The sequence below is a fragment of the Prosthecobacter fluviatilis genome, from assembly GCF_055388355.1.
Genome location: NZ_AP043782.1, coordinates 1,209,260 through 1,265,860, shown reverse-complemented (window position 1 = coordinate 1,265,860; position 56,601 = coordinate 1,209,260). Strand labels below are relative to the sequence as shown.

45 protein-coding genes, 1 tRNA gene and 2 pseudogenes (2 of these 48 only partly in view) are annotated in these 56,601 nt (G+C 60.5%); 18 read left to right on the top strand and 30 right to left on the bottom strand.

Annotation, left to right across the window (positions count from 1 at the left end; all coding sequences use genetic code 11):
* Window positions 1–58 carry the 3' portion of an iron-sulfur cluster assembly scaffold protein gene (locus tag ACZ5WW_RS04710; protein ID WP_377167240.1) on the top strand. Its footprint begins 437 nt before the window's first position, so only the last 58 of its 495 coding nucleotides appear in the window; the start codon falls outside the window, past its left edge; the stop codon is at window positions 56–58.
* 162 nt (window positions 59–220) lie between these two features.
* Entirely contained in the window at window positions 221–778 is a 558-nt protein-coding gene (gene sufT, locus ACZ5WW_RS04705) for a putative Fe-S cluster assembly protein SufT (RefSeq protein WP_377167241.1), read from the top strand.
* Window positions 779–818: 40 nt separating this feature from the next.
* Here the strand turns inward: sufT and ACZ5WW_RS04700 are convergent, their stop codons facing one another.
* From ACZ5WW_RS04700 to ACZ5WW_RS04685, 4 genes are all read right to left on the bottom strand, one after another.
* Window positions 819–2,834, bottom strand: a complete 2,016-nt coding sequence (locus ACZ5WW_RS04700; protein ID WP_377167243.1) for a serine hydrolase — start codon at window positions 2,832–2,834, stop codon at window positions 819–821.
* Complete coding sequence (locus ACZ5WW_RS04695) at window positions 2,831–3,226, bottom strand: DUF488 domain-containing protein (RefSeq protein WP_377167245.1); 396 nt, start codon at window positions 3,224–3,226, stop codon at window positions 2,831–2,833. The genes ACZ5WW_RS04700 and ACZ5WW_RS04695 overlap by 4 nt, the downstream gene beginning before the upstream one ends.
* 153 nt (window positions 3,227–3,379) lie before the next feature.
* A tRNA-Ser gene (locus ACZ5WW_RS04690) sits at window positions 3,380–3,470 on the bottom strand.
* 83 nt (window positions 3,471–3,553) lie between these two features.
* On the bottom strand, window positions 3,554–3,877 hold the full coding sequence (locus ACZ5WW_RS04685; RefSeq protein ID WP_377167247.1) for a heavy-metal-associated domain-containing protein: 324 nt from the start codon (window positions 3,875–3,877) through the stop codon (window positions 3,554–3,556).
* 147 nt (window positions 3,878–4,024) lie between these two features.
* Between ACZ5WW_RS04685 and ACZ5WW_RS04680 the strand changes: the two genes are divergently transcribed.
* The 3 genes from ACZ5WW_RS04680 (at window position 4,025) to sucD (ending at window position 6,504) form a co-directional block, all read left to right on the top strand.
* Entirely contained in the window at window positions 4,025–5,122 is a 1,098-nt protein-coding gene (locus ACZ5WW_RS04680; protein WP_377167249.1) for a hypothetical protein, read from the top strand.
* Window positions 5,123–5,136: 14 nt separating this feature from the next.
* On the top strand, window positions 5,137–5,505 hold the full coding sequence (locus tag ACZ5WW_RS04675) for a diacylglycerol kinase family protein (RefSeq protein ID WP_377167251.1): 369 nt from the start codon (window positions 5,137–5,139) through the stop codon (window positions 5,503–5,505).
* Window positions 5,506–5,595: 90 nt separating this feature from the next.
* Entirely contained in the window at window positions 5,596–6,504 is a 909-nt protein-coding gene (sucD, locus tag ACZ5WW_RS04670; RefSeq protein WP_377167253.1) for a succinate--CoA ligase subunit alpha, read from the top strand.
* A 139-nt stretch (window positions 6,505–6,643) separates the two neighbouring features.
* Here sucD and ACZ5WW_RS04665 read toward each other — a convergent pair whose 3' ends face one another.
* Genes ACZ5WW_RS04665 through ACZ5WW_RS04650 form a run of 4 tightly spaced genes read right to left on the bottom strand, consistent with a single transcriptional unit; the run spans window position 6,644 to window position 10,870 of the window.
* Window positions 6,644–7,024, bottom strand: a complete 381-nt coding sequence (locus tag ACZ5WW_RS04665; protein ID WP_377167255.1) for a hypothetical protein — start codon at window positions 7,022–7,024, stop codon at window positions 6,644–6,646.
* Window positions 7,025–7,050: 26 nt separating this feature from the next.
* Window positions 7,051–7,737, bottom strand: a complete 687-nt coding sequence (locus ACZ5WW_RS04660; RefSeq protein ID WP_377167257.1) for a hypothetical protein — start codon at window positions 7,735–7,737, stop codon at window positions 7,051–7,053.
* Between the two features lie 34 nt (window positions 7,738–7,771).
* Window positions 7,772–9,493, bottom strand: coding sequence for a putative ABC transporter permease subunit (locus ACZ5WW_RS04655; protein WP_377167259.1), 1,722 nt, complete (start codon window positions 9,491–9,493; stop codon window positions 7,772–7,774).
* Between the two features lie 15 nt (window positions 9,494–9,508).
* The gene (locus tag ACZ5WW_RS04650; protein WP_377167261.1) at window positions 9,509–10,870 is read right to left on the bottom strand and encodes a right-handed parallel beta-helix repeat-containing protein; all 1,362 of its coding nucleotides are present in this window, start codon (window positions 10,868–10,870) and stop codon (window positions 9,509–9,511) included.
* 141 nt (window positions 10,871–11,011) lie between these two features.
* On the opposite strand from ACZ5WW_RS04650, the gene ACZ5WW_RS04645 reads away from it, so the two are divergent.
* Window positions 11,012–12,034 carry a cytochrome-c peroxidase gene (locus tag ACZ5WW_RS04645; RefSeq protein ID WP_377167263.1) on the top strand — a complete coding sequence of 341 codons (1,023 nt, stop codon included), beginning with the start codon at window positions 11,012–11,014 and terminating at the stop codon, window positions 12,032–12,034.
* Window positions 12,035–12,089: 55 nt separating this feature from the next.
* Here the strand turns inward: ACZ5WW_RS04645 and ACZ5WW_RS04640 are convergent, their stop codons facing one another.
* The 6 genes and pseudogenes from ACZ5WW_RS04640 to ACZ5WW_RS04615 all read right to left on the bottom strand — a co-directional run bounded on the left by ACZ5WW_RS04640 (window position 12,090) and on the right by ACZ5WW_RS04615 (window position 29,190).
* A complete protein-coding gene (locus ACZ5WW_RS04640; RefSeq protein ID WP_377167265.1) occupies window positions 12,090–16,793 on the bottom strand; it encodes an autotransporter-associated beta strand repeat-containing protein in 4,704 nt (1,567 codons plus the stop codon).
* Between the two features lie 128 nt (window positions 16,794–16,921).
* The gene (locus tag ACZ5WW_RS04635; protein ID WP_377167781.1) at window positions 16,922–23,020 is read right to left on the bottom strand and encodes an autotransporter-associated beta strand repeat-containing protein; all 6,099 of its coding nucleotides are present in this window, start codon (window positions 23,018–23,020) and stop codon (window positions 16,922–16,924) included.
* Window positions 23,021–23,212: 192 nt separating this feature from the next.
* Window positions 23,213–23,896, bottom strand: a pseudogene (locus ACZ5WW_RS04630) (autotransporter-associated beta strand repeat-containing protein); the annotation flags it as partial.
* Window positions 23,897–25,720: 1,824 nt separating this feature from the next.
* A complete protein-coding gene (locus ACZ5WW_RS04625) occupies window positions 25,721–26,632 on the bottom strand; it encodes an HAD-IIA family hydrolase (protein WP_377167267.1) in 912 nt (303 codons plus the stop codon).
* Window positions 26,633–26,778: 146 nt separating this feature from the next.
* Window positions 26,779–27,648 (bottom strand): helix-turn-helix domain-containing protein, encoded by an 870-nt coding sequence (locus tag ACZ5WW_RS04620; RefSeq protein WP_377167269.1) that lies wholly within the window; start codon window positions 27,646–27,648, stop codon window positions 26,779–26,781.
* 318 nt (window positions 27,649–27,966) lie between these two features.
* Window positions 27,967–29,190, bottom strand: a complete 1,224-nt coding sequence (locus tag ACZ5WW_RS04615) for a DUF5722 domain-containing protein (RefSeq protein ID WP_377167271.1) — start codon at window positions 29,188–29,190, stop codon at window positions 27,967–27,969.
* Between ACZ5WW_RS04615 and ACZ5WW_RS04610 the strand changes: the two genes are divergently transcribed.
* From ACZ5WW_RS04610 to ACZ5WW_RS04595, 4 genes are all read left to right on the top strand, one after another.
* Window positions 29,189–29,341, top strand: coding sequence for a hypothetical protein (locus tag ACZ5WW_RS04610; RefSeq protein ID WP_377167273.1), 153 nt, complete (start codon window positions 29,189–29,191; stop codon window positions 29,339–29,341). The two genes, ACZ5WW_RS04615 and ACZ5WW_RS04610, sit on opposite strands and share 2 nt — an antisense overlap.
* A 98-nt stretch (window positions 29,342–29,439) precedes the next feature.
* Window positions 29,440–31,545: an acetate--CoA ligase family protein gene (locus ACZ5WW_RS04605; RefSeq protein ID WP_377167275.1), complete on the top strand. Its 2,106-nt coding sequence runs from the start codon at window positions 29,440–29,442 to the stop codon at window positions 31,543–31,545.
* Window positions 31,546–31,746: 201 nt separating this feature from the next.
* Window positions 31,747–32,916 (top strand): efflux RND transporter periplasmic adaptor subunit, encoded by a 1,170-nt coding sequence (locus ACZ5WW_RS04600; protein ID WP_377167277.1) that lies wholly within the window; start codon window positions 31,747–31,749, stop codon window positions 32,914–32,916.
* A gap of 6 nt (window positions 32,917–32,922) precedes the next feature.
* The gene (locus tag ACZ5WW_RS04595) at window positions 32,923–36,045 is read left to right on the top strand and encodes an efflux RND transporter permease subunit (RefSeq protein ID WP_377167279.1); all 3,123 of its coding nucleotides are present in this window, start codon (window positions 32,923–32,925) and stop codon (window positions 36,043–36,045) included.
* A gap of 258 nt (window positions 36,046–36,303) precedes the next feature.
* Here the strand turns inward: ACZ5WW_RS04595 and ACZ5WW_RS04590 are convergent, their stop codons facing one another.
* The 4 genes from ACZ5WW_RS04590 to ACZ5WW_RS04575 all read right to left on the bottom strand — a co-directional run bounded on the left by ACZ5WW_RS04590 (window position 36,304) and on the right by ACZ5WW_RS04575 (window position 39,758).
* Window positions 36,304–36,870 (bottom strand): dihydrofolate reductase family protein, encoded by a 567-nt coding sequence (locus tag ACZ5WW_RS04590; RefSeq protein WP_377167281.1) that lies wholly within the window; start codon window positions 36,868–36,870, stop codon window positions 36,304–36,306.
* A gap of 72 nt (window positions 36,871–36,942) precedes the next feature.
* Window positions 36,943–37,788 (bottom strand): ferredoxin family protein, encoded by an 846-nt coding sequence (locus tag ACZ5WW_RS04585; RefSeq protein ID WP_377167283.1) that lies wholly within the window; start codon window positions 37,786–37,788, stop codon window positions 36,943–36,945.
* A 126-nt stretch (window positions 37,789–37,914) separates the two neighbouring features.
* Window positions 37,915–38,247 carry a hypothetical protein gene (locus ACZ5WW_RS04580; protein ID WP_377167285.1) on the bottom strand — a complete coding sequence of 111 codons (333 nt, stop codon included), beginning with the start codon at window positions 38,245–38,247 and terminating at the stop codon, window positions 37,915–37,917.
* Window positions 38,248–38,402: 155 nt separating this feature from the next.
* Window positions 38,403–39,758, bottom strand: coding sequence for a sigma-54-dependent transcriptional regulator (locus ACZ5WW_RS04575; protein WP_377167287.1), 1,356 nt, complete (start codon window positions 39,756–39,758; stop codon window positions 38,403–38,405).
* A gap of 791 nt (window positions 39,759–40,549) precedes the next feature.
* Between ACZ5WW_RS04575 and ACZ5WW_RS04570 the strand changes: the two genes are divergently transcribed.
* Entirely contained in the window at window positions 40,550–41,089 is a 540-nt protein-coding gene (locus ACZ5WW_RS04570; protein WP_377167289.1) for a hypothetical protein, read from the top strand.
* Between the two features lie 215 nt (window positions 41,090–41,304).
* On the top strand, window positions 41,305–44,967 hold the full coding sequence (locus ACZ5WW_RS04565) for an ATP-binding cassette domain-containing protein (RefSeq protein ID WP_377167291.1): 3,663 nt from the start codon (window positions 41,305–41,307) through the stop codon (window positions 44,965–44,967).
* Window positions 44,968–44,972: 5 nt separating this feature from the next.
* Here the strand turns inward: ACZ5WW_RS04565 and ACZ5WW_RS04560 are convergent.
* From ACZ5WW_RS04560 to ACZ5WW_RS04525, 8 genes and pseudogenes are all read right to left on the bottom strand, one after another.
* Window positions 44,973–45,286 (bottom strand): annotated as a pseudogene (locus ACZ5WW_RS04560) (type II toxin-antitoxin system RelE/ParE family toxin).
* Window positions 45,274–45,531, bottom strand: coding sequence for a type II toxin-antitoxin system Phd/YefM family antitoxin (locus ACZ5WW_RS04555; protein WP_377167293.1), 258 nt, complete (start codon window positions 45,529–45,531; stop codon window positions 45,274–45,276). The pseudogene ACZ5WW_RS04560 and the gene ACZ5WW_RS04555 overlap by 13 nt, the downstream one beginning before the upstream one ends.
* Before the next feature lie 73 nt (window positions 45,532–45,604).
* The gene (locus ACZ5WW_RS04550; RefSeq protein ID WP_377167295.1) at window positions 45,605–45,958 is read right to left on the bottom strand and encodes a VOC family protein; all 354 of its coding nucleotides are present in this window, start codon (window positions 45,956–45,958) and stop codon (window positions 45,605–45,607) included.
* 67 nt (window positions 45,959–46,025) lie between these two features.
* The gene (locus ACZ5WW_RS04545; RefSeq protein WP_377167297.1) at window positions 46,026–46,493 is read right to left on the bottom strand and encodes an SUKH-4 family immunity protein; all 468 of its coding nucleotides are present in this window, start codon (window positions 46,491–46,493) and stop codon (window positions 46,026–46,028) included.
* Window positions 46,494–46,509: 16 nt separating this feature from the next.
* Entirely contained in the window at window positions 46,510–48,423 is a 1,914-nt protein-coding gene (locus ACZ5WW_RS04540) for a protein-disulfide reductase DsbD family protein (protein ID WP_377167299.1), read from the bottom strand.
* A gap of 94 nt (window positions 48,424–48,517) precedes the next feature.
* Complete coding sequence (locus tag ACZ5WW_RS04535; RefSeq protein WP_377167301.1) at window positions 48,518–48,757, bottom strand: CDGSH iron-sulfur domain-containing protein; 240 nt, start codon at window positions 48,755–48,757, stop codon at window positions 48,518–48,520.
* Window positions 48,758–48,820: 63 nt separating this feature from the next.
* Window positions 48,821–49,846 (bottom strand): quinone-dependent dihydroorotate dehydrogenase, encoded by a 1,026-nt coding sequence (locus tag ACZ5WW_RS04530; protein WP_377167303.1) that lies wholly within the window; start codon window positions 49,844–49,846, stop codon window positions 48,821–48,823.
* Window positions 49,843–50,499, bottom strand: coding sequence for an SGNH/GDSL hydrolase family protein (locus ACZ5WW_RS04525; protein WP_377167305.1), 657 nt, complete (start codon window positions 50,497–50,499; stop codon window positions 49,843–49,845). The genes ACZ5WW_RS04530 and ACZ5WW_RS04525 overlap by 4 nt, the downstream gene beginning before the upstream one ends.
* A gap of 172 nt (window positions 50,500–50,671) precedes the next feature.
* Between ACZ5WW_RS04525 and rpmJ the strand changes: the two genes are divergently transcribed.
* The 6 genes from rpmJ to ACZ5WW_RS04495 all read left to right on the top strand — a co-directional run bounded on the left by rpmJ (window position 50,672) and on the right by ACZ5WW_RS04495 (window position 53,145).
* Window positions 50,672–50,785: a 50S ribosomal protein L36 gene (gene rpmJ, locus ACZ5WW_RS04520; RefSeq protein ID WP_133796336.1), complete on the top strand. Its 114-nt coding sequence runs from the start codon at window positions 50,672–50,674 to the stop codon at window positions 50,783–50,785.
* Window positions 50,786–50,815: 30 nt separating this feature from the next.
* Window positions 50,816–51,190 carry a 30S ribosomal protein S13 gene (gene rpsM, locus ACZ5WW_RS04515; RefSeq protein WP_377167307.1) on the top strand — a complete coding sequence of 125 codons (375 nt, stop codon included), beginning with the start codon at window positions 50,816–50,818 and terminating at the stop codon, window positions 51,188–51,190.
* A 35-nt stretch (window positions 51,191–51,225) separates the two neighbouring features.
* The gene (gene rpsK, locus ACZ5WW_RS04510; protein WP_377167309.1) at window positions 51,226–51,774 is read left to right on the top strand and encodes a 30S ribosomal protein S11; all 549 of its coding nucleotides are present in this window, start codon (window positions 51,226–51,228) and stop codon (window positions 51,772–51,774) included.
* Window positions 51,775–51,801: 27 nt separating this feature from the next.
* Window positions 51,802–52,416, top strand: coding sequence for a 30S ribosomal protein S4 (gene rpsD, locus ACZ5WW_RS04505; RefSeq protein ID WP_377167311.1), 615 nt, complete (start codon window positions 51,802–51,804; stop codon window positions 52,414–52,416).
* Between the two features lie 86 nt (window positions 52,417–52,502).
* Entirely contained in the window at window positions 52,503–52,799 is a 297-nt protein-coding gene (locus tag ACZ5WW_RS04500) for a gamma-butyrobetaine hydroxylase-like domain-containing protein (protein ID WP_377167313.1), read from the top strand.
* Window positions 52,800–52,809: 10 nt separating this feature from the next.
* Window positions 52,810–53,145, top strand: a complete 336-nt coding sequence (locus tag ACZ5WW_RS04495) for a hypothetical protein (protein ID WP_377167315.1) — start codon at window positions 52,810–52,812, stop codon at window positions 53,143–53,145.
* Window positions 53,146–53,152: 7 nt separating this feature from the next.
* On the opposite strand, the gene ACZ5WW_RS04490 is transcribed toward ACZ5WW_RS04495, so the two are convergent.
* The 4 genes from ACZ5WW_RS04490 to ACZ5WW_RS04475 form a co-directional block, all read right to left on the bottom strand.
* On the bottom strand, window positions 53,153–53,572 hold the full coding sequence (locus ACZ5WW_RS04490) for a secondary thiamine-phosphate synthase enzyme YjbQ (RefSeq protein ID WP_377167317.1): 420 nt from the start codon (window positions 53,570–53,572) through the stop codon (window positions 53,153–53,155).
* 99 nt (window positions 53,573–53,671) lie between these two features.
* Window positions 53,672–54,142 (bottom strand): redoxin domain-containing protein, encoded by a 471-nt coding sequence (locus ACZ5WW_RS04485; protein WP_377167319.1) that lies wholly within the window; start codon window positions 54,140–54,142, stop codon window positions 53,672–53,674.
* A gap of 120 nt (window positions 54,143–54,262) precedes the next feature.
* The gene (locus tag ACZ5WW_RS04480; RefSeq protein WP_377167321.1) at window positions 54,263–55,693 is read right to left on the bottom strand and encodes a DUF1501 domain-containing protein; all 1,431 of its coding nucleotides are present in this window, start codon (window positions 55,691–55,693) and stop codon (window positions 54,263–54,265) included.
* A gap of 62 nt (window positions 55,694–55,755) precedes the next feature.
* Window positions 55,756–56,601 carry the 3' portion of an alpha/beta hydrolase gene (locus tag ACZ5WW_RS04475; protein WP_377167323.1) on the bottom strand. It continues 45 nt past the right edge of the window, so 846 of the gene's 891 nt are visible here — the last part of the coding sequence; its start codon lies off the right edge, out of view; its stop codon occupies window positions 55,756–55,758.

The window sequence follows — 56,601 nt, the reverse complement described above, 5'->3', positions numbered from 1 at the left end:
AGCTGGCAAGACGCAGGGCAAGATCAAAATTGTCATGACCAGCGATAAAAAAGATTAGAGGGAAAAGCTCAAAGATAAAAAGAGCCGAGAACTCCAGATGCCATCCTCACTGAAACCCCGCCCATCGAACTTGAACTCATAGCCCATGCGGTAAAACACTGGAAGCCTCCGCTCATCCTCTGCTTTTATCTTTCATCTTTGATCTTTTACCAATTCCCCCATGCACTCCTCACTTGAACTCAAACGCGAAGTCGATGCCGTTCAGATTCCCAGCGGGGATCTGATCAAACTGCCGCTCGGCATGAAGGTCATCATCACCCAGTCGCTCGGCGGCACCTACACCGTGGCCACTGACTTCGGCCTGGCCCGCATACAGGCGGCGGATGTGGACGCCCTGGGGATAGACCCTGAAGCCAGCAAGAAGGAGCAGGACAGCACCTCTTCCAACATTCCTGCGGATGTCACCGATCTGGAAGGCCAGGTGTGGAACCAGCTCAAAAACGTCTATGATCCTGAAATCCCGGTCAACATCGTCGATCTGGGACTGGTCTATGACTGCAAGGTGGAGACGGACGCCGAAGGCAAAAACAAAGCCACAGTGAAAATGACCCTTACCGCCCCAGGGTGCGGGATGGGCCCCACGATCGCGGCCGATGCCCAGAGCCGAATCATGACGATTGAGGAGATGGATGATGCTGCTGTGGAGCTCGTGTGGGACCCGGCCTGGAACCAGGGCATGATCAGCGTCGAGGGCAAAATGAAGCTGGGAATGATCTGAGGAATCGGAGCTTCCGTTTTTTCAAGCCAGGGCTCTGCCTCTACTGCTGCGGGATTTCCACCACGCAGCGGAAGCCGTCGCAGCGCCAGCGGCGGGTGGAGGGCTGATTGCCACGGAAGGATGAGAGCAGCGCGGCGGGCGCGCTGCTGCCCCAGGACGCGCCGCGCAGAACGTGGTCTTTGTGGGACTGATTGTAAAAATCCTCGCACCATTCCCACAAGCTGCCGCCGAGGTCGAAGATGCCGGCAGCATTGGGAGGGAAGCTCATGACGGGCGAAGTGATGGCGAAGCCGTCGGTGTAGCCTTCGATGATCTTTTCGGCAGGTATCTGAGTTTTGCAGTCTGTGTCTGCGTAGTTGCCGGAGCCTTTGGGAGGCGGCCAGACGTCGCCCCAGGGGTAGAGGTCGCGCAGTTTGCCGCTGAGTTTCTCTGGCGGGGTGTCTGCGGGCTCCTGATCTCCGATGCCGACTGCGATGCTCCATTCCCGATCTGTGGGCAGGCGATAGACGCGGCCTTCCTTCTGGCTGAGCCAGGCGCAAAACGCCTTGGCGTCATCCCAGCTCACATTTGCGACAGGATGATTGTCCTCAGCCCTGGCGGAGAGGCTGTCGAGTTTAGTGTCTTTCCAGGATGCGTCTGCCTCAGGATGGGCTGAAACATATGCTGCGTAGTCTGAGCGGCGTGTTTCATGGATGCACATGGAGATGCGGGTGCCTGCCAGAGGGACGAACTTCATGCCCAGGCTATTGACGAAGGTGGCCGAGGTGTTTGCCGGGGTCTGTGAGGAAGCCTTTTTGAAGTCGAAGCCTTTGACTGCTTCGGCGGCGAGTGTGGAAATACGGTGATGCATTTTGTACACTGCGGGGCGGGTGTCTCCCATAGCGCCGCCGTAGCGGTTGCAGAGAAAGATGACGAATGTGCGTGAAGCGGGGTCCAGCCAAAGCATCTGGCCCGTCCAGCCGGTGTGACCGTAGCCGCCGATGGGAAACCATGCGCCGCGGGCCAGTGTGTAATCGTGCGGTGGTGAGCGGTAGGGGGTGTTGATATCCCAGCCGAGGGCGCGTTGTACGGACAGATTTTTGGCATCAGGACTGCGAAGGTCCGGCGGGCTTTGCACGCAGGTCATGAGCCGGATGGTTTCCGGTTTGAAAACGCGCACGCCATCGAGTTCGCCCAGATTTAGCATCATGCGGGCAAACCGTGCCATGTCGGCCGTGGTGGTGAAAAGGGAGGCGTGCCCCTCAATGCCGCCCGCGAGCCGCCCGACGGTGTCGTCCGTGAGGCCACGCCCGGGTGCGCTGGAAGGGGAGACCCGGCGCAGCCGCCCGCCGTCGGGGCGAAACAAGGTGTCATTCATGCGCAGAGGTTTGAACAATTCACTGGTGCAAAATTCATCCAGGCGCCTGCCAGTCACGCGCTCGACCACGACTCCCAGCACCATGCTGCCCACACTGCTGTAGGAAAAGGCGCTGCCTGGCTCAAAAACCGGCCTGGTCTGGCACAGCCGGGCGGTGGCCTCCGCGTGGTTGCTGAACGGCTGAGTGCGGGGATCGAGATTTACCGGCATTCCTGAGGTGTGCAGCAGCAGATGGCGCACTGTGATTTTTTCGCGGCCTTCGCCTGCAAACTCGGGGAAATATTTCGATGCTGGTGCATCAAGCTCCATGAGCCCCCGCTCTATGCACAGCATGGCAGAGCTCGCAGTGGCCAGCACCTTGGTGATCGAAGCGACGTCAAAAATGGTGTCCTCCGTCATGGGTTCGGCTTGCGGCTGGAGCGCGCGATGACCGAAGGCTTTGTGATAGGCCACGCCGTCATGCTCCACCCAGAGGGCTGCGCCGATGATCATGCCATCTGTGATTGCCTGCGTGAGCGTGGTGTCGAGTTCTGTGAGCTTGTCTGCACGGAATGCCTGAGCGAGAGCGGGCGGCCTGGCAGGGGCTTCGCTGGCGAGCGGGCGGCCACGCTGAGTCAGCATGGTTTTCGGCTGCCCGTCTTCGGCGGATGCCGTGAGTGACAGCGTTATGCATGCAATCAGGCCAAGGTGTTTTTTCATGGGGGCGGTTTCAATGCGGCGCGGCGTTCTGTGATGAGCTGCTGGAGCAAGGAGCGGTGACAACGTGTTTCATCTTCGCAAAAGCAGCCGAGGCAGAAGGTGGCTTCGCCGGAGAGCATGGCGAGCAGATCGATTACGTGGCGGCATTCCGGTTTGTTCATTTCCGACCGGTAGCGGCGGGAAAAGACACTCCAGCTGATGTCATGAGCGAGGTAGGCTTTGACCAGCGGTGCGGAGGGCGAGAGCAGCGGCAGCCACAGGTCGAAATAGTCGTGGCTGGCCCAGTCTTCACGCCGGACCCCACGTGGTACATGGCGCGATACGCCAATGCGTGGTCCCTCGCCTTTGCCACGGGGAGAGCCATAGCGATAAATGCCGGGAGGGGGCTTCATCAGGAGGGATCGCTGGTTTTGCGGCGATTAATCCACGGGATTAATATCGCAATACGATACGTCTGTGCCAGATGCAACCTTTCGGAGGGAGCGTGCAGTCTGCAGTGCAGCGACTGCTGTGTGTAACCCACATCTTCTCGCTTCAGCGAGGGGTGGCGGACAGGGAGGGATTCGAACCCTCGGTAGCTGTTTAGGCTACACACGCTTTCCAGGCGTGCTCATTAGACCACTCTGACACCTGTCCAAATTGTTGCTCCGGGAAACGGAGAGCGCGGATAGTGGCGCAGTCAGGAGCGCCCGCAAGCGATTTTGGCTGCTGATTTACATTCAGTTGGCCGGCTGGTCGGACTTCTTCCAGTCATGAACGACGTATGTGGAGGCGGAAGTGCCCAATGCGGCCACAGCCTGCTCCTTGGTGATAGAGGCGGAAGAGGAGGTGACGGTGACTTTTTGAGTGCCGGGTTTGTCTCCGGGGACTATGACCACCTTGGAAACACCTTCGAGCTTGGTGAAGGAGGCTGTGACATGGTCTTTGCAGCCGGCGCAGACCATGCCGGTCATTTCGGCAACATAGTTCACAGGGGCATCGGCTGCCATGACAGGGGCTGCAAAGATGGCGGCAAGGGCGAAAAAGAAAGCTGAGCGAGTCATAAGAGAGATGGGCTGGAATAAATATACGCTGACTTTGTGCAGCCAAGTCCAAGTTTGTGAGGGGATGAAACGTTGAGACGGGGATTTTTCACATATAAAGATTTTTCCTGCACCCACCCGCTTTTTGCCGTGTTTACTTTTCCGACCATGAAACTGACCCAACTTATGCCTCTGCTGGCCGTGGCGCTGGCTTGTCCTGCGATTGCCCAAACTCCTGCTTCCGAACCTGAGAAGCCAGAGGCCAAGGTGCTTCTGACGCCGGCGCAAACAGAGCACATTCTCAAAGAGCTGGAGAAAGTGGAGGCGCAGATTGGCAAGGGCAGGGGGTCCGTCTTTGGCGCGGCGCTGGCAAAGTTTCGGGAGGGGATGGCGAGTCCGGCTGCGGCAATGGCCCTCTACCTGGACTGCTACAAGCTGGAGCATTTTGACCGCAAAAATCTGAAACAGACGGATTTCATGGACTGGCGGAACAGGAATGAGGCCAATTTGAAGGATGATGACTTCAAGACGGCTCTGGCCCTCCAGCTGGAGTATCTTGTGCTCACCATTCAGGCGCAGGAGATCCAGGAGCCTCGGAAAATGGCACCCATCGTGGCTGCGGCACAGGCCTTTTTGGGCAAGGTGATTACTGCGATACAGGGTACTACCACGCATTCGGCCTCAGGGGCAGTGGCGGATAAAGACGCCAAAGGTGGCGGCGGTGGCGGCGGAGGAGGGGGGCGCAGAGGCGGCGGTGGTGGTGGCGGAGGAGGAGGTGTGCCGGCAGGCGACATCATGGGGACGCTGCGGCAGTCTGTGGCAAATTCCGAATTTGCCAGGGCCTATTCGCTGGAGGACTTCCTGAAGCGGAAGGAATGGGAGTATCAGCCTCTGAATGTGAGGGGGATATACGCCAATATCATTTTCCCCTACTACCTGGCGGAAAAGCCGACGGAACTGGCTGCGCAGTGGGATTCCCGCATGAATGCGGAAGTGGCCTTGCAAAAAGCCATCAAGAGCGAAACTGAGTTCAACGAGTACTACAAAGATGCCGGCCCGCGGATGATCTGGGAGAAGAACAGCTATCTGGTGGAAAACAACGTGACGCCCGTCAATGCTCTGGCGGACATGCTTAAGGTGATCCAAACCTACCCCAGCCACCCGGATGCGATATCCTGGCTGAGGGAGTTCAGAGACCTGGTCAAAAGCGTTTCCGAGCCGAGTGCTGAAACGACTCCAGCTGAGAAACCTGCCGGGGTGCAATAGCCCGAACTCGCCGCATGTTCCGCTGGTTTGCCTCGGTGCTACGCAGCTTTGGCCCCGCTGTGGCCGGGCTGGTGTGGGCACTGAGGACGCAGCGGAATCTGCAGGTGCATGCGATTGCCACGGTGACGGCGGGCTGCTTGGGCCTCTGGCTGCAGCTCGCCGGGTGGGAGTGGTGCGTGGTGATGCTGGCTGTGGGCATGGTCTGGGCGGCGGAGCTGCTGAACACGGCGATCGAGGTGCTGGCAGACCGGGTGAGCAAGGAGCGTGAGGAGCCGATCCGCCGGGTGAAGGACGCTGCTGCGGCGGCTGTGCTGGTGGCTGCAGCGGCTGCGCTGGGGGTGGGAGTGGTGGTCTTTTTGCCGAAACTCTGGCAACTGCTTTGAGATTATTCCGCCGCCGCCTTGACGCAGCGAAGCTCACTTCTATGATGCGGAGCGTTTACGCCCCCCAAAACCTCTCACTGACTCATTCCGATGGCCATTCTTGTTGAAACTGACACCCGCATTCTTGTTCAAGGTATCACCGGAGATTTCGGTTCGCGCCATGCCAAGGCATCCATCGACTACGGTACGCAGCTGGTGGCTGGTGTCACCCCAGGCAAAGGCGGGCAGGTTTTTGAGCACAGCGGCAAGAAAGTGCCTGTGTTTGACACTGTTTCCGAAGCTGCGCGTGAGACTGGAGCCACGGTGAGTGTGATCTTTGTGCCGCCACCCTTTGCTGCTGACGCCATTCTGGAAGGCGTGGATGCCGGACTGGACCTCGTGGTGGCCATCACCGAAGGCATTCCCGTCAATGACATGATCAAGGTCAAGGCTGCCATGAAAGGCAGCAAGACGCGTCTGATCGGTCCGAACTGCCCCGGTCTCGTGACTCCCGGACATGGTGAAAAATCTCACGGTGGCTGCCGTATCGGCATCGCTCCTGGTTACATCCACAAGCGTGGCAACGTCGGTGTGGTCAGCCGCTCCGGAACGCTCACTTATGAGGCTGTCTGGCAGCTGACGACCCGAGGTTACGGCCAGAGCACTTGCGTTGGCATTGGTGGCGATCCGGTGAACGGCACCAATCACCTCGATGTGCTGAAGATGTTCAACGACGATCCTGAAACGGAAGCGATCATCATGATTGGTGAGATCGGTGGCAACGCCGAGGTGGAAGCGGGCCGATGGGCCAAGGACAACTGCAAGAAGCCTATCGCCGCTTTCATTGCTGGTGCCACGGCACCTGCCGGGCGCCGCATGGGGCATGCCGGTGCCATCATTGGTGGTGCGGATGACACGGCTGCGGCGAAGAAGAAGATCCTTGCCGAGTGCGGCATTGCTGTCTCTGACTCACCTGCCGACATGGCTGCCACGCTGTTGAAGCGCTGGGGTAAGGCGTGAGTCTGGCCGGGCTGTTTTGACCGTGGTTTTCAGCGGTCCGGCAAAGAAGTTCTTTGCCGCTGGATCTGGAAATAAAGCTGGTGGGTATCATCACCCGGCAATCAAAGCAAAATGCCGCCAGCTTGTGTGGAGGTCGGAATCAGTTCCAAAAATGGAACCACTGATTGAGCCAGCCGACTATGGCAGCGATGGAGCCCAGCACGAGGGTGCCCTCGGTGAACAGGCGCAGGCGCTCGCTGCGGCGGGCGCGCTGTTTTGCGATGGGCACGCGACGATTGCGCGGAGCGGGGGCTGAAAGCTCCATGGGGGGGACCATGTTCACATTTGCGAGCCGATGCTGCCGCTTGATGCGTGGTGCATCTGTAATGAAGCATTCCAGACGGTGAATCTGGCTGTTAAGCTCGTCTGCACGCTTGCTCAGGTGTCGTGACTTGCTCTTGGGGGATGCCTCCTGCGTCAATGCCTGGACAGGCTTTGGACGGCGTGAACGGACTTTGCGATTGCCAGAAAACAGAGCCATAAGAGTGAGCGGTGAGGGGAGGGGAATCAGAACATGAGCCGGATCAGGACGATGGCGACGATCACTGTCCCCATCAGGGGAAGGGTGAAGGCAAAGCCACGGCGCAGCCAGGTTTTCAGGTCATCGGCGTGAGCGCTGAAGGAGGGCATGGTGGCTGCGCTGGAGTCATCAAGGCTGGCCTGGCCTCCGGTGGATACGCCTTCTGGCGGACCCATGGCGTGCAGCCGACGGATGCCTTTGGCATAGTCGCCTTCGGCATCGTCAATGGCAGCCAAGGCGATGTCGAGCTCTTCGCTCACCTGGGCGCGGTGCCATTTCTCCGGCTGGAGTGATTTCAGAATGTCCTGGTGACGGCGGAAGTCATCGTGAATGGCGGCGAGATCCTCCACGCGCTTTTGGGCGTCGTAGAGTTCGCGTTCGATCAGGCTGGCTGAACGGCTGATTTTTTCGACGAGGTCGCGCTTTCCGGCGACGAAACGCTCCTGCTTGATGCGCAGGGCTTCGAGGTGCTGCTTCTGGCGCTCGATTTCCTCCTGCTGGCGGCGAAGCTCCTGCAACTGCTCCTGGGCTGCCTTGACCTTGGAATCGACATTCTCAAGGGAGGAGGCGCCTGAATGTTCATCCATGAACTCGGGAGCATCTTCAAAAACGAGGAGATTGTCCTCATTGTGGCCGTTTGCTGTGGCGAGGGCGGGTGCTTTGCGGGTGATCATGGGAGTACTGGAAATTATTTCCAGTATCCAGATACTACAGATGTCTTAAGTATTCCAGATTTTTCGTCTGGCGTTTGGCAAAAAAGTAAGGAATGCCTCCAAAAGCCACGGTTAACAGAGCCAGTCCAGTCAGGGCCGCCAGCTCGATCCTGCCATTGTAGCCTGCCATGGCCACGGCGTCCTGCCGTAGATTTTGCCAGGAAGGGATGAGCAGAAGGACCATGCCGCCGACGATGTAAACAAAGCTGGCGATGAGGCAGACCGTGCCGCCGAAGCCAGAGACAATGCGTGCCGGATTGGACTCGCGGAAGTTGGGCACCAGGGCTCCGAGGGAGAGGGCCAGCGAGGTCAGGCCGTAGCTGAGCATCAGAATAGCCGCGCTGAAAAAGAGGATGCGCTGGCCGGGCAGTCCGAGGGAGGCACCTGAGACGACGACCAACGTCACCATGATGAGAGCGAGTACACTGGCGCTGAGGCGTAGTTTCAGGGACAGCACGCGGTGCAGTGGGAGGGGGGAGAGCCCTAAAATCCAGAGCCGCTGGCCTTCGAGGCTGAACTGAGGGTAGATGAAACGCGTCGTCAGGGTGGAAAGGGCGAGACAGCAGACCAGCAGATTCAGATGACTGACCACGGTGATCCAGAAGGGGCTCTGCAGGTCGTAACCGAGCTTGCGCAGATTCATGGAATAGATGAGCAGCAGTCCGAAGATGATGGCTGACTGCCCCCACTGGACGGGCTCGCGCAGGAAAGTGCGGACCTCTTTGACGAGGAGCGCAAAGGAGGCGCGATCAAGCGCCAGGATGCTGCGGAGCCATTGAGTGAGGCGTCCGGAACTGGCGCGAGAAACGGGGGATCTGGCTTTGCGAGTCGCTTCCGGTGCCGCACTCATGATCCGGTTCCAGGCGGGGTAGTAGAGGGCGCTGGCGATGCGTGTGGTGACGAGGATGCTCATCAGTGCGTTGGCGAGGAGCACGAGATTGAAGAACACCGTGCGCTCAAAGGTGCCGCGCCCGGCAGCCTGGATCGTTTCAGCCACCCATGAGCTGGGCAGCAGCGGATGCATGCAGATCTCCGTGTGCCGCAGGATCTGGTTGAGGCTGGCGCTCAAGTCTCCTGAGTTCAGGGTTTCGACACTGGAATGCCAGAAGGGGAGTGTCTGGACCAGCAGGAGCAGCACGAGAGCGAGCAGGGGCTTCCACATCCAGCGTCTGGCCCAGCGGACCAGGATGATCAGCAGCCAGGTGGAGACATTGGCGGCGATCGTGACCAGGGCGAGCACTGCGGGAAGGACGGCAAGCATGAAGCGTGAGTCCGCCTTGTAAGCCTGGGCAAGAGCCAGCAGGATGGGAGTGCTGAGCAGAAAAAGGCCCCAACTGGCGAGCAGCATGCCCTCGAGGGTCTTCCACAAAACGAGGCTGCGCGGCGGCAGCGGGAGTGCAATCTGCCATTCCATGTCCTTGCGCCGGAAGAGGCTCATGCCGGTGATGGTGGCATTGGAAATGACCAGCATCACGAAGAAGAAAAAGAAGAGCAGAAACACCAGGCGCTCCGTGAGCAGGGGGCCGATGAGGGGGAGCTTCATTATGAAATCCAGCCCGCGTCCCACCAGGAGGTAGGCAGCGAGGCTGTAAAGCCCCAGAAAGCCGCCGACCGTCAGGCTGAGCAGACGGTTTTCGAGCATGCCGGAGCGCAGCTTGTGACGCAGCATCCGGCCATGGGCCCGTGCCAGCAGCCAGGTGGCGGATGCTGCGGTCATGCGTCGATGGCCAGGTTATTTGTTGCCAAGCACATTCTGCTCAATGACGTTTGCCTTGCCGCCGACAACGCTGAGGGAGGGGGCTTTGCTGCGGCTTTCCTCTTCACGGTCATCCCGGATGATGTTGCCGACGATCATGCTGTTGCTCACCTCTTCGAGGTGAAGGCCGGCGCCATCGGAGTCGAGAATGCTGTTGTGGGCGATCTGCAGGCGGTTGCAGGACTGGACGTCAACTGCGGCGCGCTGCTTCCACACGCCGCTGATCACATTGCTGCTGAGAACGCTGTCATCGCAGCGGAGAAAGACGACGCCGTTTTTTTCCGCGTTGTCGTTGCCATTCACGAGGTAGCGCGGGTTGCGGTCAAAATTGTTGCCTGTGACCACGATGTTGCTGCTGTCTGCGACGACGAGATCGTGCTGAAAGCCTTCCCAGAAGGTGTTTCCGGTGATCGTGACGCCACGCGAGTGCTGGACTTCCACATTCACCTGCACATCGCTGAACACGTTGGCAGTGATGGTGACATTGCCCTCACGGGTGTGCTCGCGCCCTGCGCGGCGGAGAAGGGACGGATCCGTGCCGGAGCCGATGATGCGGATGTTGGCTGAGTCGGGCGACTTGTGCGTGTGCTGGAGCGTGCAGCCGGTGATGGTGACTTCGCCGATGGAGCCGCCGCGTGAGTCGAGCATCACATTGGCGCTGGGAGGGCCGTCCTTGGCGTGGTTGCCCTCGATGTCGCAGGTGCCGATGTGGAGGTTGCGTACGTTGCCGCCGACAGAGACGACACCGCCGCCGCCATTGTAGCTGATGTGACTGCCGACGATGTTGGACTGGTGGAGGTTCACGTTGTCATAAAACACGCCGATGCCGGTGTTGTGGTAGAAATGGCAGGCGGAGATCAGCACGTTGCGATTACGAGTGGAGAGATGCACCGCGTGCCGGCATTCGCGAACGACGACACGGCTGAGGGTGATCTGCATGGTGCCGGTGGCTTCGATCCCGTCTGCCTCGGCGTGCGCTCCCACGATTTCGATGCCCTCCACCATGGGGGTGCGCTGGTTTTCCCATACTTCGGGTTTGAAGGACTCGGGTGCCGCGGAGCCTTCATGCGTGCCTAGGAAATGCAGCGCGGGGCCCGGCCCAGACATGACGAGCCGGACCGTGCCATCACCACTCAGGGCGGCATATCCCGTCTTGGTCAGGTCGATTTTCAGGGTCTTGGTGATGCGATATGTGCCTTTGGGCAGCTTCACGCTTCCGACCGTGTCGAACATGTGCTGGAGCGCGGCTGTGTCATCCGTCTTGCCATCGCCGACTGGCTGCTGACCCAGAGCCATGCTTGCTGCAGCAAGCAGGAGGAGAAAAGATTTTGAGATCATTCTTTCAGCCTAGACGTCTGTGCGGGTTTCCGTCAATTTGAAGCTGACTTGGATGATGAGAAATCGTCTCAGTCGCATTCCCTTGAAACCCACGGCATTCAGGGGACGTATCGACCAGCTGTTTTAAACCCAATCATCCACATGAAGTCCACCGCACGAATCCTTGCTCTTATCACCGGCCTGAGCGCATCCTCTGCTTTTGCGCAGGCGGATCTCTCCGAAGCCTTTCTGCCGATGTTCATGCCGCTGCCAGCCGAGGCGGCATCTCCCACGAACGAACTCACAGAAGCGAAGATCAACCTGGGACGCCAGCTCTACTTTGAGACCCGTATTTCAAAGGGCGGAAAGATGTCCTGCAACTCCTGCCACGTGCTGGACAAATACGGCAATGACAACCTGCCGTTTTCTCCGGGGCATGAGGGCAAGCTCGGCGGCCGGAGCTCGCCTTCAGTTTACAATGCAGCGCTTCACATCGCCCAGTTCTGGGATGGCCGCGCACCGAGTGTGGAGGAGCAGGCCAAGGGGCCGGTGCTGAACCCTGTCGAGATGGGAGCTCCGAGCGAGGAGTTTGTGATCAAGGTGCTGAAGAGCATGCCCGGCTATGTGGAGGCCTTCAAAGCGGCTTTCCCGGGTGAGGCTGACCCAGTGAACTACAACAACTTCGGCAAAGCCGTGGGTGCCTTTGAGCGCAAGCTGCTCACGCCTTCCAAGTGGGATGCGTTCCTGAAGGGCAACAAGGAGGCTCTCAGCGCCGAGGAAAAGAAAGGTTTTGCCACATTTGCCAAAACCGGCTGCGTCACCTGCCATAACGGTGTGGCCGTAGGCGGCATGATGTATCAGAAGCTCGGTCTGGTGAAGGCCTGGCCTGATCTCAAGGACAATGGCCGTGCGGACGTCACCAAGAACGAGGGGGAAAAGGCCTTCTTCAAAGTGCCAAGCCTGCGTAACATCACTGAAACAGGTCCCTACCTGCACGATGGTTCGGTCAAGACCCTGGACGAGATGGTCAAGAAGATGGCCGAATACCAGCTTGGCAAACAGCTCAGTGACGAAGAAACGGCGTCGATCGTCACCTTCCTCAAGGCTTTGAAAGGGGATCTCCCAGCCGATTACATCAAGGCTCCGAAGCTGCCTGAGAGCACCGCAGACACGCCCAAGGCGTGATTTGAACGGTTCATTTTGGATCTACTCATCAGCCGGGCAGTGATGCCCGGCTGATTTATTGTGAGCGTCTGCGCCTGAAAAAAGCGAATGCCAGACCCAGCCCCAGCAGAAAAGCGCGCGAAGGTTCGGGGATGAGGACGATGGCAACGGAGCCGTTGGAGGTGAGGCCGCTGATGTCCCAATAGAAGCCTGAGCCGGAAATGTCAGGGAGGTCGAGGCCGTTGGCTTCATCACCATTGCCGCTGAGCAGTCCAGTGAAGTTGAAGCGACTGGCGAAGATGGGGGCGACGGTGAGCCCCGTCCAGTCGAGCAGATTGAAGACCTCCGGTGCTGTGGGCATGAAGGCGTCTGCGGTGACGGTGAGGTTGCCGTTGAAGAGCAGGGTGTTCGTGCCGGTGCCCACGATGTTTAGCAGGTCGGAGGTGCCGCCCGGGCGTATGCCGAGGATGATGGTGCTGCCAGGTTGAAAATTGATTGTTCCCGAGCCTGACGCTGGGGCAAAGGTCAGGGTTCCATAGTTGGCCTGAGAGGTGCCGTCTCCGGCCTGGACTGTGGAACCGCTGGCCGCAGTGAAGCTGGTGCCCTGAACGATGCCTGTGCCAGTCAGGGTTGCGCCATTCTGCACGGTCACGGCGCCAGTGCCGGAGGATCCGGTTCCATCACTGCCGATCTGCAGCACGCCCGCGCTGACGGTTGTTGTGCCCGAGTAGGTGTTGGTGCCTGAGAGCACCTGGGTTCCTGCGCCAGTTTTGGCAAATGCGAGCGTGCCGTCCGTGCCTGAGCCGTCACCGTTGCGCAGCGTGCCGCTGAAGGATTGTGTGCCGGAGGCGACGTTGACGGTGAGCGTGCCGGTGGAGACGGAGCCGGACTCGTTTTCAACAATGCCTGCGCCGCCGGTGCTGCTGAGCCCGCCGATGGTTTCTGCCAGATTGTTGAGGCGCAGGATTCCGGCATTGGAGCCGCTGCCCTCAAGTGTGACCACGCTCGTGTCGGCGATCTGTTCGCTGTTGATGAGCTTGAGCACGGCGGAGGCTGTGCCGTCTCCCACGGTAATACTGCCGGCGATCGCTGTTACCCCTGTGTTTTTGGCGAGGTCCAGTTCACCTGCGGTGATGAAGGAGCCACCGGTGAAGGTATTGGCTGCGGAGCCGGAGAGCGTGAGCGTGCCGAGGCCGTTTTTGATGAGTCCTCCGGAGGTGTTTGCCGCGGTGGTGACGGTGCCCAGAACTGCGCCGCTGCCACCGCCGCCGAGCAAGGTCACGGTGGGGGCGGAGGTGTAGCCGACGCCGGGATTGCTGATGGTGACGCTCAGGATTTTGCCATACGTGGGGCTGGCGGGATCGAGGTCCACTGTGGCAAAGGCCGTGGCTCCGGTGCCACCACCGCCGCTGATCTCCACATACGGCGCCCCATAATATCCGCTGCCACCGTCTGTGACGGCAATGCTGGCGACGCCGTTCCCAGTGGGCGTGCTCAGGGCGATGGGGATGGTGACGTTGAATCCGTTCGTATTGATCACAGCGCCGCCATTGAAGGAGCCGAAAGCGCCGTTGACATATGCGGTCAGGGTTCCCGTTCCTCCTGTGCCGCTGTCTGTGATGAAGGCGGTGGTGTTTCCACCCGCCTGCAGCGTGCCGCCGTTAAAATTGACGACGGCATTGTTGGCGGCACCCGTGTTGTTGTAGTGGACGATCTGGTTGTTGATCAGTGTGCCGGCATCGAGATTGAGATAGGTGGTGCCAAGCGCCGTGTTGTTGTTCTGCTGGGCGATGGTGATGGTGTAGCCGGCGTTGTTGACCACACCTCCGGCCATTGTCATGACGCCCTGTGCGGTGGTGGTGGCCGTGCCCGAAGTGCCGCCGCTGCGGAAGCCCAGCGCGATGGCGTCTCCTGTTCGCAGCACCTGCCCGCCAGTGACGGTGAACTCCCAGCGCTCGTTACGGAACATGATGTAGTTGGAGGTGTTGAGCGTGCCGCCGCTGATCTGCATGACAGCAATGGATGCGGCGGTGGTGCCGTCCAGCGAGTCAACCCGTTTGGTGTTGATGGTTCCGGAGGACAGGAACAGGCTGCCATAGCCCGGGCCCCCAAGAGAGATGCCTGTCTGGGGATCTGTGGGTGTGAGCGTCAGCGTGCCGCCGCGCATGAGCAGGGCCCCTTGAAAACCTGCGCTGCTGCCGATGGCGAGCGTTTTGGTGGAATAATCTGCCCCCGTGCCGAGCAGCAGCATTCCTGGTGTGGAGACCGCACCCACGCTGGTGGTGCTGGTGCCATTGGTGAACGTGCCAGCGATCTCCAGCACACCGCTGGAGACGGTGACACCGCCTGCGATGTTCACGCCGCCGCTCAGCAGCAGACTGCCCATGCCAGTTTTGATGATGCCGTACGTTCCGCCCGCAGAGGTGATGGCGGATGAGATGGTGAGATCATGCACGGCATTGCCACTGTCATTGATGGCGAAGGTGCGTGTGGCGGCTCCGAGATCCAGTGTGCCGCCGCTAATGAGTGCGCCCAGGGGATTGCTGGTGCTGGTGACGGTGACCGTGCCACCCAGAGTCAGCGTGCCGCCACTGCCGATGCTGATGGTGCCTGTGCTCGTCGCTCCCGAGGTGGCGTCGTAAAAGTTGATGGCTCCGGAAGTCCAGTTATAGCCATTCAGGGCGAACGTCGCCGTACTGCTCCCGCCAGCTCCGGTGAGGTTCAGGACCGGGGTGGTCGAAATGGCGTTGCTGGTTCCAAACTGGAGCGTGCCGCCGGCAGTGATGGTGATGCTGCCGGAGAAGGCACTGGCTGCGTTGATAAGCAGGGTGCCTGCGTTGATCAGGGTGCTGTTCGAAAATGAGTTGGTGCTGCCAAGAGTGAGCATGCCGCCGTTGATCGTTGTGCTGCCTGCGTAAGTGCTGGTGCCGGTGAGGATCAATGTGCCCGAGCTGACCACCGTCGCGCCTGTGTAGGTGTTTGTGCCGCCGAGGGTCAGGGTGCCGGCGCCTGCTTTGGTGAAAGCGAGCGTGCCATCTGTCCCTGTGCCGTCTCCATTGCGGAGGATGCCGCTGAAAGTCTGGGAGCCTGAGTCAACATTGACGGTGAGTGTGCTCGTCGCGGCGATGCCTGACTCGTTTTCAATGATGCCCGCGCCGGCCGTGCTGCTGAGGCCGCCGATGGTTTCACTCCTGTTGTTGAGACGGAAGATGCCAGCGGTTGCCCCAGTGCCATAAAAGGTGATGACGCTGGTGTCGGCAATCTGGTCGCTGGCGATGAGTTTCAGTATGGCTGAGGTGGTGCCATCGCCAATGGTAACAGGGCCGGAGATGGCGTTGATTCCGGTGGTTTTCGAAAGGTCCAGTTCACCGGCTTTGATGAGGGTGATGCCTGTGTAGGTGTTGGCTTCGGTGCCGGACAGGGTCAGTGTGCCGAGTCCGATTTTGGTCAGACCACCATCCGTGGCATTGTCTCCGATGATGCTGGAATGAGTCAGCGCCTTGGCAATGGAGATGGCGAAGCCGTTGGTGTCGATCACCGCGCCACCATTGCGCATGTTGACCGTGGTCAGGCTGGTGGCCAGAGTGACGGTAGTCCCATTGGACTTCAGTGTGCCGCCGTTGAAATTGAAAATGGAGGCTGCGTAGAGGCCGCCGGTGATGGTGCGGTTGGTGGCGAGTGTGCCTCCGTCGAGATTGATGGTGCCGGTGCTGGTCGTGTTGCCAAGCAAATTGGAGCCGAGCAGAATGGTGTCCGAGGAGGAGGCATTGGTGTCAAACACGCCCGTTCCGGAAATGGTCATGACGCTGGCGCCGCTGGACTCTGTGTCTGAGTAGCCTGCGCCGATGCGGATGCGGGAGGCGCTGCCTGCCACGTTGAGCGTGCCGCCTGAGATATTCAAATAACCGTTTGCGATGGAGGCGCTGCGCCCCAGAACCAGGCCACCTGAACTCGAACCAATTGTCAGAGTGCCGGCGGTGACATTGACCGTGGCGCTGGTGCCTTCCCCAACCCTGAACGTGGAGGAGGAGCCGGAGAGATAGGCGGTGCCTGAAAAGTTGGTGATGCTGCCGCCTGAAAAAGCCGTCTGGCCGGTGGGATTGGCCGCTGACGTGCCCAATGTGCCGGTGACATTGAAAACGCCGCCGGTCACAGACAAGCCGTAGGATGTGGAGTAGCTTGTGCGCGTGTAACTTCCCGACAAATTGGTGGTGCCGCCACTGATGGTCAGAGTGCCTCCGTCCGTGATGGAACCTTTGAGATAGAGGGTTCCCGTGCCGGTTTTGGAGATGCCGAAATTCCCGCCACTCATGCTGTAGCCGGTGTCAAAGGTCAGATCTCCCGAGCCGGTGAAGGTCGTGGCTGCGGCCAGGGTGATGCTGGACTGAAGCAGTGCGCGAGTGCCGGTGTTTGTGACGGTCACATTGCCTCCCAGAGTCAGCGTGTTGCCATTGCCAGCGAGCGTGTAGCCATCGACGTTAAAAGTCAGCCCGCCTGCCGTGATGGCTTCCGTCAGTGTGGCCGTTCCGGCCGTGCCGCCAAAGATGGCGATGTCGCTGCTGGCATTATTCCATGCCCGCATAACATTGGAAAGATTCCAAAACAACGACGTGGTGTTCCAGTTTCCTGTTCCCCCGGTGGCGCCGCCTGCTGTGCCATCGGCATCCCAGGTCAGGCTTGAGGCGGCGAAGGACAGGCAGGGGAGTAAAAAAGCTGCAGCCAGTGGTGCGCAGAAATGCCGGATGCGAGTCCGGCGGCATGTGAGGGGGGGAATTGGCATGAGAGGGGGGATTCAGCCCCTCTTTGCAAAGCATCCATGAGACCATGGAGGACGCCGTGCAGACGCTAAAAAAGGCGAAGGAGACCCTTTTTGTGCATTTGACAGGAATGCCAAGAAAAGGTGGCGAGCTAGCGTCTGCGACGGAGCATCAGAATGCCAAGGCCGACGCCCAGCAGCATCCAGCGGGATGGCTCTGGCACGAGGACGAGGGCGATGGTGCCATCGGTGGTGAAGCTGCTGATGTCCCATATGTAGCCCGAACCTGACACATCAGGGAGGTCGAAGCCGCTGGCTTCATCTCCGTTGCCATAAAGCTGGCCGGTGTAGCTGAAGCGGCTGTCAAAGGTGGGGGATGCCGCGAGTCCGGACCAGTCCACGAGATTGAAGACGGCCGGTGCGGCGGGAGTGAAAGCCGTGGCGGTGACGGTGAGGCTGCCATTGAAGAGGAGAGAGGTGGAGCCGTTGCCAACAATGTTGAGCAGGTCTGATGTGCCTCCCGGATTGAGGCCAAGAATGATGGTGCTGCCTGCCTGGAAATCGATGGTGCCGGAGCCTGTGCCGGGCTGGAATGTGAGGGTGCCGAAGCTGCTCTGGGCTGTGCTGTCTCCAGCCTGAACGGTAGCGCCGCTGGCTGCGGTGAAGCTGGAGCCCTGAACGACTCCGGAGCCGAGGAGGGTGGCCCCGCTTTGCACAGTGACTGCGCCCGTGCCGCTGGTGCCCATGCCTGTGAGGCCTACCTGCAGTGAACCTGCCTGAACGAGGGTGGTGCCGGTGTAGGTGTTATATCCTCCCAGAACGAAGGCTCCTGAACCGGTCTTGGTCAGAGCCACGGTGCCGGTGCCGCTGGTGTTGTCCCGGATGGAGCCAAGGTGCTGGCCTGAGGTGTCCCCAGCGCCTACAGTGAGGGTGGTGGCGGTGCCCGAGGCGTTGTTGTAAATCGTGCCGCCTGGGGTGCCAACGAATGTGCCCAAGGTGGTGTTGTAGCCGTTCAGGTCCAGAAAACTGCGGGCATTCATGATCACGGTGGCCGATGTGGAGATCTGGCCAGTTCCGGCCAGCTGAACCGTGGCACTGCCAGATGATGCGCCGACGGTGCCGATGATGAGCTTGGAGGAAACGGCCACTGCACCAGAGCTTTTTGCCAGCACGAGCGTGCCGCTGCTGACTGCCAGCCCCGAAGAGCCGGAGAAAGTGTTGTCAGTGCTGCCGCCCAAGGTCAGTGTGCCGGTGCCGGCTTTGACCACGGAGAGGTTTGCGCCGGTCAGGGAGCCGTAGAATGCGGAATCTGGTGAGGTCTGACTCTGAGGGTTGCCGATGGTGAGGAGCGAATTGGACGTGGCGGTCACAGTGCCACTGCCATTGAGGGAACTGATGGTTTGCGAGGTGCCCAGCGAGAGGGTGCTGCCAGCAGCCATGGAAAGCTGGCTTAATGCGCCTATGGCCGTGGCGTTGTTGAGATTCAAGGTGATGGCGCCGCCGGTGCCGGCGAGGACGATCTGAGTGCCGTCCAAAAGGCTGCTGGCTGCAGTGGCGAGAGTCACACTGCCAGTGGTTCCCGCGCTGCTGTTTTGGAAGGTGATGATGCGAGGGGCGATGGCTTGGTCAGTCAGCGCGCCCAATGTCAGATTCATGGCTGCGCTGGAGGTGCCCTGGACATCGAAGACCGGATTGCCGGGAGACAGAGCCGGGCCGCCGATGGTGATGGTGGTCAGGGTCAGCCCGATTGTGCCGCTGGTCACATTGCCGCCTGCTTTCACCGTCAGGGTATTGCTGCCGATGACAACGGCGCCCATGGTGAAGGTCTGGCCTCCTGCGCCGGCGGTGGCGCGGTCTGCGATGATGGTGGAGCTGGCCAGCACATTGACCGGATTGCTGATCGTGCCACTGGCGTCAAAACCCAGGCTGAGAGTGCCGCCATTCATGGCCATGGAGCCGGTGCCGACCACGGCAATGGCGCTCGCCGCCTGCAAGCGCAGCGTGCCTTCATCGATCTGATTGGTTCCGCTCCGTGCACTGGCGCTGGTGCTGATGAAGGTGAGCGTGCCGCTGCCAAATTTGGTGAGCAGGACACTGCCGGTCAGGCCGCCGGAGTTGCTGATGAGGATGTTGCCTGTGCCGCCGATTTTGGACGCAGCACCCAGCACCGTTGTGCCGGTGATGGTTGCGGTCGTGCTGCTGGAGTTGATGATGGCTCCGATGCCGTTGTGCCCTGTTCCGCTGATGCTGGTGAAGCTGCGGTCAGTGCTCTGGCCGTTCAAATCCACCGTGCCACCCGCGCTGATGATCACGCCGGTGGTGCTGCCCAGCGCAGAGCTGCTTTTCAGCCTGAGGATGCCGAGGCTGACGGTGGTGGCGCCGGTGTAGGAGTTTGTACCGCTGAGGGTGAGCGTGCCGAGGCCGGACTTGGTCACCGCCAAAGTGCCGGAGCCATTGCTCAGTGTTCCGGTGAATTCGGTGCTCAACGGTGTGGCGCTGCTGGCGTTGCCAATGGTCAGGGTGTAGACGCCGGCTGCTTTGACTGTGCCATCCCCGGCCAGTGAGCCAATCGTCTGCGCGGCCCCGAGGCTGATCTGGCTGTTTCCGCTGACCGTCACCTGGGCCAGTGTGCCGAGTGCCGCCGCGATGTTCAAATTCAGGGTCACGCCGGCAAAGGCGCCGCTGTTGACCTTTACCACCGTGCCGTCGATGAGGCTCGCCATGGCGGTGCCCAGGATGACGGAGCTGTTGATGGTGGATGTGCCGCTGTTCATGAACGTGAGGGTCCTGGCCACGCCGAGGTCGCTCAATGCGCCCAGTGTCAGTGTGGTGGTGCCGCTGGAGGCCGTGGTGGGGCTCTGAACGTCAAACGTGGGACTGTCGAGCAGTGTGGTGGCTCCGAAGGTGATGCCGGCATTGGTTCCAGCCGTAGTGACATTGCCGCCAGCCTGAATGGTAAGTGTCTGTGCGCCTATGGCGAGCGCTCCGAGGGTGTGAGTGAGTCCGGCACCCGAGGTGAAGACATCGGAGACAATGGTGGAGCTGGACGTCACGGAGACCGGATATGCCACCACGCTGGCTGTGCTGCCGAGGCTCAGCGTGCCACCGTTGAGAATGATGGCCGCAGAAGATGTGCCGATGGCGGAGGTGGAGTTGCTGATGCGCAGGGTGCCTGAGTCGATGCGGACTGCCGCCGTGCGTGTGCTTGCCAGCGCGGTGCCCGCATTGTTGCCAAAGGTGAGGGTGCCGGTGCCGGTTTTGACGAGGATGTTGTTGCCAGAGAGAACGCCGGTGGAGGTGATGTCGCCGCTGCCTCCGATGCTGGCCCCGATGCCTCCGGTGCCATTGCCCAAGCCAATGGTCAGAGCACCGATGGCGGCCGCCGTGCTGCTGTTGTTGAGCAGCGCGCCACTGCTGCCGATGCCGGTGCCGTTGAGTGTGGCCGTGTTGATGATGAGCTTGCCGTTGAGGTCGAGCACGCCGCCCACCTGAACAGTCGCCGCAGAGCTGCTGAGAGATGCGGCGTTGCCGAGGATCAAAGTTCCGGCGTTGATGTTGGTGGCGCCCGTGTAGGCATTGGCAACGGCAAGGGTGAGTGTGCCTGCACCGTTTTTGGTGACGCCTCCGGTGGTCGTGCTAGTGATGGAGACCTGAATGCTGAGGCTGTCGCCGGCTGCATTGGTGCCGATCACCAGATCTCCACTGCCGCCCGTGGTGAGGCCGGTGGCGGAGAGGCCGTCAGCGATGACTGCGGCCACGCCACCGGTGACGAGGATGCCGCCGGGGGCGTTTGTGCCATTGTTGATGGTGAGAAGGATGCCGGTGTCGAGCGTCAGGGTGTCGCCGCCTGTGAATTTCAAGCCCGCATTGATGATGGAGGAGGTGGTTTGCAGGAATGAGCCGCTGATGAGGTAGGGGGTGGTGTTGCCGGCTGTGAGGCTGCTGGTGGCCGTGGTGGTGGCTGAGGCCCCGATGACTCCAGAGGTGGCGGCGGCGAAATCAGCGCCGTTGTAGGTGATGCGCGGATTGACGATGCCGTTGGTATTTGCGGCGCCGGTGATGGTCACACTGGTGTTTGCCGGCGAGACAATGTTGAGCCCGGTGCCAAGAGCTGAAGCTACGAGCGAGGTGAACGACAGTGAATTGGTGCCGGAGGCCGGGGCGACCACTTTCAGCACTCCGCTGCCGGTGGTGAGTGTCAGTGCGCCAAAAGCCTGTGTGCCAGAAACAGCGCCTCCAGCATACTCGAAAATGCCGCTGCCGGTGTAGGTCAGACCCGGGGCGGTGCTCCAGCTGCCGGAGGTTCCGTCTCCCAGTTTCAAGGTGCCTGCGTTGATGGTGATGGCTCCTGTGCTGGTGTTGACGCCTTTGAGTGTCCAGGTGCCTGTGCCGTTCTTGGTCAGGGTGCCGGTGGTGGTGCCGATGACGCTGGAGATGCTGCCGTCACCAGCGCCTGCCAGGATCAAACCAATGCCTGCGCCTGTAAGCGGGCCAGTGTTGGTGAGATTGAGGGTGCCGCTGTCGGACGAAATCGTGACGGCAGAGGTGGAGAGGGTGATCAGCCCTGCATAGTTGTTGATGCCGCTGACATTGACCAAGGCGCCGGTTTGGATGCCCAGACCTGCGGAGCCGACGAAGCCTGAGCCTCCGGCAAGAGTCAGGGCTTCTGCCTGAGTGGTGATGCCGCCCTGAATCTGCAGGGTGGCGCCGCTGGTGACGGATGTGCCGGAGGTGATGGTGCCGAGGGCGGTGGCGCTGCGTATGTTGAGAATGCCGGCGCTGACAATGGTGAGACCGGTGTAGCTATTGTCTCCGCTGAGAATCAAGGTGCCGGACATGGTCTTTGTGATGGAGCCTGCAATGCCTGATGTCTCGGTGATTGAGCCGCTGAGGGTGAGCCTGTCGGCGACGTTGGTGACCTGGACCGTGCGTGTTGCGATAGCGCTGGAAGCGGTGGTGATCTGGAGGGTCGGGCTGAAGGTGTTGATGCCGGAAAAGGCAATGGTGCCCGCAGTGCGATTGATGGTCAGCGTGCCAGAGCCGGAAACGGTGGAGCCGAAGAAGGCCACCAGGGTGTTGACCGTCAGTGTATGGCCGTTCATGTCCAGCGTGCCGCCTGCATTGATGGTGAGGTCCGAGGTGGCTGTGACAGCCATCTGCTCATCGCCGTCGAGCCGCACGGTGGCATTGCCGACGGTGCTGGCGGCCGCTACCCCGATGGTGAGTGCTCCGCCGCCCGTGGAGGTTGCGCCGCCTGTTTTGCCCAGAATCAAAGTGCCCGCATTGACGGTGGTGAGTCCGGTGTAGGTGTTTGAGGCGCTGCCGCTGAGTGTCAAAGTGCCAAGACCTGCCTTGGTCAATGCCAGGGTGCCGGAGCCGTTGGCCAGGATGCCGGTGAAAGTGCTGCTGGGGGGCGTGGCGCTGCTGTTGTTGCCCACGATGAGTGTGTAGGCACCTGCAGCCCTGACGGTGCCGCTTCCGGAGAGTGAGCCGAGGACAATGTTGGTGATGCCTGCCGTGAGGGTGTTGCCACTGCCGACTGTGACCTGGGCCAGACTGCCGAGAGATGTCGTGGTGGAAAGGGTCAAGTTCACGGCACCTCCCGTGTTTGCTATGTTCACGATGGTGCCGTCCACCAGACTGCTGGCCGCCGAGCCCAGGGTGATGGAGCTGGCCGCTGTGCCGCTGTTTTGAAAGGTGAGGGTGCGCGGTGCGATAGCCTGATCGTTGAAGGCCCCAAGGGTGAGAGTCAGTGCGGCATTGTCCGAGCTTTGCACGTCGAAGGTCGGATTTCCGGGGCGCATCGAGACACCGCCTATGCTGACTGAGCCCAGGGTGAGACCGATCGTGCCGCTGGTGACATTGCCGCCAGCTTTCACAGTCAGGGTGTTTCCGCCGATGGTGAGTGTGCTGAGTGTGGTGACCGTGGAGCCGGCGCCCGATGAGGCACGGTCCGCGATGATGGTGCTGTCCTTGATCAGATTGACCACATTGGTGAAAGTGGTGGTGGCATCGAAGCCCAGGCTCAGGGTGCCGCCATTGAGCGCGAAGGCGCCTGTGCCTATGGGGGCAATGGAGGCTGCCGTGGCCTGAAGGCGCAGGATGCCGGAGTCAATCTGTGTTGTGCCGGTGCGTGCGCTGGTGGCGGTGCTGATGATGGTGAGTGTGCTGCTGCCGGTCTTGGTCAGCAGCACATTGCCGGTAAGGCCGCCGGAGTTATTGATGGTGAGATCTCCCCCGCCGCCGAGCATGGCGGAGGCCGTCAATGAAACGGCGCCGGTCAAGGTGGCTGCGCCATTGCTGCTGATGACGGCTCCGCTGCCACTGCCCGCACCGGCAATGCTAACCGCATTGCTGACACTGAAGCCGTTCAGCTCCAAAACACCGCCTGAACTGAGGGCCACCGAGGCAGAGCCCAAGGTGGTGGCCGTGCCGAGCTTCAGGGTGCCAAGGCTCAGGGTGATGGAACCCGTGTAGGTGTTTGTGCCGCTCAGCACGAGCGTGCCAAGACCCGTTTTGACAAAGCCGGAGACGGCGGCAATGGCGCCGCCCACATTGATCGTGCCAGAACCGCCAAAGTTCAGGAAATTGCTGCCGCTAAGGATGGTGGTGGCAGGTGAAGTGCCGAGATTGAGCACGGTGCCAGCGTCTGCGGTGATCAGCACCGGGGCCGCGAGCGTGATCAATCCCGTGATGGTGTTGGTGCCGCTGAGGTTGCGAATGGCGCCATTGCCACCATCCCCAAAGCCTTCTATGGCGGCCAGGGCACGGCTCAGGGTGATGCCACCTGACAGGGCGAGTGTGGCCCCATCCAGGACTGTGACCGTGCCCGAGGTGCCGAGTGCGCCTGCGCTGAGGACTTGCACAATGCCGCTGGAGATCTGCGTGCCGCCCGAATAGGTGCTGGTGCCACTAAGGGCCGTAATCGACCCGGCTGCACCATTGGCCACCAGAGTGACTGCTGCGGAGCCGTTGTTTGCGATGACGGAATTGACCGTCAGAGTGCCTGTGCTGGAGAGATTGGTGAGGAAGAGAACGCCTGCGGTGTTGGTCACGCTGCCGCCTGCAGACAGAGTGCTGGCTGCGCCTGCAGAGCCGATGGTGAGATCCAGAGCACCATTGAGCATCTGGATGCCGCCCTGAACACCCAGGCGGAGCGTCTGCCCGGCGCCGAGCGAAACCAGACGGGCGGCGGTGTTGTCCGTGGTGGTCAACGTGTTGAGGTTGGTGGCGCCTGCGCCGGCTGTGACTGCGCCCGAGGTGCCGCTGGTGATGGTGGCATTGGAGGCTGCTGAAAAGGGTACAGACCCCAGATTTTGCCCTGCGGCCAGCACGGTGTCTCCCGTGTAGCCTCCGGCGATGATCCCGCCTGCCACCTGTCCCCAGCTTCGGGCTCCGTAGGCGCTGCTGTAGGTCATCCATGGGCCGGCAAAGCCCGCTGCCTGTGTGGTGGCAATGCTGCCGGAGAAAGGGGCCAGCACGGAGAGCACCGCGGTTGTTTCCACACGGCTGATGCTGCCAATGCTCATGTTGATGGTGCCTCCTGTGCCAGAGATGAGCTCGATCACATTGTAGGCGCCGGAAACGCTGAGGTCTTTGAAGGCCTGGCTGTTTGTCTGTCCGGCATTGCCCTGGAGCCGCAGCGTGGTCGCGGAGTTTCCGCTGGCCATCACGAGGTTTCCCGGGGTGGCGAGACCATTGTACAGGATGTTGGTCTGCGGGGCTCCTGCGGCGCTGAAATCCAGAATGGTGGTGCCGCCGGAGTAACTGGCCACATTGCGTCCGAGGATGGTGGCTCCACCATATGTGTTGGCTCCGGTCATGGTCACCACACTGTCTCCCCCCCGTGTGAAGGTGAAGCGGTTGAAGGAAAAGTTGTTCCCATTGTCTCCGATCGAGCCAGAGATCGTGCCGCTGAAGCCGTTCGAGCCGCTAAAGTTTGTATGAATTCCGGCATCTGCCGTCAGGGTGATGGGGCCTGAGAGGGTGATGTTGTTGGCGACGAGACGGATGGCTCCATAGGCCGTGCCGGAAAAAGTGAGGCTGTTGCCAATGCCAGCCAGAGAAAACGCCTGCGTGTAATTGGCACCCGTGCCACTGAGCGCCGCCGTGCCGCCTGCCTCCACCACGATGCGGTCCACAGCCTGAAGCGTTCCTGGCGTACTGATGGTGGCGTAGATGCTGCCGCCGATGGTGAACGATCCTGTCAGGTCAGGATTTGTAACCATGGAAAGTGTGATGTACTGGAAGGTCGTGCCTGTGCCGTATTTTTGAATGCGCAGGTTGCTTCCTTTCAGACGGAGATTGGCACCCAGGCCGACAAACTGCGAGCCACCGGAGGAGAGGTTTTCCATTTGAATGATGCCATTGGCTCCGAAGTCGATGATGCGTCCTGCCACATCGCCTTGCAGGGTGTACATATTGAAGCTGGTGGGAGCTGTCGTGAAGCCACGGAAGTTCAGTGTGGTGAGCTGAATGTCTGACTGAACGGTAATGGTGAGCGGTGCCGAAGATGTTCCGGTGGTGATGGCGGTGCCGCCGCCGATGTCTGCGACTGCCGTGGCGGAGTTGACCCAGGATGTGTTGGTGGAGCCGCTGAGCCAGTTGGTGTTGGAGGTGTTCCAGTTGCCATTGCCATTTTGCAGGCCGGATGTGGATGTGTCTGCATCCCAAGTAAGTGTCTGTGCCTGGGCTGCGACGGACATCTGCAAAATCACCGCTGCAAAAACGTGGCGGAAACGTAGTGCGTAACGAGCAGGAAGGAGGAGTTGCATAGGCGGGGGATTCGGCGTCCTTCGTTCGCTAAGCATATGCGGGACCACCCATGCCAGCCGTGCAGTCCCCGAATTGCGCAAAGAAGACTCTATTTGTGCACGCAAGACCTGACGGGCTCATGAGTGCCAATGCGCGTGCCAGTTTTGAGGGCTGTGCATGCAATGCCTCAGAAGCGGCTATTTGGTCATGGCCGGTCGTGGGCGGGGATAGGCGATTTCGCTGCGCTGATCCGGGTGCTTTGCCGCAGGCTTTTTCTGCGCGCTGGCGGTGGTCCGTGAAAGAAACTGCAGGCGGCTGCTGCTGGTGCCTGTGCCTTGAAGCTCTTCAAGCAATTCATCAACACCCTCCAATACGCAGGTGGGCTGGTACACGTAGTTGTTGAGATCTTCAAGGCGCGTTGAACCTGTCAGTACCAGGCATGCCTGCATGCCGACCTCAATGGCACCGCGTATGTCAGTCTCCATGGTGTCCCCCACCATCATCACCTCTTCTGTATGGCGCTGCAGCAGACGACGGGCGCGCTGAAACATGTAGGGGTTGGGCTTGCCAAGAAAGTAGGCGCGCTGGCCGGTGCTCGCCTCCAGATAAGCAGCCAGGGCGCCTGCGCCGGGACGGGTCACATCTTTCTTCACCGGGCACCAGTTGTCAGGATTGGTTGCAACCAGCCGTGCGCCTTTCTCGATGAGTTCATGCGCTTTGGAAAGTTTCTCTGTGGACTGCATGCCTTCACCAACGACCACGTAGGTGGGCCGTATCGAATCATTGGGAATGCCCGCCTTCTGCAGCGCCAGAGTCAGGCCGGCATCTCCCATGACAAAAGCGGTGCAGCAGGGATGGTTTTCCGCCAGGAACTCCGCGGTGTTCATGGCCGCGGTGTAAAAATGCCGTGCCGAAATGCCGGTGATGCCAAGATGATTGAGTTTGACGACGAGATCTTCAGGCGTGGGGGCGGAGTTGTTGGTGACGAAGACGAACGGTGTCGAGGTCTCGATGAGATGATGAATGAATTCGGCCGCCTTGGGCAGCAGCTGGTTTTCACGGTAGATCACACCGTCCATGTCGATCAGCAGTCCTTTTGTCTGAGGCATCGTGTTAGTGATTTTTGGGTTAGGAGCATGCGGCAAAAGCTGTCAGCAGGCTCTCTTGGACTTCTGCTTTAAGCATGTCAGGGACCATCACTTCAGCCATACAGACCCCGAATCGTGCAAAGCAGACGCTCTTTATGCACTCGGCTTCAGGAAGACTGAATCACGCGGCTGCGATAAGCCAGCGGGACGCAGTGCTGGTGCTCCCTGAACTGACGCTGGAAATGCGCGGGTGAAACAAAACCGCAGTCCATGGCAATCTGGCTGACGGTGAGATCGGTTTCTGCGAGCAGAAGACAGGCGCGTGCGATGCGAAGCTCATTCACATACTGAGGCACTGTGCGGCCGGTGCTCTTTTTGAAAAGGCGGCTGAAGGCGCTCTTGCCCAGCCCCACGATCGCCGCCAGATCAGCCACATAAATTGGCTCCGGCAGATGAGTGGCAATAAACTCACAGGCCATGCTGACGCGATCTGATGTTCCCGGTCTTGGCTGCGGAAGAACGGCTGACGAAATTTCCTCGAGTTCCTCCGAATTTGAAAGCAGATCGAGCAATTGCAGCAGGAGGATCACACGCTTCATTCCATGTGCCAGGAGCATTTCCTGAACGATGCGCGTGGCAGTCAGGCGGGTGATGCCCTTGACTTCCAGGCCCTGCTCGGCCCGCTGGAACAGGCGGCGCACGGGAATCATGGATGAACGCTGCAGCCAGTCTCCATGCCCGGGCAGCTCTGGCGTGAACTGCACGACGATGGCTTCGACGTCAGTGACTGGTTTTCCTGCGGAAGGCTGGTTGCGGTAGTCATGAGGCACGTTTGGGCCCATGAATACGAGGTCTCCAGGGGAAAGCGGAGAGATGTTGTTGCCGACAAGGCGTTCGGTTCCGCCTTTCAGGACCAATGTGATCTCGCACTCCGGGTGGTAGTGCCACACGCAGCCGAAATCCTGCCCACGCACGAGCTCGCAGACCACCGGTTCGGCTGCTGCTAGAGGTGAAAGCTTTTCAACGATGGGCTTCATCAGTTGCGGTTGCTGAGAAACATGCAGGTGTACAGGCCTGCCATTTCAGATGTGGAACTTATGAAATCGTTCATGAATTGATACGAATCAAAGTGGCATGCAGCACCTCATATTTGGGGCGTATAATTATGAGAATGGTTGGTTTCAGGCTCGGAGAATCATGAAAATGAATGATGTGGGCTGGCCTTCAGATGAAGGCTTCCGAGGGGCTCCCAGTGCAGCATGTGTGCCACCCGGCGGTGCTGTGCCCATGCTCCGCACAGATGTTTGTTGATCTGCGACATTCGTATCATCCCGGAAGTCGCAAGGCTGAATGCGCTACTGATGCCAGGATTTCAACCCAGTCACCGGCAGGAGGGCATCGGCGGCGGTTCGCCAACCCGGGGTGCCAGCTGTTTTAAACAGCTCATAAATGAGTTTTTTGCTGTAGGGGTCTGCCACAGAGTTGGGAGCGTTGCGCCATAATCCAAGGCGCAGGCCGCCTTCGTGGGCATGATCCACGTGGCGGTGGTAAATGAAAGCGTCGACTGTGGGAAGGGTCTGAATCTTCTCCCATGCATACGCATAGGCTGCTGCCTGAAGCTGCTCCCCCTCCGGTGTGAGCAGTGTGTGGAAACCCTGTTCGCTGAGGATGATGTGGCGCGGGGCATTTTTGAAGAGCAGTTCGGGCTGGCCCAGATGTGCTGGAAGGACCTCGAGATTTTTGAAGGTGACTTTGTTCGTGCCATCATCATGCGTGACCGTTTTGTCAGCCCAGGCGCGTGGATTGCCGAGATCTTCCGGGTAAGGGTGCCAGGCCACATGCCAGTCGAAGTCGCCGCGCTTGCGCACGAGCCTGGCAAAAGTGTCGAGGAAGTCGCGGCCCGGTGTGGCCTCCAGGGAGCTCACATTGTGCATGCTGCTGCTCCAGTGATGATCGGAGGAGAGGTAGGTGCGTGCATTTTGCGAATGCCTGCGAATGGCCAGATGCATGATGCGGAAGGCCTTTTCATATTCACTGGCGGCGGTTTCAAGGGGCACGGGCCCCATGTTGTTCCAGAGAAAGTGGGAGTTGACCTCGTTGCCGATGATCCAGCCCCACACGCGGCCGTGCTCGGGGTGCGCGCCGCTCCAGTACTCCGCCAGCAGGCTGATGACCGCCTCAAGATAGCCGTTCGTGGTGTTCACCGCGCCAACGCTGAACTTGCAGTCTTTGCGGTGTCCGGGATGAAGAACGACCGCGTCGATGGCCGGATTCTTGGAGGGGTAGGCAATGAGGATGAGATAGACCAGGACACCCTTGTCTGAAAGAGGCTTGATCTGGCGGTCCAGTGAAGCGAGGTAATTTTGATTGAACACAAAGTCTCCGCTCTCCGGCTTGGAGCGGGCGTCATACAGCGCGGTGAGGTTCACATTGATCCCTGCGTGGTGAATGCCGAGCGAAAGAGCGTCATCCACCATTTGAACCTGGAGGCCCTTTTGATTCGGAGGCGCAGGGAAGGGATCCGTGTTTTGTGCACAGGCAATTTGCGCGATGAAGAGGAAGAGAAGAAACTGACGCATGAATGACGAGACAACCGCCGAGGTGAAAGAGCAACTGCAAGCTGCCTGTGAACGCTGCGGGGCACCCGAGGCGGTGAAGTTTGGAGACGAGTTCATCTGCGATGAATGCTACGCTGCCTGCGGCTCCTGCTGCGCTGGAGATGAGGAGTGAGGCCGGGACTCCCACCAGGCGAAGACAGCGTGGCAGAATGCTGCCAATAAAGCACAACATGTGTTGAGACACCTGGCGTTACTTCCGTAGGTTTCCGCATGTCTCTCACCGCCTTTTTCCAGCCGCGAAGCATCGCCCTCATCGGAGCCTCGGAACGCGAAGGGAGCGTGGGCCGTGCGATCTGGGACAATCTGCGAGGCTTTTCAGGAGCGGTGTATCCGGTGAATGCAAAGCGTGCGGAGGTGTGCGGGGCAAAGGCCTATCCCAGCATCGCCACTCTGCCAGAGGTGCCGGAGCTGGTGATTGTCGTGACTCCGGCAACGACGGTTCCGCAGCTTGTCGAGGAGGCTGGCTTGGCGGGTGTGCGAGCGGCGGTGGTGATTTCTGCGGGCTTCAAAGAAACAGGGAAGGATGGGGCTCAGCTCGAAGCGGAGGTGCTGGCAACGGCGCAACGGCATGGCATGCGGCTGATCGGGCCGAACTGCCTTGGCCTGATGAATCCGCATGCAGGATTGAATGCGAGCTTTGCCAGCAGTGTGGCGCGGCCGGGGCGGGTGGCGTTTTTAAGCCAGAGCGGGGCTCTGTGCACAGCCATTCTGGACTGGAGCCATGACCAGAATGTGGGCTTCAGCGCCTTTGTTTCCACGGGGGCGATGGCTGATGTAGGCTGGGGCGATCTCATCCGGCATTTTGGGGATGATCCGCACACGAAAAGCATCGTGATTTACATGGAGTCGGTGGGAGATGATGCGGCGTCTTTTCTGGCTGCGGCCAGGGCGGTGGCTGCGCAGAAACCGATTGTGGTGATCAAAGTCGGGCGCACGGCGGAGGCCTCGCGTGTGGCGGCTTCGCACACAGGTGCGCTGACCGGCAGCGATGCGGTGCTGGATGCGGCGCTCAGGCAGAGCGGTGTGCTGCGCGTGGACACGATCGAGGAGCTGTTTGACATGGCGGAGGTGCTGGCCAAACAGCCGTTGCCGACCGGCAAAAGGCTGGCTGTGGTGACAAATGCGGGTGGGCCTGCCGCACTGGCGACGGATGCACTGGTGCTGGGCAAAGGGGAGCTCGCGGAGCTTTCGCCACAGACCATGGCGGAGCTGAACACGCTGCTGCCCGCCCAGTGGAGCCACCACAATCCGGTGGATGTTTTGGGGGATGCCGATGCGGTGCGCTTTGCACAGGCGCTGCGCATCGTGTGCCAGGATGCGGCGGTTGACGGTGTGCTGGCCATTTTGACGCCTCAGTCCATGACGCATCCTACCAACATTGCGCGTGAGGTCGCTGTGATCGCCAGTGAGATAGGCAAGCCGCTGCTGGCGAGCTGGATGGGGGCGCAGAGCGTGCTGGAGGGGCGCGGCATCCTGAATGCCTCCGGGGTGCCGACATATGACTACCCTGACGAGGCTGCGCAGGCTTTTGTGCGCATGCGGGAGCACCGGCTGCGACTGATCTGGCTGAGCGAAACGCTCAGCGCCCATGCGGATGATGACGAGGGGGAGGCTCTGCCATGCGTGGGCGAGCTGATCGATGCGGTGCTCGGCAGCGGGCGCACGCTGATGACGGAGCAGGAGGCCAAGCAACTGCTACATGTGGCGGGAATCCCCATCGTGGAAACTCGGGCCGCCTATGACGAGGAGGCTGCGATAGCTGCTGCGGATGCCCTGGGATATCCGGTGGTGATCAAGCTGCTTTCATCCACGATCACGCACAAAAGCGACTGCGGTGGTGTGCAGCTCAACCTGCTGAATGCTACGGCCGTGCGGCAGGCATGGCGTCTGATCCAGGACAACGTGACGCACTTGCATGGGCTTGCCGCCTTTGACGGTGTGACGGTGCAGCGAATGGTCACGCAGAAGGGCATGGAGCTGATCCTCGGTGCAAGCACGGACGCGCAGTTCGGGCCCGTGCTGCTCATCGGTGCGGGCGGGACATTGGTGGAGGTGCTGCAGGATCACGCCCTGGCCCTCCCGCCGCTGAATCATGCGCTGGCGCGGCGCTGGGTGGAGCAGACTAAAATCGCCAAGGTGCTGCATGGTGTGCGTGGCCAGCCTGCGGTGGATCTGGCGGCGCTGGATGATGTGCTGGTGAAATTTGCCCGTCTGGTGCAGCATGAGCGGCGCATTGTGGAGCTGGACATCAATCCTCTGCTGGCGACTGCGGAAGGCATCGTGGCTTTGGATGCAAGGGCTGTCCTGCGGGCCTGAATGACTGCGGGTTTGCGTATTCCGCGCCTAATCGTTTTTGCTTGGCCGTATGTGGTGGCCGCCACGGTCCTGCAAACTGAAGCTGACGGGAAGTTGGCAGATTCAAGGGTTGCTGTATTTACATGTGCTGCATGAGATCAGCGGCGTCCAGGCGGACGCACGAAACGAACTAAGGACGCGGCAAGAAACAAATTTCAGTGCATGAGTATTCATTCTAAACCTACCCTGGCTGCGCTGGCGCTGCTGCTTGCTGGTTGCGGGCGCACTCCATCAGGAGGCCCGCCCCAAGCTGCGCCGATGGCGATGGGCCCGATGGAGGTGGGAGTTGTCACCGTCGCAGCCCAGCCGGTGACGCTGACGCAGGATCTTCCGGGTCGCATCTCGGCCATCCGCGTGGCTGAGGTGAGGGCGCGTGTCAGCGGCATCGTGTTGAAAAGGCTTTTCAAGGAGGGCAGTGATGTGAAGGAGGGCCAGGTGCTCTATGAGATCGATCCAGCGCAGTATGAAGCCTCGTATGAGAGCGCGCTGGGAACGCTGGCCCGTGCCGAAGCAGGGCTGAATTCCGCCCAGCTGAAACTGAACCGCATGAAGTCACTGATCGACTCCCATGCCGTGAGCAAGCAGGACTATGATGAAGCCTCGGGCAGCCAGCGGGTCAACCAAGCGGAGGTGCTGCTCGGTCAGGCGGCTGTAAAGACGGCGAAGATCAATCTGGATTATACCAAGGTGACCTCCCCCATCACCGGCCGCATCGGCCTTTCGCAGGTGACGGAGGGGGCCTATGTGCGTACTGACCAAGCGACGCTGATGGCCACGGTGCAGCAGATTGACCGGGTGTATGTGGACGTGAACCAGCCCAGCAGCGACCTGCTGCGGCTGAAGCATGCGCTTGCGGATGGGACGCTCAAACCCAACGCCTCCGGTCAGGCGCGTGTGAAGCTGGTCTTTGAAAATGGCGACATCTACTCCGAGGAAGGTTCGCTGGAAGTGGCGGACGTGACAGTGAACCCCCTGACCAATTCCGTTACGGTACGCGCGGTGTTTCCCAATCCGCGAAACGACCTGCTGCCCGGCATGTTTGTGCGTGCGCGGCTGGAGGAGGGGACCACGCCGGACGCCATCCTGGTGCCGCAGCTGGCTGTCAGCCGCAACACCAAGGGGGAGCCGACGGCGATGGTCGTCGGTGCGGAGAGCAAGGTGGAGCTGCGCGTGCTGGAAACGCCGCGTGCCGTTGGCAATCAGTGGCTGGTGAGCTCCGGGCTCAAGCCGGGTGACCAGCTCATCATTAACAATCTGCAGAAGATCCGCCCCGGTGTGCCGGTCAAAGTCGCCGCAGATGCACCGGCCCCGCCTCAAAGCGCCTCCAAGTAATCCACGATGTCACGCTTCTTCATTGACCGGCCTGTCTTTGCGTGGGTGATCGCCATCATCATCATGCTGGCGGGGGCGCTCTCCATCACGAGCCTGCCCATCGCGCAGTATCCCAGCATCGCGCCGCCCACCATTGCGATCATAGCGACTTATCCCGGTGCGTCTGCCAAGACGCTGGAAGACACCGTGACGCAGGTCATTGAGCAGAAGCTCAACGGCATCGACCACCTGCGCTACATCGAGTCGTCCAGCACTTCGGACGGCACGGCGACGATCACCGTGACGTTTGATGGCGAGGCCAATCCGGACACCGCGCAGGTGCAGGTGCAAAACAAGGTGGCGCTGGCCATCCCCTCTCTTCCGCTGGAGGTGCAGCAGCAGGGCGTGCAGGTGAACAAATCCGTGCGCAATTTCCTCATCGTGGTGGGCCTCATCTCAAGGGATGGCAGCATGTCCAACACCGACCTGGCCGACTACAACGCCAGTGTGATGCGCGATCCCATCAGCCGCCTGCAGGGTGTCGGGGAGATCCAGGCCTTTGGCACGCAGTATGCCATGCGCATCTGGCTGGACCCGGACAAGCTGAACAAATACCAGCTCACCTCGAATGACATCATCCTCGCCGTGCGTGCGCAGAATGCGCAGGTCTCCGCCGGAGCGCTGGGCGGGCTGCCGGCTATGCCGGGCCAGCTTCTGAATGCCACCGTCATGGCGCAGAGCCGCCTGCAGACGCCGGAGCAGTTTGGAGGCATCCTGCTGCGTGTGAGCCAGGATGGCTCACGCGTCTTTCTGCGCGATGTCGCGCGGGTGGAGCTGGGAAGCGAGTCCTACAACGTGATGGCCCGCTACAACGGCATGCCTGCCAGCGGCATGGCCATCCGGCCTGCGCTCGGCGCCAATGCACTGGAGACCGTGGACATCGTGAAAAAGAAGGTGGCGGAGCTTTCGCAGTTCTTCCCGCCCGGGGTGGAGGCGATCTTTCCGTATGATACGACCCAGTTTGTGCGCATCTCCGTGGAGGAGGTGGTGAAGACGCTCATCGAGGCCATCATTCTCGTCTTTGTGGTCATGTTCATCTTCCTGCAGAACTGGCGTGCCACGCTGATCCCCACCATCGCGGTGCCGGTTGTTTTGCTGGGGACGTTTGGCGTCATGGCTGCGGCGGGGTATTCCATCAACACGCTCACGCTGTTTGGCCTGGTGCTCGCCATCGGCCTGCTGGTGGACGACGCCATCGTCGTGGTCGAAAACGTCGAGCGTGTGATGCAGGAGGAAGGGCTGTCGCCGAAGGAAGCCACGCGCAAGTCGATGGACCAGATCAGCGGGGCGCTTGTCGGCATTGGCCTGGTGCTCTCGGCGGCCTTTGTGCCCATGGCCTTTTTCACGGGCTCCAGCGGCGTGATCTACCGCCAGTTCTCGCTTACCATCGTCAGCTCCGTGGCGCTCTCCGTGCTGGTGGCGCTGATCCTCACACCCGCCCTGTGCGCCACCCTGTTGAAGCCCGTGGCCAAGGATCACGGCATCAACAAGAGAGGTCCCTTCGGCTGGTTTAACAGGGCGTTTGAGCGTGCGACGGACGGCTATGTCTATGCGGTGGCGAAGTTTTTGAAGCACTACGTGCTGGCGCTCATTCCCTATGGGGCCATTGCTGTCGCGGTGGTGCTTTTGTTCATGCGGTCCCCCACGGGCTTCCTGCCGGATGAAGACACCGGCGTGCTGTTTGCGATGGCGCAGCTGCCGCCTGGCTCCACGCGCGAGCAGGCGGACGAGGTGCTCAAGAAGATGGAGCGCCATTTCTTCGAGGAGGAAAAGGAACTCGTGGAAGGCGGCTTCGGCGTGCTGGGCTTCAGCTTCAGCGGCAACGCGCAGAACCAGGTGCTCATGTTCATCAAGCTCAAGCCCTGGGAGGAGCGCAAGCTGCCGAGCCAGAAGGTGAAGGCCATTCATGCCCGTGCCATGGGCAAATTCATGCAGATCAAAGAGGCCATGGCATTTGCCTTTGCACCGCCCGCCGTGCTGGAGCTCGGTACCGCCACCGGCTTCGACCTCCGCTTGGTGGATCTCGGCGGCCTCGGGCACGATGCGCTCATGGAGGCCCAGGGTCAGCTGCTCGGCATGGCGGCGAAGAACCCCATCCTCACCTCTGTGCGTCCCAACGGGCTTGCTGACACTTCTGTTTATCAGATCAATGTCGATCAGGAGAAAGCCAGCGCGCTGGGCCTCTCCCTTTCGGAGATCAATGCCTCCCTCAGCACCATCCTGGGCTCCACCTACATCAATGACTTCATCGACAAGAACCGCGTGAAGCGCGTGATGATCCAGGGGGATTCGCCCTTCCGAATGCTGCCGGAAGACATCAACCGCTGGTATGTGCGCAACGCGCAAGGCGGGATGGTGCCGTTCTCAGCGTTCTCCTCCGCCACGTGGAAGATGGGCTCGCCCAAGCTGGAGCGCTTCAATGGTTCTTCATCGCTTTCCATCCAAGGTGAGCCGGCTCCCGGGCACAGTTCCGGGGAGGCCATTCATGAGATCGAGCGCCTTGCCAAATCCCTGCCTTCGGGCATCGGCGTCGCCTGGGCGGGTCTGTCATATGAAGAGCAGCTTTCCGGCTCCAAGTCGTCCTCGCTCTACATCATCGCATTGCTGATGGTCTTCCTCTGCCTTGCCGCGCTGTATGAAAGCTGGGCCATCCCGTTCTCGGTGATGATGGACATGCCGCTCGGCGCGCTGGGCGTTGTGGCCGCCACCCATTGGCGCGGAATGCCGAATGACATTTATTTTCAGATCGGCCTCATCACCATCATCGGGCTTTCGGCCAAAAACGCCATCCTTGTGGTGGAGTTTGCCAAGGAGCATTTTGATCAAGGTGCCACGCTGATCGAGGCCGCCCTGCATGCCGTCCGCCAGCGTCTGCGTCCCATCTTGATGACCTCCATCGCCTTCGGTCTTGGGGTGCTGCCGCTCGCGATTAATACCGGCGCGGGTTCTGGGAGCCAGAACGCGATTGGAACGGGGATCGTCGGTGGTGCGGTGACGACCACGCTGCTGGGGCTATTCTTTGTGCCGCTGTACTTCGTGGTCATTCTGCACCTGTTCCGCGTGCAGCCGACGAAGGCACAGGCAAACTAGTCTCCCGCTCCGCGAGAGGTGCCGAGTGCCTTCGCAGGATAAGAGCGTTTGCGAGTTGTGAGGACCATGCAACATGGCGTGAGCGCTGAGCTCATCTCGCGAAGCGAGATGGCTGCTATGCTGACTCGATTGCAGCAATCGCGCTCACGCCTTGATGACACTCTTGATTTCCTTCATTTGCGAGGGGGGAACGTTGCCGGGTCCGTGCAGGAAGAAGTCGCAGCGTTTCACCGCCTGCTGAACCGCGTCACCTTCGGTTCACCTGCCTTTTTCCACCTCATAACGCAATTCCACCATGCTCGTGCCCATCTGACGAACCGATGCCAGCCGTAGAACCGGATTCAGAACTCTTCTCGGAAAGAGAGGTCTGCCCTTGCCGAGGGTGACGGAGCCGACCTGGATGATGAGTTCATCCAGCAGACCCGCGTCGTGAAACTGGCCGGCGAGATCGCCACCGCCGACGATCCAGATGTTCTTGTCAACAGCTGCCGCGCGCATTGCCGCGTGTACTGCGGGCACACCGCCGCTGACGAAGCGGATGTCCGCTCCCGGGATGGTGGGAAGTTGGCGGCTGGTGAATATCCAAGCTGGCTGGGTGTAGGGCCAGGGGGAGCCTGTTTCGGCGATCACTGCTTCTGCGTTGCGGAGCATCCACTCATATGTGGTGGAGCCCATGGCCAGGGCACCAACATCTGCGATGAACGCCGGATAGCTGGACGTGTTCAGGTCGCTCAAGGGAAACAGCCAATCCAGAGAGTCATCCTCCGTTGCAATGAATCCATCGAGACTGGTGGCGGTGTAGTATTGGGTTTTTGCTTCTGCCATGCGGTGAACAGATGGTCGTGGAGGGCGGTGGGCTCGCCGACTCTTTACTTATAAAGAAAACAATTTTGTCACCTACTGCGCCGCCAACGCCGCTGCGGCCTTCGCCTTGGCGATTTCCGCCTTCTTCAAAATCTCCTCGGTGCTCGGCAGGCTTGCCAGCACATCCGCGGGGATGAACCCATCTCCCACCAGCTTGGTGAGGCACTTCTTGCGTTCATCCAGGGCTTTGTCGGGGCTGCGTTCTTTGCTGAAGCGGGACTTGGCGGCGGCGCTGCGGTCTTTGAGGGCGGAGTAGATGTCGCCGCCGAGAAGGGAGGAGATGTCCACTTTGATCTTCTCGCGTCCGGCTTCCTGCTCGTTGATCTCATCGCCGTTGATCGGTCCCGCCTGGTATTTGGGGAACATGATGGCGACCTCCGGGCAGACGCGGGAGCAGGCGGGGCAGTTGGTCTTGCAGTTGTCGTTGTTCTGCACCTGGATCTTGTTGTCCTCGCTGACACCATAGACGTCGAAAAGGCAGAAGCTGAGGCACTGCATGCAGTTGGTGCAGCGGGAGTAGTCAATGACGGGGAACCAAGGCTTCCATTTGCCGGGTTCGTTCATGGTTTTCTCGCCGCGAGATTTGTCCACCAGCGCGACGATGGCGTCGGGTTCCAGGCCGGTGATGTCGCGGGTGTCGATGCTGATCTGGCCGGTGGCGTCTTCCAGCGCGGGGGCCTTGCCCTCAAAGGCGCCGAGCACCAGCAGGCTGCGGTCATCGTGCGGCATGGCGCTGGCCCCGAGACCGCTGCGGGTGACGGTGTAACCTTTGTCCAGCAGGGCCATCATGACCTTGGCGCGGGATTCGGCGGGAAGCTGGATGCTGCCGTTTCCTTCGTAGAGGACGACGCGGAGCGGGCGGTGGGTGTGGGTGATCATGGCGCGTCGAGTTGAGTTACAAGTTTAAGGTTTGAAGTTTAAAGTTACCGGAGTTCTCGGTTCTCGGTTCTCGGTTCTCGGTTCTCGGTTCTCGGTTCTCGGTTTGTGGCGGGGCGCTGTGAGGGCTCAGGAGGCGGGGGAGAGGAGCGCGTCGGCGATTTCCTGGGCGGTCTGGGTGCGCATGTTGAGGATCTCGGTGTCGGCGGGCAGTGGAGAGCCGGCCTGCTGGAAGAGGCCTTTCACGGCGCGGGGGTAGCAGGCGGCGATGCGGAGCTTGCCGCAGGAGGCGATGGCCTGCAGGCGGGGATCGCGGTGGGCGGCCATTTCGCAGAGATCGGACACGGTTTCAAAGCTGGCGTTCGAGTCGCAGAGCTTCTGCAGGACTTCGTTTTTGACGCCTGTGGGAACGACCTGGGCGTAGGCACAGCGGCAGTAGAGGATGGTGGCGGGAGTGCTCAAATGGGCGCGTTGGAAAAAGGTGGTGGTCAGTGTGGGCTCAGGTGGCGTACTACGCAACACCAGCGAGGAAGGGCATGACGAATTCCGGCCTGAAAGCACAAAGTCGGCGCGGGGCCGACTTTGTGGTTTAAGCGCGGATTTGCTGATACGCAGGCCTATGAGGTCGTCTTGCGCTCGACGTTGAGGCCCATTTTGCGATACAGGGTGGCGATGGAGACGCCGAGCATGCTGGCGGTTTTTTCGCGGGAGCCGCTGTTGTACTTGAGCGTTTCCTGAATGAAGGCGCGTTCCTGGCCCTTGATGAAGTCGTCGAGCGTGGAGCCGATGGGGAGCTTGGTGACGCCTTCGGTGGTGGATGGGGTGGGAATCTCGATCTGCTGGGTGACTTTGGCAGGCAGGTCGGAGGGGCGGACGCGGTCGTTTTCAGCGAAGGCGCAGGCACGCTCGATGGCGTTGCGCAGCTCGCTGACGTTGCCGGGCCAGGTGTACTTTTCCAGGAACTCGATGGCGCTGGTGTCGATGGTTTTGGGCTTGGCGTCGGTGCGGTCGGCCAGATCTTTGAGGAAATGCTCGACTAGAGGGCGCACGTCCACCCGGCGCTCACGCAGTGGCGGGATTTTGAGAGGCACAACGGAGAGCTTGTAGAAAAGGTCTTCGCGGAATTTGCCCGCCTTCACGGCGTCTTCGAGTGAGACGGTGCTGGAGACCACGAGGCGGAAATCCGCGCTGCTGGAGCTGTTTGACCAGCTTTTCTTCGACTGGGCTTCGTCCAGGAAGGTGTTGAGCTGGGCCTGGATGCGGGAGGGGAGCTGGTTCACCTCCGCCAGGTGGACGGTGCCGCCGGAGACGCGGTTGAAGATGGCGGTCTGCCCGAAGAGCTCGGTTTCGAGCACGTCTTCCGGCATGGCGCTGCACTGGAGCTCCTTGTAGGGGGAGCTGCTGCGGCGGCTGGCCTCGTGAAGGGCGCGGGCGACCATGTGCTTGCCCACGCCGAATTCGCCTTCGAGAAGGACGGGGCTGTCGTTGTTGGCCACACGGCGGACGATGTCAAAAATGCGCTGGATGGCGTCGCTGTGACCGATGAGCTTGGAGGCAGAGGCGGAGCGCAGGGTGGCGCTGGGAATGCTGGTGGGGGTGGCTGCGGCGATGCCGTTGCGCTGGAGGGCCTGGTTCACCGTTTTGATGAGATCTCCGAGATCGAAGGGCTTGGTGAGGTAGTCAAACGCGCCCAGACGCATGGCTTCCACGGCGGTTTCCACGCTACCATGACCCGTCACCATGATGACGGCCGTGGTGGGGAACTGATCACGGCACATGCTGACGAGGTCGAGGCCGTTGACGTCGCCAATGCGCAGGTCAACGATGACGAGGTCGGGCTGGTTGGAACGGATGGCCGCGATGCCGTCAATACCAGTGGTACAGCCAAAAACCTGGTGACCCGCCGCTTTGCAAAGCTTGGTCATGAGTTCCAGAATAGCGGCTTCGTCGTCTATGATTACCAGTTTAGCCATATTATTTTCGTTAAGTGAGAGGCAGGATTGATTGTTAAATAAGCTAAACGTTTCGCAGGATTGCGTCAATTTAAGATTCTCAAAAAGGAGAATGAGGTGCTCCCAGAACCTGCCGAAGCACCGCTAAAAGTGCTGTGAACGCCTGTCTGTCAGCCTCTTGAGAGAAGGGGGGTCTTTGTCAGCCTTGATTGCCGGGCGGCTGTTTCCTGTCTGAAGCTGGGGGAGCGCAACTCTTGATCCTTACGAGGGTTTCTCCTTCCGCAGTCAATCCAAACAGCACTCTATCATGAACTTCAAAACCAACCAACTCTCGTGGCTTTGTGGGGCGCTCGCACTCGGCATCACCCCCCTGATTGCTCAGGAAGCCAAGCCCGCAGATCAGCCGCCATCTGCGGCCCAACCTCTCCCGGCAGCACCCAGGGCGGATGCGCCCCCTCCACAGCGTGACCAGCCCAGGCCGGAGGGACGCCGGGAGGCCGATGGATCCAAGCCTGACAGCGTGCGCGAGCCGCAACGCCGCCCAGACTCGGGTGGTCCGCGCAACGATGGGGCTCAGCCGCAACGCGAGGCGCCGCGTGGCCCGGCGAATCCCCCAAATGCTGAGCACCGGGGGCGCGAACAGGGGGGGCGTGACGGATTTCGCCGTCCTCCCATGGATGGGCAGGGCAGTGGTGAGCCCAAGAGGCAGCCAGAGGGCGGTCGTGGCCCGATGAATCCTCCGCCGCAAGGCAATCCCGGGCCGGGCAAGCCCCAGCACGAAGGGCGTCCGGGCCCCATGGCGCACCCACAGCATGAGGGCGGCCGTGGGCAGGGACAGCCTGGCCACCAGGATCACTTCAGGCAGCCGCAGGCACCGCGTGGTGGTGATCAGCATGGCTTCAGGCCTCATGCACAGGGCCGTGGGCCGCAGCCATACGCAGAGCGTGGCGGGTTTGGTGCGCCCCGTGGTGGGCCGGGCTTCCGCTCTCCACGGTCTGGGCAGCAAGGCTGGCAGCGGCAGTGGGGGCGTGGCTGGATGGGGCGTGGTTTCGGACATCGGTTCGGCGGGCAGCATCCTCGGCCGTTCGGAGGCGCACGCCGGGGGCCGTCATTCGGGGGGCAGCGTGGTCCTGCGCCGCGTTTTGACCAGCATCGCGGTCCTGGACCCCAGTCCTTTGGGGCGCCACGTGGCGGTGAGTTCCACCGTCCGGGAGCGCAGCCTTTCCATGGTCCGATGCATCGGCCTCAGCAGGGTGGCACGGGCGGGGGAGAGCGCGGCCGTGGGCCTGCACCTCGTGGGGGAGAGCGTCTTGAACATGGTGGTCCAGGACATCCGGCACTGCCGCCGATGAATCATGAGCGTGGGCGTGAGGGCCCGCCGCGCGAGCGCAGCGCATGATGCCTGCGTGTGTGAAAAGTCATGGAGTGGCGGCCTGGGCAACCAGGCCGCTTTTTTTGCATTTTTACGCGATGCATTTGCGTCTGGTGAGTTGTGTTTGTGCAAACGAACTCCATAATCAGCCCGCCCGGCCAGCCCCCTTGGACGGACTGCTAAGATCCCCACTGCATGAGCTTGGTCAAAAAACTCGCCAAAAAGTTCAACACGAACGCGCAGAATGCTGCGAACGGAGTGCATGGGCTGGCGAAACTGCCGTGGTGGGAGCCGGAGCGGTGGGCTCATCTCTGGAACGGCCAGCCGCCGGTGTCTGCCGCTGCTGCGGCCACGGCGAACACCATGCTGCCGGTGCTGATCGAGGTCTTTGCCGCATTCAGCAAGCTGGACGGCAACATTGAGGAGGAGGAAGTCGAGTCCAGCCTCGGCTACCTGCGCTATGACTACCCGGAGGCGATCTACTCCGACATGCGCCGCCTGTACTTTGAGGCCCTGCAGGAGCCGCAGGATCTCACGCAGCGTGCCAAGGAACTCAGCCAGAAGCTCACCCAGGAGCAGAAAATTTTGCTGGGCGTGCAGTTGTACCTGCTCATCTCGCGTGCGCAGCAGAATCAGCGGCAGATGGTGGAGTTCTATCTCTTCATGACGAACCTGGGCATTGCCGCCCAGGCCATCGACATTGTCTATCAGCTCAATGCCGGGGACAAGCCGCCGGAGGAGGGCTTTTCGACCAAGGGGGGGCAGCCGCTGGACACGCTGCGCATTGGAGCCACGAAGAACTGCGACGTGCTGCTGCGCTCGCTTTCGGACGACTGCTCCGTGGTGGCGTTCCGCTTTCAAAACCTGGTGCTGCTGAAAAATACGGGCAGCATTTCCATCCTGGTGCGCAGCCGGCGGCAGCCGCCGGGGGAGTTCTCCCGCCTTTATCCTGGCGAGCGTGTGGTGATGGAGGACGTGACGCTGGACTACAATGACCTGATCACCTACTTCAACTCCAAGAAGACGCTGTCAGGCACGCAGATCTACCTGACACTCACGGAGAATGGCAGCGCGGAGATCGCCCCGCAGCGCACGCGCGGCACCAACCTGCGCCTCAGCTTTGGACTGGGGGTCACAGTGGAGGCCCTGCGAACGACCAAGGCCACGCTGAACGGGGTGGTCCTCAGCAGCGGCACGGTGGTGGAGGCCAGCATCGAAGACAGCCTGATCGCCCATGGTGAAGTGGAAATCGCCCTGCGCGATCTTCGGCTGCGTGCCCAGGAGTTTGGCGGCCAGTTCCGGCTGGAGGGCAGCCGAAATACCTACCTAGTCTCCAACAAGCCTGAATTGCTGGACGAGGGGGACATCCTTCTCTCAGAAGACACGGACGGGGAGATCCTCCTGCGCATTGAGTGCAACTACGCACAGAAAACGGGGGTGCTGGAGGTTCTGCGCTCCTCGCGCCCGCTGTACATCGGAGTGATCCCGGTGCGCGACCGGATCACCCTCAATGACGGAGACACCATCACGCTGGGGGAGGGGCAGTACCTCCGCTGCCACTTTGCGGACCGCATCATCGAAGAGGAGCGCAACACGGTGCGCCAGATCGAGGTGCGCGAACTCAGCCACCGCTTTGACGGACGTGACACTGCACAGGATGGTGTGAGTTTCATCGCCCGGCGCGGGGAGATGATCTGCGTCATGGGGCCCAGCGGCTGCGGCAAGAGCACGCTGCTGCGCATTCTCGGCGGCCAGCTGAAACCCAAGGGCGGGGAGGTGCTGATGAACGGCCTCGCGCTCTATGACAACCTGCACAATCTGACGCCTTACATCGCTTACATTCCTCAGGAGGATGCTTTTGATCCCTTGCTGAAGGTGCAGGAAAACCTGGACTTCTCCGTGTCGGTGCGCTGCCCCCACCTGAAGACCGAGGAGCGACGCAAGCGGGTGGATGCCAAGCTCGCGGAACTGGGGCTGGCGGATCTGCGCGACCGCCTCGCGGGCACGCCGCAGCAGAAATTTCTCAGCGGTGGAGAGCGCAAGCGCCTTAATGCCGGGCTGGACATGATCGGCATCTCCGACGTGTACCTCTTTGATGAGCCGACTTCCGGCCTCTCCTCCAAGGACAGCGAGCATGTGCTGGAGATCATTCGCAGTCTGGCGCGCAACAAGATCGTCATCACCTCCATTCATCAGCCCAGTTCGAGGCTGCTGCAGATGTTCGACAAGGCGCTGCTGCTGGACAAGGGCGGCAAGCTGGCCTACTTCGGCACGCCGCAGGGCATGATCGAGTATTTCTGGCGTGTGTACCATGCTGAGACAGGCCAGTCCACCGATGCCGAGGCGCAGCCACCGAACAACCTGACCCCGGACTTTGTTTTTGATGTGCTGGAGACGCCTTTGCGAGACATCAGCGGTGACATCATCCATGAACGCAGCGCGGACGGGCACCTTGTCGCCGCCCGCCGCTTTCCGCCGAATTTCTGGCGGGACTCCTACCAGCGGCATCTCATCATGGAGAGCATGGCCAAGCAGCGCGCCGCGCCGGGCAGCACCAGCCTCATCGCCCGGCCCAAGCGTGACGAGAGCCACAGCGCCAGCCGCATGCGCAGCACGCCGAAACCTCCGAAGCACACCTTCCGCGAGGAGAGCATTCTTTTCTACACGCTGCTCAAGCGTTCATTCCTCAGCAAGCTGCGCAACCGCACGAACTTGCTGACGACCCTGCTCGAAGCGCCGCTGCTGGCCTGGCTCATCTCCAGCGTCCTCAAGTACTCCGAGGAGGCGCACTACACCTTTGCCACCGCCTTTCACATCCCGACGTATCTTTTCATGAGCCTCGTCGTGGCGATGTTTCTGGGGCTCACGAACAGCGCTGACGAAATCATCCGTGACCGGCACACGCTGAGCCGCGAGCGCAATCACAACCTGCGCACGTTCTACTATCTCAGCGGCAAGATCATTTCGCTCTCCACCTTTGCGCTGGCCCAGTGCGTGATCTACCTGCTGATCGGAAACTGGGTGCTGGAGATCCGGGACATGTTTCTCATTCACCTGTGGTGGATGTTCCTCACTTCGCTCACGGGGGTCTGTCTTGGACTCTTCATTTCCAGCATCGTGAGTGACAACCGCACGGCGGTGAACGCCATTCCTCTTCTGCTGATTCCGCAGATCATCCTGGGTGGGGCGCTGATCAAGTATGAGGAGATGAACAAGAACCTGGACCTGGTTTACTCCGTGGGCCGCTGGCTGAGGAAGTCGGGCAACGATGAAGAAAATGCGAGCAAGCTGAAGGTGCCTTTCATCTGCCAGTTCATGCCTCTGCGCTGGTCCTACGAGGGCATGGTCATCTCCCAGTCCAAGCTCAATCCGCTCACCCGCAACCAGGACTTTCTGGACGAGCGCATCCAGTCCCTGCTGCCGCCGTCCGGCGCGGACATGAGCGACCGCCAGCGCCATGAGCTGGAGCTCACCAAGCAGTCGCTCGCCGTCGTCTCCGGCCTCTACGCCGAGAACCCGCGCGAGATTTCCAAGCGCCTTGGCTCCATCCGCGAAGCCGTGCTCAGCGGACGCATCGAGCCGCCGATGCTCGACAGCATGCTGGAGCAGAATGATGGAGTCAGTGCGGAGGAAATCTACGTAAACCGCAAGGTGCTGGACCTCGTGACCAAGGCCGAAATGGAGCGCGAAGACTACCGCCGCAAAGCCAGTCCCAACGTTTTCTTCGGAACACGGAAAACCTACCTGGGCACCAAGTACAACACCCTTTGGATCAACAGCATCGTGATTCTGTTTACGCTGTCACTTATCATCGCAGCGGTGGAGCTGAGTTTGCGCAGGCAGCTGACGAAGGTGTAGGTGGATCAATTCCCTTTGTCGCGTTTGATCAGCCTTGCCTTGCGGAAGAGCATCTCTCCACGCATGACGTGCAGGATGAAAACCTTGTCTCCATCGTGGCGATAAAAAACACGGCATGGAGCTTCGACAATCTGGCGGTAGCGAGGTCGGCGCATCTCCGGAAGGCGTGAACCGCTGTCAGGATGCTTTTCAAGTTGTTCGACATGCTCGAAAACTTTCCGAACGCAGATTGCGTGTCGCCAGCGGTCATCCATGCGATGTAACCGGCAATGGCATTGAGGTCGCTGCGAGCCGGTTCGGTCCAGATTATTTGAGCCATCGCGACATGCGTTCCCTGGCTTCGGCGTGGGAAACAATCCGACCCTCTTCAATGGCACGCTCGCCGCGCGCAATGCCTTCCAGAAGATCAAGCCGCCGGGTAAGTGTGTCCAATGTCTCAACGGCCATCAGATACGCTGCCGGTTTGCCATGCTGGATGATGAGTGCCGGATCTTGGCCGGGATCGAGCTCCGCTATGATCTTCGTGGCCTTGCACTTCAGGGGCGTGACAAGTTCCGTTCCCAAGGAGTACCACTTTAGTATCACTCGCTAGCAGAGCAAGTGATGAAAAGATCGGCGTTTCAGGGAAGTCAATTCATTATGTCTGTACAAGCTCAATACGATGCCCATCCGGATCCACTATAACCGCACGACGTCCCCAGGGGGAATCCTGCGGCGGGGTGACGATGGCATCTGGGAAGTCGCAGAGGGCTGTGATCAAGGCATCGAGCGATTGAACCCGGAAGCCGATGCGGGTGCCGAGTGTCGAAGCCCCGTTTGAAGACAGGGGGTAGATTTCAAAAACACAGTCGCCAAGTTCTGCGGCCAGATGCTCAGGTCCGCACCCATGCCGGTGCCGGGTGAACTGCAGGCCCAGGCATTCATAGAAACCTCGGGCGCGTTCCAGATCAGCGGAGCGAAGAACGACGAGATTGAGTGACGCGGAACTCATAGAGGGACCTGAACACCATCTGGGGCATTTTCATCGCTTAACGGGCAAGACCGACGGCTTTTGCAGATCATACGGTTGGAAGGTTCATCTCCCATTCATCAAGCCAGCGAGTCCAAATGCAGGTCTCGGTTGTGGTTATTGCTTTAGGGTCAAGCTCCAGCATCTCGGAGCGCATGTGGGCGAATGCACGTTGTTGCGATGAGTCGTCATCAGGTGTCTGTTGAAACTCGTGAACAAGGTAAAAGAAGCGCGAGAGCAGTTCTGCTGAACTGTTGAAGAATAAGCGTTGGGCTGGCTGATTGATTTCGAGCCACACAATGCCAGTTGTTACGTCGATCAAGATTGGCTGATTTTCGGCTTCGCCAATGACAAGGTCGGGAAGGTCGGAATCGTAAACGCCAAATTCAAACTTCGGCCACTCGAATACCTCAGGCAGTCCAACCGATATCAAAAACTTTCTGGAGCTGACAGGAATCGGGTGCGTTTCGAATATTTCATTCGGCCAACGGACCTGAGGTGAACTAACGTAATGCATGGTGTTCGCCAGTATCTCACTCCCCCAGCTTCTTCAGTGCCGCCGTCACATTCCCCACGGTGAGCAGTTCATCCAAAATGAAAGGCTCTTCCACACCCGGAATGTAGAGCACATTCACCGGCACGGCGCGTTTGCCGAGGGCTTCGAGGGCGAGGCGGATGGTTTCGTTTTCATCCGACCAGTCGGCTTTCAGGGTGGCGACTTTGTGCTGCTTGAAGAGCGCGCGCAGGCCGGTGTCTGAGTAGACGCGTTTGTTCACCTGGCAGGTCCAGCACCAGGAGGCGGTGAAATCGATGTAGACGGGCTGCTTGGCGGCACGTAGCGCAGCCACTTTTTCGGGCGACCACGTTTCCCAGTGGAGTGCATCGGGGTCATTGAGATTCACGGCTTCTTCGGCATGCGAGCGTTTGGCCGAGGCATTGGGCAAGCCGAACCACAGGCCGCCTGCAATGGCGAGGAAGGTGAGCAGTCGGGCGATGTTCTGCGTGCGTGCAGGCTTGTGGGGCAGGGCCCAGCGGCCGTAGATCCAGCAGCCGAGGGCGATGAGCACGAGGCTCAGGATGGCGAACAGCACGGGCAGGCCTTCGATCTGATTCGTCAGCACATAAATCATGAAGCCCACGGTGCCAAAGAGCAGGAAGGACATGCCCTGCTTGAAGCTTTCCATCCATGCGCCGGGGCGTGGCAGGGCCGAGATGAGGCCGGGGAAAAGGGAGAGCAGCAAAAAGGGACTGGCGAGTCCGAGGCCGATGAGTGTGAAGATCAGCATCGATTGCGAGGCAGGCATCGCGAGCGTGGCTCCCAGGGCGGTGCCCAGAAACGGAGCGGAGCAGGGGGTGGCGACCACGGTGGCAAGCAAGCCAGAAAAGAAGGAGCCGCCGAGGCCACCTTTGGACTGCAATCCGGAGCCAACACCGATGGCCGAGGTGCCGATCTCAAACAAGCCAGCCATGTTCAAGGCAAAGATGAGGAAGAAGGCGGCAAGGAAAAAATTGAAAGCCGGTGATTGAAGCTGTGAACCCCAGCCCTTGTTCAACGCGATGGCGAATCCGCCCAGCACCCAGAACGAGAGCAGCACTCCCACAGTGTACATCAGGCCATGCAGCACCACCTTGCGGCGGTCTTCACCCGCCTGCTGCACTACGCTGGTGACCTTGATGCCGAGCACCGGAAACACGCAGGGCATGATGTTGAGGATCAAGCCGCCGATGAAGGCGTAGAGGAGCAACTCCGCAAAGGTCAGAGGGATTTTAGGTGCGGTTGCTGGTGCGGCTGCGCTGGTGGCGGCCGGTTCCACGACCTTGGTTGCAGCGGGCTTTGTATCACTCGCAGCAGGCGCTACGGCGGTGTTCTCAGCGCTTTTTTTTTCAGCGGCGGGCGTGCTGCCCAGAGCAGCGGCATTCGCTTCATTGACCACCGGTGCAGCGGCCACATTCAGAGTGAGCGAGACTTCTTTGACAAAGGGCAGGCAGCTTTTCGGATCGCACACGAGGGCGTTCACCTTCACTTTCAGCTCGGCGCTGCCACCCACGGCGGCGCTGGCGGGCGGGGTGATCTTCACCGGGAGGTACACGGTGCCATCATAGCCGTTGCTGAGCTCTCCGCCGGTGGAGGGGACATCATGCGTGGCAGGCCAGGGGAGTTCCTCGATCTGCCAGCCTTCCGGGAGCGTCCAGGTCAGTTTGGTGGGCTTGCCCACGACGCCGGGGGGCAGAATCTTGCCGTAGGTGTGGCAGTCCTTGGCGTGCACCAGTTTGACGGCGGCCTGAAACGGCTGTCCGGGCGCTGCGGCAGACACGGCGGCGACCACGTCTGCGGTGACGCGCTGCTCCTTCGGCGCGGCAACTTCACCCAGGCCAAAAGTTTGCGCATGGGATGCGACGGCGGCGAGCAGCAAGGCGGCAAGAGTCAGGAAACAGCTTCGGTTCATGGTTGGGGAGTTGTTGGCAGGTAGGAGAACGCGCCGTGCGGGTTATTCCCATCACGGCGCGTTGCGCTGATATTAGATGACTGGAATCTACGACTCAGAGAGCCTTGTGGCTGCCATCGCAGAAAGGAGGGTTTTTGGTGTGCTTGCAGTTGCACAGCCAGACCTTCTTTGCCTCGGGCAGGGTGAACTTCTTCGGGCCGAATCCCGTGCCTTTGTGACTGCCGTCACATTTGGGCTGGTGGCCGCTCAGGCCGCAGGCGCACCACCAGTGGTCTCCTGCAGGGAGTTCAACAGCGACGGGTTGTTTATCGTGGATTTTGGGAAGATTTTCCATGGGGTAAATCTGGCAGAACGGACAGGGAAGGTCAAGATGCTGCGCCTCCGTACGCTGGTTTGTTCATTGAACGGTCTCCAGAACCTCCCGCACCAGTGCGGGGCCACGATACACCAGCCCGCTGTACACCTGTGCGAGGGCGGCGCCTGCCTTCAATTTTTCAGCTGCATCTGCCCCGCAAAGAATGCCGCCTACGCCGATGAGGGGAATCTGCTCCTTCAGCAGACTGTGGAAGGCCTGCAGCACGAGGGTGGAGCGCTCGCGCACGGGGGCGCCGCTGAGGCCGCCTGCTTCGCTCTGCAGGCGATGGCCTGTGATGGCGGTGCGATCGATGGTGGTGTTTGTGGCGATGACGCCGTCGATGCTTTGCTCATTGAAGACGCGTGCGAGCGCCTCGATCTGCATGTCAGTGAGATCCGGGGCGATCTTCACGAGAAACGGCACCTGCCTGCCATGCTCCTGCTTCATCGCGGCCTGCTCTTTCTTGAGCTGAGAGATCAGATCCCGGACCGCATCCTCCGCCTGAAGATCGCGCAGGCCTTTGGTGTTGGGAGAAGAGATGTTTACCGCGATGTAGTCTGCCACGGGGTAGGCGGCTTTCAGGCAGATGAGGTAGTCTTTCACCGCATCTTCGTTGGGGGTGTCAAAGTTCTTGCCGATGTTGACTCCGACGACGGCCTTGGTGCGCCGGTTTTTGAGCTTTTGCACGGCAGACTGAATGCCGGGATTGTTAAAGCCCATGCGGTTGATCAAGGCTTCGTGCTCGGGCAGGCGGAAGAGGCGGGGCTTTGGATTGCCTGGCTGCGGGCGTGGTGTGAGGGTGCCTACTTCGACCGAGCCAAAACCAAGCGCTCCCCAGGCCTCCACGGCGCTGGCGGACTTGTCCATGCCTGCGGCGAGCCCGAGCACATTGGGGAAGGTGAGGCCCATCACGCTGCGCGGCCGAGGGGTGCCTGGGACCACAGACTTCAGCATGCCCAGGCGGTGGGCAATGATCATCATCTTTACCGTGAGTGTGTGGGCGCGCTCCGCATCCAGGCGGAAGAGCCAGGGTTTCAGCACGGGGTAAAAGGATTCGATCAATGTCATGCGTCAGGGGGGAGGATGGATTTGACGAGAGCTGCCACGGCTTTGCCCAGCCGTCCATGTGCAGCAGCGTCTAAATGAATGCCGTCGCTGCCGGGTTCGACCAGTGTCTGGGTGTTGAGGAATGCGCAGCCGAGCGCGCTGGCGACTGACTCATAATATTTGGGCAGCCTGCGGCTGTCTTTCTGGCCGTTGGGAAATTTGGCGGCCACGTCTGGCAGGTGCATCTGATCGCCGATGGCCGGCGGGCAGAGCAGCAGGAGTTTTGGGGCTTTGTGGCCGAGGCCCGCATCGCTGCCCAGGATCATCTGAGCCAGCATTTTGACTCCGGTGGCGATCTCTCCGGGGGAGACGCCATACACGGCTTTGAGGTCATTCGTGCCGAGCATCATGACCACCAGATCCAGCGGTTTGTGGGATTCCAGGATGGCTGGCAGGACGGCCCTGCCATTGCGCGCCAGGGCAAAGGGGTCATCATGCACCGTGGTGCGCCCGTTCTGGCCTTCCTCTATGACGCGGAAGCGCGAGCCGAGTTCGCGGGCCAGAATGCCCGTCCAGCGTACGTCGTGCGGGTGGCGTTCGGGGGAGGGGAGGGAGATGCTTTCGGGGACGAAGCCCCAGGTGTTGGAATCGCCAAAGCAGAGAACGTTTTTCATCGGGCGTGCATGATGCCTTTCATCGAGGCGGGGGCAACTGCTCTCCACAAATGTGAATAACTCATCAAATTCCAGCTTGCGCCTCTTTTCGTCTGTGTTAGACATCCTGCCCCCTGCTCCAAAAGCGGGGTTTTGAGTTCCCCCCAGGCTCACCTTTTTTCCCTACTCCTGTATGCGCGTCCGTACCTCCGTTAAACCTCTCTGCGAACTTTGCCGTGTTATCCGCCGCAAAGGTGTTGTCCGTGTTGTCTGCAAAAATCCACGCCACAAACAGCGTCAGGGTTAATCCTTTCACTAAATCCTAATACACTGAATTATGGCCCGCCTGCTTGGAGTCGAAATCCCGAACGAAAAGAAAATCGAATACTCACTGCCGTACATCTACGGCATTGGTCTTCCCGTCAGCCGCAAGATTCTTGCCGCCACCAACATTGACCCGAACATCCGTGCTGGTGAGCTGACCGATGAGCAGATCGCTGCCATCACTCAGACCGTTCAGGCGATGAAGATTCCGATCGAAGGCGACCTTCGTCGTGAGCTGCAGATGCACATGAAGCGCATCCTGGGCATCAACTGCTACCGTGCACACCGTCATCGTCGCGGCCTGCCAGTGCGCGGCCAGCGCACTCACACCAATGCTCGTACTCGCAAAGGTCCACGTAAGACTGTGGGTGCCCAGAAGGCGAAGTAATCTGAATTCAAGCAAAGTCCCACTTTTTACCTACCATGGCTGACGAAACGACCCCCGCCGCACCTGCCGCAGCAGCTCCTGCTCCTGCCGCACCTGCAACCCCAGCTGCTCCTGCCGCACCCGCAGACCAGCGCGCATCCACCAGCGGTGACAAGCAGGTTTCCCAGAGCGTCTGGCTCGAAATCGGTGGCGAAAGCGCCGAGCAGCAGAAAGTCGTCAAGGCCAAGGGCTCCAAGAACATCTCCCAGGGCATTGTGCACGTCTATGCCACCTTCAACAACACCATCGTCACGATCACGGATCGCGTGGGTGGTGTGATCGGCTGGTCCACTGCTGGCAAGATGGGCTTCCGTGGTTCCCGTAAAGGCACCGCATATGCCGCCCAGGTCGTGGCACAGGACGCCTGCCGTCAGGCCATGGGACATGGTCTTCGTGAAGTGGAAGTCCGCCTTCGTGGTCCAGGCTCCGGCCGTGAGTCCGCCGTGCGTGCCGTGCAGGCCCTCGGTGTCGAAGTGACCACCATCAAGGATGTCACCCCCATCCCGCACAACGGCTGCCGTCCGCCGAAAGCTCGTCGCGTCTAATCTCCCAGCTCCTTTCTTCTACTCACTATGGCACGCTACACAGGTCCTCGCGAAAAAATCAACCGCCGTTTCGGCATTGCTCTTTTCGGTCCTTCCAAATCTCTCGAAACCCGTAACTTCCCGCCAGGACAGCACGGTGCTCGCAACACCCGCCGCAAGACTTCTGAATACGGCACCGCCCTCGCTGAAAAGCAGAAGCTGCGCTTTCAGTATGGCCTGATGGAAAAGCAGTTCCGCCGCTTCTTTGCCGAAGCTCAGCGCCGCAAGGGCGTGACCGGTGAGAACCTTCTGCAGATGCTTGAGCTGCGCCTCGACAACGTGGTGTACCGCATGGGCTTTGCCAACACCCGTTTTGCCTCCCGTCAGCTTGTCAGCCATCGTCACATCACGGTGAACGGCAAGGTGGTGAACATCGCCAGCTATCAGGTCAAGCCCGGTGACGTCGTCGCCGCCCGTGCCAGCAGCCAGCGCAGCCAGCAGCTCGTCGGTCGTTTCCTGGAAATGACCCAGGGCACCCCTGCTTCCGACTGGATGACTGTGGATCGTGACAAGATGAGCGGTGTGGTCAATCGCGTCCCAGTGCGCGAGGAGATCAACCCGATCGCCAACGAGCAGCTCGTCGTCGAACTTTACTCCCGCTAATCTTCACGGATTCGGTTTCAAACTTCAAAAGGGACGCTTTCGAGCGTCCCTTTTGCTTTTCTGGCTTCTCTCCCTAGACTTTCCCCATGACCCCGACCCGCCTGGAACTCATTGGCAACGAAGTGGCCCTCGTCTGGAACGACGGCACCGAGCAGTATATCTCCATGGAGCAGCTACGTGCCGCCTCTCCCAGCGCCGAGAACACCGGAGAGCGCGACCTGCTGGGCAAAAAGATCGGCGGCACGGATCAGAAGCACTTTCCCGGCGTCACCGTGAAGGACTGGCGCATGGTCGGCGGCTACGCCATCCAGTTTGACTTTAGCGACGGGCATAACACGGGGCTGTACACCTTTGACTATCTGCGGGCGCTGAACGGCGTTTGATGGCATTGCCATGAACTGGTCGAGCTTTGACGAAGGGAAAACCATCGGGCACGCCGGGTCTGAGAATGGCATGATCCTTCGGGATGAAGAGCACTCAGAAGGTGCACGCATCACCATCGAGCGCGGGGGCAGCATTGCTCCCTGCAGCATCACGTGCGGAATCTATGGGTGGATGGTCCATACGCGCTTTTTCAGCTCAGAGGCGGAGGCGCAGGCAGAGTTTGAGTTAATGCGTGCGGCACTGGAGGAGATCATCCAGGTGATCAATGACAGCACACTTGATGAAGGTCTCGCGCTGGAGGCAGGTGAGCACGCGGTCTCACGGTTTGTGGAGAGGTTTCCCTGAGGGCCATTTATTCCCCCACCACGCTCACCACGATGCTCCGCGTGTGCGGCGCGCGGCGGTGCTCAAAGAGGAAGATGCCCTGCCATGTGCCCAGAGCCAGGCGGCCGTTGACCACAGGAATGACCTCCGAAGTCCGCGTCAGCGCCATGCGCAGGTGGCTGGGCATGTCGTCCGGGCCTTCATAGGTATGCACGAAGTACGGCGTGTTTTCCGGCACCAGATGGTCAAAGAAACTGTGCAGGTCCGTCCGTGCGGATGGATCGGCATTTTCATAGATCACCAGGCTGGCGCTGGTGTGCTGCACGAAAACGGTGGCCGTGCCGGTGCGGATGCCACTGGTGCGCACAATCTCCTGGCAGCGCTCCGTGATCTCATAGGTGCCTTTGCCCCGTGTGGGGAGGGTGAATTGATCAGCGAGAGCGGCCATAGGAGGAAAGGGTGCGCAAGTGAAGCCACGGCAGCAACAACAAAAATGCCATGTGACTCATCATCACATGGCATCTGATTATCTGCTGCGGCAGGTGGCTTACGCCAGCTCAGCCAGCTTGGCCTTCACGGCTTCAAAGTTTGGCAGGTCCTTCGGTGTGGCGGTCTGCTCGGAGTACTGAATGACGCCGTTCTTGTCGATGACGAAGGCGGCGCGGGCGGAGGTGTCGCCGATGCCGGCAAGGCCCGGGAAGAGCACGTCGTAGGCCTTGGTGGTTTCCTTGTTGAGGTCGCTGACCAGAGTGATGCCGATCTTTTCCTTCTGGGCCCAGGCTTCCTGCGCGAAGGGGCTGTCCACGCTGATGCCGATGACTTCGGCGTTCAGGTCGCTGTAGGAGCTGAGGCCTGCGGTGATGTCGCAGAGTTCCTGGGTGCAGACGCCCGTGAAAGCGAGGGGGAAGAAAAGCAGGACGGTGTTCTTGCCGGCAGGGAGCGAGACATCGCTGAGGCCGGAGGCGGATTTGGACTTGAGGGTGAAGCCAGGGGCTTTGGAACCGACGGAGAGTGCCATGGAGGGTATGTGGGTATGGGTTGCGTTCAGGCCGGGTGGCCAGGAGTTCAGGTATCAAGGCCAGACTCGCCTTCAGGTCAAACTAACGTTGCAGTCCTCTGCTTCGGATGCGCTGCCGATTTAGGCCACCAGCGGCAGCAGTTCCTTGATGGGATCTCCAAAGGGCAGGATGGGCATGGGGCGGCCTTGGAAATCATCAAAGGTGTCGTTCGGATCTATGCCCAGGTGCTGGTAAACGGTGGCCCAGAGGTCGTTCGGGCTCAGCGGACGCTCGATGGGGAACTCAGCGCGCGGATTCGTGGCACCGATGACCTGGCCCGTCTGCATGCCGCCGCCGCTGACGATGAAGGACATCGCATTTGGCCAGTGGTCGCGGCCCGGCTGGCTGACGCCCGTCTGGGTGCCGATCTGCGTGTTGATTTTGGGCGTGCGGCCAAATTCGCCTGTGATGATGACGAGCACGTCCTTGTCCAGCCCGCGCTGGTGGATGTCCTCGATCAGCGCGGAGGCTGCCTGATCATACACCGGCATGCGCCAGCGTGCATCCGCATACATGTCGCAGTTCACGGCGTGGCTGTCCCAGTTGTAGGTACAGTTTTTCGGGATGGTCGTTGAGAAGGGATTTTCCCACACCATCGTCACAAAGCGGCAGCCAGCCTCCACCAGCCTGCGTGCCATGAGGCCGCGCTGGCCGTAGGTGCTGTAGCCGTAGCGCTCGCGGGTTTGAGTGGATTCCTTGGTCAGATCAAAGGCATCGCGCACAGCGGGTGTGGTCAGCATGCCAAAGGCGCGCTGGCTGAAGCTGTCCATCGCATCCATCAGGCCGCTGCGGTCCATCTCACGCGTGAGATTGTCCATGCCCTTGAGCAGGTGCATGCGGTCATCCATGCGCGCCTCCATGTCCGGTGTGAGTCCGATGTTCTCCACCTTGAAGTCCTTGGCGCTGGGATCTCCCACCACCATGAAGGGGGAGGCCGAGGGGCCGAGATAGGCCGCACCCATGGAGAAGACATCGATGCCGCTGCGCCCGCGATCCACGCCCGCCACGCAGGTGGGCATGGCCTGCCCGGCGCGCTGGAGCTTGCGTGTGATGATGGACTGCACGGAGGGCGCATCATTCACAAAGCCCACCGGCAGGGCGGGATTGCGTCCGGTCATGAAGCGCTTGTGCCCGCCGCCGTGATCCGCGAACTCGTGATGCACGCTGCGGATGATGTTGAACTTGTCCGCGATTTTGGCCTGCCGTGGAAACAGCTCGCAGATGTGCGTGCCGGGCACATTGGTGCGGATGGGATTGAGCACACCACGATACTCCACCGGCGCATTCGGCTTCATGTCATAGCTCTCCAGCTGCGACATGCCGCCCGGCAGCCACACAAAGATGACGGACTTGTCCTTCAGCCTCTTCCCGGCAGCCTTGGCGATTGTTTCTGCGCGCAGCGTGTCAGCCAGGCTCCAGCCCGTGAGCCCCAGCGTGCCCATGCTGAGAAAGCTGCGGCGCGACATGGGGCCTGCGCAGCGGCGTTGGGAGGCGGAGGATGAGAAGGACATGGCTGGCAGTGAAACATACGCACATGTCTGAAGCGACTTTCATGGGCCAGGCTGCTGCTGTCCTAGTGTCCCGAACTGTCGAACTTCAGCTGCTGCAGGAAGTAATACAGCGCCTGCTTCCACTCGGGAGCATCATGGGCGTGGTCGGTCACGTGCCACACATGGGGCACGTCATGGCTATTGAGCCATGAGTGAAAATCCTGGCTGATGTGGATGAGGCCGTCCTTGCTGCCGCAGGAGAGCCAGAGCAGGTGCAGATGCTTGGCAGCGGTTGCGCTGGGCAGCAGGTCTTCGGATTTGCGGGTGTTCGGTGCGGAGGAAAAGCCGCCCACCCAGGTGAAGAGTTCCGGATGTCCCAGGCCAAAATTGAGCGACTGCCCGCCGCCCATCGAGAGACCTGCCAGCGCACGATGCTCGCGGTCTGCCAGCACCGCGTAGCGTGCTTCGATGGTGGGAATGATGTCCTCCAGCAGATCGCGCTCAAAGAACGAAAACGCGGGCGCGTGCTTGAAGACATCGCCCTTGGGATGGTCGTCCTTCTGCGCGCGGCCGTTGGGCATCACCACGATCATGGGCGCCGCTTTTCCGTCGGCGATCAGGTTGTCCAGCAGCACCTCCGGCTGGGCAAAGCGCTGCCACTCGGTCTCATCGCCGCCGATGCCGTGCAGCAGATAGAGCACGGGCAGCTTTTTCTCCGGCGTGTATCCCGGCGGGGTGTACACATTCATGTGCCGCCGCGTGCCCACGCTCTTCGAGTCATACTCGATCATCGTCACCTTTCCGTGCGGGATGTCCTGCCGCCGCACATCCCAGCCGCTCGGGGGCGGAGGGAAGGCGGGCTTGTCATCCTCATGCAGCACGATGGGGCTCCAGGCCTTGCGCGGCTGGCCGGGCGGCTCCTGCGCAGG

What these genes read in the sequence shown, in the direction of transcription:
- ACZ5WW_RS04700 (WP_377167243.1), bottom strand. Translation starts at nt 2,834, where the DNA reads ATGAAAAAACACCTTGGCCTGATTGCATGCATAACGCTGTCACTCACG.
- sucD (WP_377167253.1), top strand. Translation starts at nt 5,596, where the DNA reads ATGGCCATTCTTGTTGAAACTGACACCCGCATTCTTGTTCAAGGTATC.
- rpsM (WP_377167307.1), top strand. Translation starts at nt 50,816, where the DNA reads ATGGCCCGCCTGCTTGGAGTCGAAATCCCGAACGAAAAGAAAATCGAA.
- ACZ5WW_RS04650 (WP_377167261.1), bottom strand. Translation starts at nt 10,870, where the DNA reads ATGATCTCAAAATCTTTTCTCCTCCTGCTTGCTGCAGCAAGCATGGCT.
- ACZ5WW_RS04535 (WP_377167301.1), bottom strand. Translation starts at nt 48,757, where the DNA reads ATGGAAAATCTTCCCAAAATCCACGATAAACAACCCGTCGCTGTTGAA.
- ACZ5WW_RS04575 (WP_377167287.1), bottom strand. Translation starts at nt 39,758, where the DNA reads ATGGCTAAACTGGTAATCATAGACGACGAAGCCGCTATTCTGGAACTC.
- ACZ5WW_RS04680 (WP_377167249.1), top strand. Translation starts at nt 4,025, where the DNA reads ATGAAACTGACCCAACTTATGCCTCTGCTGGCCGTGGCGCTGGCTTGT.
- sufT (WP_377167241.1), top strand. Translation starts at nt 221, where the DNA reads ATGCACTCCTCACTTGAACTCAAACGCGAAGTCGATGCCGTTCAGATT.
- ACZ5WW_RS04640 (WP_377167265.1), bottom strand. Translation starts at nt 16,793, where the DNA reads ATGCCAATTCCCCCCCTCACATGCCGCCGGACTCGCATCCGGCATTTC.
- ACZ5WW_RS04620 (WP_377167269.1), bottom strand. Translation starts at nt 27,648, where the DNA reads ATGAAGCCCATCGTTGAAAAGCTTTCACCTCTAGCAGCAGCCGAACCG.
- ACZ5WW_RS04610 (WP_377167273.1), top strand. Translation starts at nt 29,189, where the DNA reads ATGAATGACGAGACAACCGCCGAGGTGAAAGAGCAACTGCAAGCTGCC.
- ACZ5WW_RS04495 (WP_377167315.1), top strand. Translation starts at nt 52,810, where the DNA reads ATGAACTGGTCGAGCTTTGACGAAGGGAAAACCATCGGGCACGCCGGG.
- ACZ5WW_RS04590 (WP_377167281.1), bottom strand. Translation starts at nt 36,870, where the DNA reads ATGGCAGAAGCAAAAACCCAATACTACACCGCCACCAGTCTCGATGGA.
- ACZ5WW_RS04685 (WP_377167247.1), bottom strand. Translation starts at nt 3,877, where the DNA reads ATGACTCGCTCAGCTTTCTTTTTCGCCCTTGCCGCCATCTTTGCAGCC.
- ACZ5WW_RS04570 (WP_377167289.1), top strand. Translation starts at nt 40,550, where the DNA reads ATGAGGGCGGCCGTGGGCAGGGACAGCCTGGCCACCAGGATCACTTCA.
- ACZ5WW_RS04500 (WP_377167313.1), top strand. Translation starts at nt 52,503, where the DNA reads ATGACCCCGACCCGCCTGGAACTCATTGGCAACGAAGTGGCCCTCGTC.
- ACZ5WW_RS04545 (WP_377167297.1), bottom strand. Translation starts at nt 46,493, where the DNA reads ATGCATTACGTTAGTTCACCTCAGGTCCGTTGGCCGAATGAAATATTC.
- ACZ5WW_RS04600 (WP_377167277.1), top strand. Translation starts at nt 31,747, where the DNA reads ATGAGTATTCATTCTAAACCTACCCTGGCTGCGCTGGCGCTGCTGCTT.
- ACZ5WW_RS04660 (WP_377167257.1), bottom strand. Translation starts at nt 7,737, where the DNA reads ATGATCACCCGCAAAGCACCCGCCCTCGCCACAGCAAACGGCCACAAT.
- ACZ5WW_RS04490 (WP_377167317.1), bottom strand. Translation starts at nt 53,572, where the DNA reads ATGGCCGCTCTCGCTGATCAATTCACCCTCCCCACACGGGGCAAAGGC.
- rpsD (WP_377167311.1), top strand. Translation starts at nt 51,802, where the DNA reads ATGGCACGCTACACAGGTCCTCGCGAAAAAATCAACCGCCGTTTCGGC.
- ACZ5WW_RS04625 (WP_377167267.1), bottom strand. Translation starts at nt 26,632, where the DNA reads ATGCCTCAGACAAAAGGACTGCTGATCGACATGGACGGTGTGATCTAC.
- ACZ5WW_RS04565 (WP_377167291.1), top strand. Translation starts at nt 41,305, where the DNA reads ATGAGCTTGGTCAAAAAACTCGCCAAAAAGTTCAACACGAACGCGCAG.
- ACZ5WW_RS04525 (WP_377167305.1), bottom strand. Translation starts at nt 50,499, where the DNA reads ATGAAAAACGTTCTCTGCTTTGGCGATTCCAACACCTGGGGCTTCGTC.
- ACZ5WW_RS04655 (WP_377167259.1), bottom strand. Translation starts at nt 9,493, where the DNA reads ATGACCGCAGCATCCGCCACCTGGCTGCTGGCACGGGCCCATGGCCGG.
- ACZ5WW_RS04485 (WP_377167319.1), bottom strand. Translation starts at nt 54,142, where the DNA reads ATGGCACTCTCCGTCGGTTCCAAAGCCCCTGGCTTCACCCTCAAGTCC.
- ACZ5WW_RS04595 (WP_377167279.1), top strand. Translation starts at nt 32,923, where the DNA reads ATGTCACGCTTCTTCATTGACCGGCCTGTCTTTGCGTGGGTGATCGCC.
- ACZ5WW_RS04585 (WP_377167283.1), bottom strand. Translation starts at nt 37,788, where the DNA reads ATGATCACCCACACCCACCGCCCGCTCCGCGTCGTCCTCTACGAAGGA.
- ACZ5WW_RS04530 (WP_377167303.1), bottom strand. Translation starts at nt 49,846, where the DNA reads ATGACATTGATCGAATCCTTTTACCCCGTGCTGAAACCCTGGCTCTTC.
- ACZ5WW_RS04695 (WP_377167245.1), bottom strand. Translation starts at nt 3,226, where the DNA reads ATGAAGCCCCCTCCCGGCATTTATCGCTATGGCTCTCCCCGTGGCAAA.
- ACZ5WW_RS04540 (WP_377167299.1), bottom strand. Translation starts at nt 48,423, where the DNA reads ATGAACCGAAGCTGTTTCCTGACTCTTGCCGCCTTGCTGCTCGCCGCC.
- ACZ5WW_RS04675 (WP_377167251.1), top strand. Translation starts at nt 5,137, where the DNA reads ATGTTCCGCTGGTTTGCCTCGGTGCTACGCAGCTTTGGCCCCGCTGTG.
- ACZ5WW_RS04645 (WP_377167263.1), top strand. Translation starts at nt 11,012, where the DNA reads ATGAAGTCCACCGCACGAATCCTTGCTCTTATCACCGGCCTGAGCGCA.
- ACZ5WW_RS04480 (WP_377167321.1), bottom strand. Translation starts at nt 55,693, where the DNA reads ATGTCCTTCTCATCCTCCGCCTCCCAACGCCGCTGCGCAGGCCCCATG.
- rpmJ (WP_133796336.1), top strand. Translation starts at nt 50,672, where the DNA reads ATGCGCGTCCGTACCTCCGTTAAACCTCTCTGCGAACTTTGCCGTGTT.
- rpsK (WP_377167309.1), top strand. Translation starts at nt 51,226, where the DNA reads ATGGCTGACGAAACGACCCCCGCCGCACCTGCCGCAGCAGCTCCTGCT.
- ACZ5WW_RS04635 (WP_377167781.1), bottom strand. Translation starts at nt 23,020, where the DNA reads ATGCTCGGCGGCGGGGGAGATCTCACCATCAATAACTCCGGCGGCCTT.
- ACZ5WW_RS04615 (WP_377167271.1), bottom strand. Translation starts at nt 29,190, where the DNA reads ATGCGTCAGTTTCTTCTCTTCCTCTTCATCGCGCAAATTGCCTGTGCA.
- ACZ5WW_RS04665 (WP_377167255.1), bottom strand. Translation starts at nt 7,024, where the DNA reads ATGGCTCTGTTTTCTGGCAATCGCAAAGTCCGTTCACGCCGTCCAAAG.
- ACZ5WW_RS04550 (WP_377167295.1), bottom strand. Translation starts at nt 45,958, where the DNA reads ATGAGTTCCGCGTCACTCAATCTCGTCGTTCTTCGCTCCGCTGATCTG.
- ACZ5WW_RS04605 (WP_377167275.1), top strand. Translation starts at nt 29,440, where the DNA reads ATGTCTCTCACCGCCTTTTTCCAGCCGCGAAGCATCGCCCTCATCGGA.